The 57671-nt window shown below is 31.3% G+C and carries 59 protein-coding genes (2 of these 59 only partly in view); 35 read left to right on the forward strand and 24 right to left on the reverse strand.

The window, feature by feature from the left end:
* Both HNV10_RS10725 and HNV10_RS10730 read left to right on the forward strand, forming a co-directional pair.
* On the forward strand, positions 1 to 362 hold the 3' portion of the coding sequence (locus HNV10_RS10725) for a hypothetical protein (RefSeq protein ID WP_173301347.1). The gene continues 475 nt to the left of window position 1, outside the view; only the last 362 of its 837 coding nucleotides appear in the window; its start codon lies off the left edge, out of view; it ends in the stop codon at positions 360 to 362.
* A gap of 225 nt (positions 363 to 587) precedes the next feature.
* Positions 588 to 1484, forward strand: coding sequence for a UDP-2,3-diacylglucosamine diphosphatase (locus HNV10_RS10730; protein WP_173301348.1), 897 nt, complete (start codon positions 588 to 590; stop codon positions 1482 to 1484).
* Here HNV10_RS10730 and HNV10_RS10735 read toward each other — a convergent pair.
* The gene (locus HNV10_RS10735; protein WP_241695498.1) at positions 1476 to 4421 is read right to left on the reverse strand and encodes an FAD-binding and (Fe-S)-binding domain-containing protein; all 2946 of its coding nucleotides are present in this window, start codon (positions 4419 to 4421) and stop codon (positions 1476 to 1478) included. The genes HNV10_RS10730 and HNV10_RS10735 overlap by 9 nt on opposite strands.
* 128 nt (positions 4422 to 4549) lie before the next feature.
* Here HNV10_RS10735 and HNV10_RS10740 point away from each other — a divergent pair, with 128 nt between their 5' ends.
* From HNV10_RS10740 to HNV10_RS10840, 21 genes are all read left to right on the forward strand, one after another.
* Positions 4550 to 5005 carry a hypothetical protein gene (locus HNV10_RS10740; protein ID WP_173301349.1) on the forward strand — a complete coding sequence of 152 codons (456 nt, stop codon included), beginning with the start codon at positions 4550 to 4552 and terminating at the stop codon, positions 5003 to 5005.
* Positions 5006 to 5142: 137 nt separating this feature from the next.
* Positions 5143 to 6225 (forward strand): glycine cleavage system aminomethyltransferase GcvT, encoded by a 1083-nt coding sequence (gcvT, locus tag HNV10_RS10745; RefSeq protein ID WP_173301350.1) that lies wholly within the window; start codon positions 5143 to 5145, stop codon positions 6223 to 6225.
* 22 nt (positions 6226 to 6247) lie between these two features.
* Positions 6248 to 7084: a sugar nucleotide-binding protein gene (locus HNV10_RS10750; RefSeq protein ID WP_173301351.1), complete on the forward strand. Its 837-nt coding sequence runs from the start codon at positions 6248 to 6250 to the stop codon at positions 7082 to 7084.
* 34 nt (positions 7085 to 7118) lie between these two features.
* Positions 7119 to 7406: a 4a-hydroxytetrahydrobiopterin dehydratase gene (locus tag HNV10_RS10755; RefSeq protein WP_173301352.1), complete on the forward strand. Its 288-nt coding sequence runs from the start codon at positions 7119 to 7121 to the stop codon at positions 7404 to 7406.
* Between the two features lie 123 nt (positions 7407 to 7529).
* Positions 7530 to 8276, forward strand: coding sequence for a YebC/PmpR family DNA-binding transcriptional regulator (locus tag HNV10_RS10760; protein WP_173301353.1), 747 nt, complete (start codon positions 7530 to 7532; stop codon positions 8274 to 8276).
* Between the two features lie 260 nt (positions 8277 to 8536).
* The gene (locus HNV10_RS10765) at positions 8537 to 10849 is read left to right on the forward strand and encodes a chondroitinase-B domain-containing protein (RefSeq protein ID WP_173301354.1); all 2313 of its coding nucleotides are present in this window, start codon (positions 8537 to 8539) and stop codon (positions 10847 to 10849) included.
* A 14-nt stretch (positions 10850 to 10863) separates the two neighbouring features.
* A complete protein-coding gene (locus tag HNV10_RS10770) occupies positions 10864 to 12114 on the forward strand; it encodes an NRAMP family divalent metal transporter (RefSeq protein ID WP_173301355.1) in 1251 nt (416 codons plus the stop codon).
* 6 nt (positions 12115 to 12120) lie between these two features.
* A complete protein-coding gene (locus HNV10_RS10775) occupies positions 12121 to 13068 on the forward strand; it encodes a sugar phosphate isomerase/epimerase family protein (RefSeq protein ID WP_173301356.1) in 948 nt (315 codons plus the stop codon).
* 26 nt (positions 13069 to 13094) lie between these two features.
* Positions 13095 to 13667, forward strand: a complete 573-nt coding sequence (locus HNV10_RS10780; RefSeq protein WP_173301357.1) for a 3-keto-disaccharide hydrolase — start codon at positions 13095 to 13097, stop codon at positions 13665 to 13667.
* Between the two features lie 112 nt (positions 13668 to 13779).
* A complete protein-coding gene (locus HNV10_RS10785; protein WP_173301358.1) occupies positions 13780 to 14112 on the forward strand; it encodes an ArsR/SmtB family transcription factor in 333 nt (110 codons plus the stop codon).
* Positions 14113 to 14144: 32 nt separating this feature from the next.
* Positions 14145 to 14612 (forward strand): DUF6428 family protein, encoded by a 468-nt coding sequence (locus HNV10_RS10790; RefSeq protein ID WP_173301359.1) that lies wholly within the window; start codon positions 14145 to 14147, stop codon positions 14610 to 14612.
* A gap of 18 nt (positions 14613 to 14630) precedes the next feature.
* The gene (locus HNV10_RS10795; RefSeq protein ID WP_173301360.1) at positions 14631 to 15263 is read left to right on the forward strand and encodes an arsenate-mycothiol transferase ArsC; all 633 of its coding nucleotides are present in this window, start codon (positions 14631 to 14633) and stop codon (positions 15261 to 15263) included.
* Positions 15264 to 15266: 3 nt separating this feature from the next.
* Positions 15267 to 16316, forward strand: coding sequence for an ACR3 family arsenite efflux transporter (gene arsB, locus HNV10_RS10800; RefSeq protein WP_173301361.1), 1050 nt, complete (start codon positions 15267 to 15269; stop codon positions 16314 to 16316).
* Complete coding sequence (locus HNV10_RS10805; RefSeq protein WP_173301362.1) at positions 16317 to 17045, forward strand: metallophosphoesterase family protein; 729 nt, start codon at positions 16317 to 16319, stop codon at positions 17043 to 17045.
* Positions 17046 to 17149: 104 nt separating this feature from the next.
* Positions 17150 to 17455 (forward strand): ArsR/SmtB family transcription factor, encoded by a 306-nt coding sequence (locus HNV10_RS10810; protein WP_173301363.1) that lies wholly within the window; start codon positions 17150 to 17152, stop codon positions 17453 to 17455.
* Between the two features lie 52 nt (positions 17456 to 17507).
* Complete coding sequence (locus tag HNV10_RS10815) at positions 17508 to 17744, forward strand: thioredoxin family protein (RefSeq protein WP_173301364.1); 237 nt, start codon at positions 17508 to 17510, stop codon at positions 17742 to 17744.
* Between the two features lie 11 nt (positions 17745 to 17755).
* The gene (locus tag HNV10_RS10820) at positions 17756 to 18163 is read left to right on the forward strand and encodes an OsmC family protein (protein ID WP_173301365.1); all 408 of its coding nucleotides are present in this window, start codon (positions 17756 to 17758) and stop codon (positions 18161 to 18163) included.
* Positions 18156 to 19133 carry a permease gene (locus HNV10_RS10825; RefSeq protein WP_173301366.1) on the forward strand — a complete coding sequence of 326 codons (978 nt, stop codon included), beginning with the start codon at positions 18156 to 18158 and terminating at the stop codon, positions 19131 to 19133. Before HNV10_RS10820 ends, HNV10_RS10825 begins: the two co-directional genes overlap by 8 nt.
* Before the next feature lie 17 nt (positions 19134 to 19150).
* On the forward strand, positions 19151 to 19594 hold the full coding sequence (locus HNV10_RS10830) for a nitrophenyl compound nitroreductase subunit ArsF family protein (RefSeq protein WP_173301367.1): 444 nt from the start codon (positions 19151 to 19153) through the stop codon (positions 19592 to 19594).
* 18 nt (positions 19595 to 19612) lie between these two features.
* Complete coding sequence (locus tag HNV10_RS10835; protein WP_173301368.1) at positions 19613 to 20323, forward strand: aromatic aminobenezylarsenical efflux permease ArsG family transporter; 711 nt, start codon at positions 19613 to 19615, stop codon at positions 20321 to 20323.
* A 118-nt stretch (positions 20324 to 20441) separates the two neighbouring features.
* Positions 20442 to 21530 carry a T9SS type A sorting domain-containing protein gene (locus HNV10_RS10840; protein ID WP_173301369.1) on the forward strand — a complete coding sequence of 363 codons (1089 nt, stop codon included), beginning with the start codon at positions 20442 to 20444 and terminating at the stop codon, positions 21528 to 21530.
* Between the two features lie 16 nt (positions 21531 to 21546).
* Here HNV10_RS10840 and holA read toward each other — a convergent pair whose 3' ends face one another.
* Entirely contained in the window at positions 21547 to 22551 is a 1005-nt protein-coding gene (gene holA, locus HNV10_RS10845) for a DNA polymerase III subunit delta (RefSeq protein ID WP_173301370.1), read from the reverse strand.
* Positions 22552 to 22692: 141 nt separating this feature from the next.
* Here holA and HNV10_RS10850 point away from each other — a divergent pair, with 141 nt between their 5' ends.
* The 3 genes from HNV10_RS10850 to HNV10_RS10860 all read left to right on the forward strand — a co-directional run bounded on the left by HNV10_RS10850 (position 22693) and on the right by HNV10_RS10860 (position 25099).
* Entirely contained in the window at positions 22693 to 23145 is a 453-nt protein-coding gene (locus tag HNV10_RS10850; protein WP_173301371.1) for a type I restriction enzyme HsdR N-terminal domain-containing protein, read from the forward strand.
* Positions 23146 to 24138, forward strand: a complete 993-nt coding sequence (locus HNV10_RS10855; protein ID WP_173301372.1) for a glycosyltransferase family 2 protein — start codon at positions 23146 to 23148, stop codon at positions 24136 to 24138.
* Positions 24139 to 24241: 103 nt separating this feature from the next.
* On the forward strand, positions 24242 to 25099 hold the full coding sequence (locus HNV10_RS10860; RefSeq protein WP_173301373.1) for an OmpA/MotB family protein: 858 nt from the start codon (positions 24242 to 24244) through the stop codon (positions 25097 to 25099).
* Between the two features lie 125 nt (positions 25100 to 25224).
* Here the strand turns inward: HNV10_RS10860 and HNV10_RS10865 are convergent, their stop codons facing one another.
* The 13 genes from HNV10_RS10865 to HNV10_RS10925 all read right to left on the reverse strand — a co-directional run bounded on the left by HNV10_RS10865 (position 25225) and on the right by HNV10_RS10925 (position 39411).
* Positions 25225 to 26310, reverse strand: coding sequence for an AMP-binding protein (locus HNV10_RS10865; protein ID WP_173301374.1), 1086 nt, complete (start codon positions 26308 to 26310; stop codon positions 25225 to 25227).
* 3 nt (positions 26311 to 26313) lie between these two features.
* Positions 26314 to 27273, reverse strand: a complete 960-nt coding sequence (locus HNV10_RS10870; RefSeq protein ID WP_173301375.1) for a CPBP family intramembrane glutamic endopeptidase — start codon at positions 27271 to 27273, stop codon at positions 26314 to 26316.
* A 2-nt stretch (positions 27274 to 27275) separates the two neighbouring features.
* Complete coding sequence (locus tag HNV10_RS10875; protein ID WP_173301376.1) at positions 27276 to 28310, reverse strand: o-succinylbenzoate synthase; 1035 nt, start codon at positions 28308 to 28310, stop codon at positions 27276 to 27278.
* A 99-nt stretch (positions 28311 to 28409) separates the two neighbouring features.
* Positions 28410 to 30071 (reverse strand): GDSL-type esterase/lipase family protein, encoded by a 1662-nt coding sequence (locus HNV10_RS10880; protein WP_173301377.1) that lies wholly within the window; start codon positions 30069 to 30071, stop codon positions 28410 to 28412.
* Between the two features lie 49 nt (positions 30072 to 30120).
* Complete coding sequence (locus tag HNV10_RS10885) at positions 30121 to 32091, reverse strand: YgiQ family radical SAM protein (RefSeq protein WP_173301378.1); 1971 nt, start codon at positions 32089 to 32091, stop codon at positions 30121 to 30123.
* Positions 32092 to 32120: 29 nt separating this feature from the next.
* On the reverse strand, positions 32121 to 32798 hold the full coding sequence (locus tag HNV10_RS10890) for a metal-dependent hydrolase (protein ID WP_173301379.1): 678 nt from the start codon (positions 32796 to 32798) through the stop codon (positions 32121 to 32123).
* Between the two features lie 37 nt (positions 32799 to 32835).
* The gene (menA, locus tag HNV10_RS10895; protein ID WP_173301380.1) at positions 32836 to 33741 is read right to left on the reverse strand and encodes a 1,4-dihydroxy-2-naphthoate octaprenyltransferase; all 906 of its coding nucleotides are present in this window, start codon (positions 33739 to 33741) and stop codon (positions 32836 to 32838) included.
* A gap of 14 nt (positions 33742 to 33755) precedes the next feature.
* The gene (locus tag HNV10_RS10900; RefSeq protein ID WP_173301381.1) at positions 33756 to 34595 is read right to left on the reverse strand and encodes a 1,4-dihydroxy-2-naphthoyl-CoA synthase; all 840 of its coding nucleotides are present in this window, start codon (positions 34593 to 34595) and stop codon (positions 33756 to 33758) included.
* 42 nt (positions 34596 to 34637) lie between these two features.
* Positions 34638 to 35468 (reverse strand): CvfB family protein, encoded by an 831-nt coding sequence (locus tag HNV10_RS10905; RefSeq protein WP_173301382.1) that lies wholly within the window; start codon positions 35466 to 35468, stop codon positions 34638 to 34640.
* Between the two features lie 122 nt (positions 35469 to 35590).
* Positions 35591 to 35932: a DUF2853 family protein gene (locus tag HNV10_RS10910; RefSeq protein ID WP_173301383.1), complete on the reverse strand. Its 342-nt coding sequence runs from the start codon at positions 35930 to 35932 to the stop codon at positions 35591 to 35593.
* A gap of 108 nt (positions 35933 to 36040) precedes the next feature.
* A complete protein-coding gene (gene menD / locus HNV10_RS10915; RefSeq protein WP_173301384.1) occupies positions 36041 to 37801 on the reverse strand; it encodes a 2-succinyl-5-enolpyruvyl-6-hydroxy-3-cyclohexene-1-carboxylate synthase in 1761 nt (586 codons plus the stop codon).
* Between the two features lie 61 nt (positions 37802 to 37862).
* Positions 37863 to 38981: a chorismate-binding protein gene (locus HNV10_RS10920; RefSeq protein WP_173301385.1), complete on the reverse strand. Its 1119-nt coding sequence runs from the start codon at positions 38979 to 38981 to the stop codon at positions 37863 to 37865.
* A gap of 7 nt (positions 38982 to 38988) precedes the next feature.
* On the reverse strand, positions 38989 to 39411 hold the full coding sequence (locus HNV10_RS10925) for a PaaI family thioesterase (protein WP_173301386.1): 423 nt from the start codon (positions 39409 to 39411) through the stop codon (positions 38989 to 38991).
* Between the two features lie 49 nt (positions 39412 to 39460).
* Here HNV10_RS10925 and HNV10_RS10930 point away from each other — a divergent pair, with 49 nt between their 5' ends.
* On the forward strand, positions 39461 to 40102 hold the full coding sequence (locus tag HNV10_RS10930) for an alpha/beta hydrolase (protein WP_173301387.1): 642 nt from the start codon (positions 39461 to 39463) through the stop codon (positions 40100 to 40102).
* Positions 40103 to 40198: 96 nt separating this feature from the next.
* Here HNV10_RS10930 and HNV10_RS10935 read toward each other — a convergent pair whose 3' ends face one another.
* The 4 genes from HNV10_RS10935 to HNV10_RS10950 form a co-directional block, all read right to left on the reverse strand.
* The gene (locus HNV10_RS10935) at positions 40199 to 40519 is read right to left on the reverse strand and encodes a YtxH domain-containing protein (RefSeq protein ID WP_173301388.1); all 321 of its coding nucleotides are present in this window, start codon (positions 40517 to 40519) and stop codon (positions 40199 to 40201) included.
* A gap of 178 nt (positions 40520 to 40697) precedes the next feature.
* On the reverse strand, positions 40698 to 41276 hold the full coding sequence (locus HNV10_RS10940; RefSeq protein WP_173301389.1) for a hypothetical protein: 579 nt from the start codon (positions 41274 to 41276) through the stop codon (positions 40698 to 40700).
* A gap of 140 nt (positions 41277 to 41416) precedes the next feature.
* Positions 41417 to 43198 (reverse strand): serine hydrolase, encoded by a 1782-nt coding sequence (locus HNV10_RS10945; protein WP_173301390.1) that lies wholly within the window; start codon positions 43196 to 43198, stop codon positions 41417 to 41419.
* A 343-nt stretch (positions 43199 to 43541) separates the two neighbouring features.
* Positions 43542 to 43907: a VOC family protein gene (locus HNV10_RS10950; RefSeq protein ID WP_173301391.1), complete on the reverse strand. Its 366-nt coding sequence runs from the start codon at positions 43905 to 43907 to the stop codon at positions 43542 to 43544.
* 223 nt (positions 43908 to 44130) lie between these two features.
* Between HNV10_RS10950 and HNV10_RS10955 the strand changes: the two genes are divergently transcribed.
* Positions 44131 to 44496, forward strand: coding sequence for a hypothetical protein (locus tag HNV10_RS10955; protein WP_173301392.1), 366 nt, complete (start codon positions 44131 to 44133; stop codon positions 44494 to 44496).
* Here HNV10_RS10955 and HNV10_RS10960 read toward each other — a convergent pair.
* Together HNV10_RS10960 and HNV10_RS10965 are read right to left on the reverse strand one after the other, a co-directional pair.
* The gene (locus HNV10_RS10960) at positions 44477 to 45424 is read right to left on the reverse strand and encodes an NAD(P)H-dependent flavin oxidoreductase (RefSeq protein WP_173301393.1); all 948 of its coding nucleotides are present in this window, start codon (positions 45422 to 45424) and stop codon (positions 44477 to 44479) included. The two genes, HNV10_RS10955 and HNV10_RS10960, sit on opposite strands and share 20 nt — an antisense overlap.
* Before the next feature lie 57 nt (positions 45425 to 45481).
* Complete coding sequence (locus HNV10_RS10965) at positions 45482 to 46708, reverse strand: class I SAM-dependent rRNA methyltransferase (protein ID WP_173301394.1); 1227 nt, start codon at positions 46706 to 46708, stop codon at positions 45482 to 45484.
* 221 nt (positions 46709 to 46929) lie between these two features.
* On the opposite strand from HNV10_RS10965, the gene HNV10_RS10970 reads away from it, so the two are divergent.
* From HNV10_RS10970 to HNV10_RS10980, 3 genes are all read left to right on the forward strand, one after another.
* Positions 46930 to 47595, forward strand: a complete 666-nt coding sequence (locus HNV10_RS10970; RefSeq protein WP_173301395.1) for an acetyltransferase — start codon at positions 46930 to 46932, stop codon at positions 47593 to 47595.
* 249 nt (positions 47596 to 47844) lie between these two features.
* Entirely contained in the window at positions 47845 to 48510 is a 666-nt protein-coding gene (locus tag HNV10_RS10975) for an acetyltransferase (RefSeq protein ID WP_173301396.1), read from the forward strand.
* Positions 48511 to 48521: 11 nt separating this feature from the next.
* On the forward strand, positions 48522 to 49826 hold the full coding sequence (locus HNV10_RS10980) for a phenylacetate--CoA ligase family protein (RefSeq protein WP_173301397.1): 1305 nt from the start codon (positions 48522 to 48524) through the stop codon (positions 49824 to 49826).
* On the opposite strand, the gene HNV10_RS10985 is transcribed toward HNV10_RS10980, so the two are convergent.
* Together HNV10_RS10985 and dnaK are read right to left on the reverse strand one after the other, a co-directional pair.
* On the reverse strand, positions 49807 to 50850 hold the full coding sequence (locus HNV10_RS10985; protein ID WP_173301398.1) for a sugar-transfer associated ATP-grasp domain-containing protein: 1044 nt from the start codon (positions 50848 to 50850) through the stop codon (positions 49807 to 49809). The genes HNV10_RS10980 and HNV10_RS10985 overlap by 20 nt on opposite strands.
* 288 nt (positions 50851 to 51138) lie before the next feature.
* Positions 51139 to 53040, reverse strand: a complete 1902-nt coding sequence (dnaK, locus tag HNV10_RS10990; protein ID WP_173301399.1) for a molecular chaperone DnaK — start codon at positions 53038 to 53040, stop codon at positions 51139 to 51141.
* A 200-nt stretch (positions 53041 to 53240) separates the two neighbouring features.
* Between dnaK and HNV10_RS10995 the strand changes: the two genes are divergently transcribed.
* From HNV10_RS10995 to HNV10_RS11010, 4 genes are all read left to right on the forward strand, one after another.
* Positions 53241 to 53747 carry a dihydrolipoamide dehydrogenase gene (locus HNV10_RS10995; protein ID WP_173301400.1) on the forward strand — a complete coding sequence of 169 codons (507 nt, stop codon included), beginning with the start codon at positions 53241 to 53243 and terminating at the stop codon, positions 53745 to 53747.
* A gap of 107 nt (positions 53748 to 53854) precedes the next feature.
* A complete protein-coding gene (locus HNV10_RS11000) occupies positions 53855 to 55279 on the forward strand; it encodes an L-serine ammonia-lyase (protein WP_173301401.1) in 1425 nt (474 codons plus the stop codon).
* 150 nt (positions 55280 to 55429) lie between these two features.
* Complete coding sequence (gene panB, locus HNV10_RS11005; protein ID WP_173301402.1) at positions 55430 to 56248, forward strand: 3-methyl-2-oxobutanoate hydroxymethyltransferase; 819 nt, start codon at positions 55430 to 55432, stop codon at positions 56246 to 56248.
* 85 nt (positions 56249 to 56333) lie between these two features.
* Positions 56334 to 57035, forward strand: a complete 702-nt coding sequence (locus tag HNV10_RS11010) for an RluA family pseudouridine synthase (protein WP_173301403.1) — start codon at positions 56334 to 56336, stop codon at positions 57033 to 57035.
* Here HNV10_RS11010 and HNV10_RS11015 read toward each other — a convergent pair.
* On the reverse strand, positions 57032 to 57671 hold the 3' portion of the coding sequence (locus tag HNV10_RS11015; protein ID WP_173301404.1) for a sensor histidine kinase. It continues 185 nt past the right edge of the window; only the last 640 of its 825 coding nucleotides appear in the window; the start codon falls outside the window, past its right edge — the gene reads right to left on this strand; the stop codon is at positions 57032 to 57034. The genes HNV10_RS11010 and HNV10_RS11015 overlap by 4 nt on opposite strands.

Genomic DNA, 57671 nt, shown 5'->3' on the forward strand with positions numbered 1-57671 from the left:
TACCAATAACTACCACTTATCAAATTACAAATACGCATCTCAACAATTTAAGCTCATTAACTGTAAATGAAACAACGTATACTAATATTATACAAACGGAAATTAAGGTCAATCTAGAGGTTAGTACTGAGATAGATTTAGGATTCCCAATTTCGCAATCTATCTTAGATGCTCAAGATATATTAGTAATTAATAATTATTATGCAGAAGATATTGGACTCATTAAATCTGATGCAAATCAGAGTTTTCAACTAAATGCAGCTTTTATCTCTCTGATAACTACTTTTGGTGGTACGTTAGATTTTCCTACTAACTCTTCAGTAGATAATATACAAGAACTAGAAAGCTATAGTATTAATTAATATAAAAACCACTTTTATTAAAGCTGACTCGCAGACCCAAAATCACAGACAATCCCTTACCTCATAAATTGTAGACCTATTTTGGGTTTACAAAATAGAAATACATAGTTGTCAATAATATTCTATTAACAAAGCATCAGTCGCGCATAACATTTAGTTCATGTTTTAATAACAATTTACTCATTGTTAGTTAATTATAGGATAACTCTGTTTCTATAAAAAATAATGTTCTTTGCATGTATAATTCTAACTATTGTGAAAATAAAGAGGAAGGTAGAAATAGCAGTAATTTCAGATGTACACCTTGGTACTTACGGTTGCCATGCTAAACAGCTTTTAACTTATTTAAACAGTATAGAGCCTAAAAAGCTGATTTTAAATGGTGATATTGTAGATATTTGGCAATTTAAAAAACGCTACTTTCCTAAATCTCATCTTAGTGTCATTAAGAAAATAATGGACTTCGCAGCCAATGGTACCGAAGTTATTTACATTACAGGCAACCATGATGAAATGCTCAGAAAATTTACCGATACAGAAATTGGTAACGTTTCTATTGTTAACAAATTAGTTTTAGAATTAGACGGAAAGCGCGCTTGGTTTTTTCATGGTGATGTTTTCGATATATCTATTCAGAATGCCAAGTGGTTAGCAAAACTTGGAGGATACGGTTACGATTTACTCATTCTAATGAACCAATGCACTAATTGGTGTTTAGATAAACTCGGAAAAGAACGCTATTCCTTATCCAAAAAGATTAAAAACAGTGTAAAAACCGCAGTAAAATATATTAATGATTTTGAAACTGTAGCCACAGATTTAGCCATAGAAAATGGTTATGATTACGTGATTTGCGGACATATTCACCAACCCAAAATGCTGAATATTGAAACTAAAAAAGGACATACAACCTATTTAAATTCTGGTGATTGGGTAGAAAATTTCACGGCTTTAGAATACCAATTTAAACGTTGGAAAATTTATAATTACAATGCAGATAAATTATCTGCCTTCTATGCAGATGAAGATATAAAAGACATGAATATGAACGATTTAATTGCAGCAATTACTATTGTTGAGCAACCTAAATCTAAAAAGAAGAAAAAAGATAAACTAAAGTAAAGCGTCTTTTAAAATTGAAATAGGATGTTGTGCCACTCTACCTGTTCCATCCTTTATTTGATGTCTACAACTTGTGCCGTTTGCAGAAATCATAACATCTGTTGAAGCTTTGCGTACAGCAGGAAACAAAGTTTGTTCTCCAATTTGCATACTCACGTTATAATGTTCTTTTTCATAACCAAAACTACCTGCCATACCACAACAACCGCTCGGTATTATGGTTACTTTATAGTTTTCTGGTAAATTTAATACATCAAAGCTCGATTTTTGATTCGTTAAAGCCTTTTGATGACAATGACCATGAAATTTAATAGTCATTACGTCTTTAGTAAATTGTTCAGGTTTTATGTTTCCTAATTGAATTTCTTGCTGAATAAATTCTTCAATTAACAAGGTGTTTTTTGCAATAGAGCACGCTGAATTTTTATCATCTACCAATCTCAAATATTCATCTTTAAATGATAAAATAGCTGAAGGTTCAATACCAATTAAAGGCGTCTTTTCTGTTATTAAATTTTTGAATTTTGAAACGTTTTTATTCGCCATTTTTTTAGCTTCAGCAACCAAACCTTTTGAGAGCATTGCTCTACCAGATTCAGCATGAGAAATCATAGAAACTTTGTAATTTAAACGATTTAAAAGCTCAATAGCATCTACACCAATTTCGGTATCTAAATGATTCGTGAATTCATCATTAAAAAAAAATACCTCTTTAATAAAATTTTCTTTAACTAATTTATCTTTAGACTCTTGAAACTCCTTATATAAACTTTTATTTGAAATTAAAGGCAACCTACGCTCTTTCGCAATTCCACCAACATATTTTATAATCGAACTTGTAAATCCTTTAGAAAACATAAAATTTGTTAGCTTCGGAACTTTACTCGCATATCCATTAATTTTGTTATTATAAGCAAACAATTTTGTTCTAAAAGGCACACCATTGGCTTGCTGATATTGGTATTGAAATTCAGCTTTTAAAGCAGCCACATTTACACTACTCGGACACTCGCTTGCGCATGCTTTACAACTTAAACACAAATCGAAAACATCCTTCAATTCTTTATGATTAAACTTGTTTGATTTTTCTGAATTCGTTAAAAATTCTCGCAACGCATTTGCTCTTGCTCGTGTGGTATCTTTTTCATCTTTCGTAGCTCTGTAACTCGGACACATAGTTCCACCAAATTCGGGTAATTTTCTGCAGTCGCCAGAACCATTACATTTTTCTGCTTCGCGCAAAATACCTTCCGAACTTGAGAAATCTAATAGAGTTTCAATTTGAGGTTCTTCTCTATTGGGCTCGTAACGCAAATTCTTATCCATAGGATAAGCGTCTACTATTTTATGAGGATTAAAGATATTGTTGGCATCAAAAGCCGATTTTATCTGTTTTAGAATTTTGTAATTATCAGCACCAATCATCAACGGAATAAACTCTGCTCTTACAATACCATCACCATGCTCACCAGACATAGAGCCTTTGTATTTCTTAACAAGTTTAGCAACAGCAGTTGTAATCGCTCTAAAAAGCTTAACACCTTCTGCTTGTTTTAGGTCTAAAATGGGTCTTAAATGCAACTCTCCTGCTCCTGCATGTGCGTAATAAACTGCGTTTTGGTTAAACGACTTCATCAACGTAGTAAACTCTAAAATATAATCCTCTAAATCCTCTAGAGCCACAGCTGTATCTTCAATACAAGCCACGGCCTTTTTATCACCAATAATATTTCCTAGAAGCCCTAAACCAGCCTTTCGTAGTTCTGTAGCTTTATTAATTTCATCACCTTTTAAAATGGGATTCGCATAACTAAGCTTAAGTTCATTTACCGTCACTAACAAGCCATCTATTTGATATTGAAGCTCCTCATTAGTATTTGCTTTAAGCTCACACATTAAAATCGCAACCGGATTTCCTTCTACAAACGTTCTATTTTCTTGTTGCGTTTTATTATGTTTTGTTAAATTTAGAATGGTATCATCCATCATTTCACAAGTATGCAAACTATGTTGCATCACTCGAGACACTGATTGCATACACTTTTCAATACTATCAAAATGAAGTGCAATCATAGCACATTCACTTGGTGGCAAATCATCTAATTGCAAAGTGATTTCAGTTGCAAACGCAAGTGTTCCTTCACTTCCTGCTAACAATTTACACATGTTAAAACTTAAAGTTGAATCTGAAGTTGAAAAAACATCAGACTTTATTAACTCATCAATGGCATAACCTGTATTTCTTCTATGTATGGTTGGTTTTGGGAAATTTTCTTTTATCTGATTTTGAATGTCTTTAGGTTGTAAAGTCTCAAATATAGTTTTATAAATATAACCTTCAAGCGTATCTAATTTGGTTTTATTATGAAATTCTTCAGGAGTCAAATCTGAAAATTCAACCTTACTTCCATCACTCAAAATGGTTTTTAAAGCAATCACTTTATCTCTAGTGACACCATATTGAATCGATGTAGTTCCAGAAGAGTTATTACCAACCATTCCGCCAATCATGCAACGGTTAGAAGTTGATGTATTCGGTCCAAAAAATAAGCCAAAAGGTTTGAGATAGTTATTCAACTCATCTCTTACAACACCTGGTTGAACTGTTACCGTTTTTTTAGCCTCATTAACATCTAAAATTTTAGTAAAATACTTAGAAACATCAACCACAATACCTTCTCCAACACACTGGCCAGCCAATGAAGTTCCTGCTGTTCTAGGAATTAATGATGTGCTATTATTATAAGCAAAATCAATTAAAAGCTTAATATCATTAGTGCTTTTAGGTAATGCAACCGCTAAGGGTAATTTTCTATATACAGAAGCGTCTGTTGCGTATAATTTTCTTAACAAATCATCAAAATGTAAATCACCTTCTAATGCAGATTTTAGAGTTTCAAGAGTCTTACTTTTTACATTTTGCATATGCGTTAACATTCAATTGATTTAAGTTATAAAATTGTCCTAAAAATAAAGCTAATCATCCAATTTTGGCATAATTTTGGCGTTATGAAGAAAAGCGATTTTACGATTGCTAAAACTAACAATTTAAAAGTAAAATTATTATGAAGAAATTATTTTTATTAAGTGCAATATTTATAGGATTTACAACGATAACATTTGCTCAAAACATTGCCGACAATGCTATTGGATTAAGAATTGGAGATAGTGATGGGTTTGGTACAGAAATAACTTATCAAAGAGCCTTAGGAGACAATAATAGATTAGAAGTAGATTTAGGTTGGCGAAATTACAGCAACGAAGACGGCTTTAAGTTAGCTGGTATATACCAATGGATTTGGCCATTAGAAGACAGAATTAACTGGTATGCTGGTGCAGGTGGTGGACTAGGCTCTGCAGGCAGTACTTTTATTTTTGCTGCAGGAGATGTAGGTATTGAATATGATTTTAACATCCCATTACTGATTTCATTAGACTTTAGACCAGAGATTAATTTTGGAAATGCACCTAGCGACAACCTTGGTTTTGATATTGCTTTAAGTTTAAGATATCAATTTTAAAAATTCAATTTAACACAACCTATAACCACCTATTTTTGGGTGGTTTTTTTGTTTGGCAAATACTATGATACATATTAAATTATAAGCCATTAATTTTTCTTAATTTTGCCAAACTTTAACTTGAAAATCAACTTAATATGAAAGACACTGCATTATCTTCTACACACCAAGCACTTGGTGCAAAAATGGTTCCTTTTGCTGGTTACAATATGCCAGTTCAATATGAAGGTGTAAACGCTGAACACGAAACAGTTAGAAAAGCGGTTGGTGTTTTTGATGTCTCTCATATGGGCGAATTTTTAATTGAAGGCCCTAATGCTTTAGCCTTAATACAGAAAGTATCTAGTAACGACGCTTCTAAATTAGATATTGGAAAAGCACAGTACAGCTGTTTACCAAATGATGATGGCGGAATTGTAGACGATTTAATTATTTATAAAATTAAAGACGAAACCTATTTATTAGTGGTTAACGCTAGCAATATTGAAAAGGATTGGAACTGGATTTCGTCTAAAAACGATGTTGGTGCTGACATGAAGGATTTAAGCGAAGATTATTCTTTGCTTGCTATACAAGGCCCAAAGGCTATTGAAGCGATGCAATCTTTATCTAGCCACGATTTAGCAGACATAAAATTCTACAACTTTATAGTTGGCGATTTTGCAGGTATTGAGCATGTAATTATTTCGGCAACAGGTTATACAGGAAGTGGTGGATTTGAAATTTATTGCAAAAATTCTGAAGTAAAACAAGTTTGGGATAAAGTCCTAGAAGCTGGTGCAGATTTCGGTATTAAACCTATTGGTTTGGCTGCAAGAGACACATTACGTCTAGAAATGGGTTATTGCTTATATGGTAATGATATAGATGATACAACTTCTCCTATTGAAGCCGGATTAGGTTGGGTTTGTAAATTCAATAAAGATTTTAATAATAGTGAAGCTTTAAAAGCGGAAAAAGAACGCACACCAGAACGTAAATTGGTTGCTTTTAAATTAGATGATCGTGGTATTCCACGTCATGGTTATGACATTGTAGATAGTAGCGGAAAAACAATAGGAAATGTAACTTCTGGCACTATGAGTCCGAGTTTAGGTATTGGCATCGGTTTAGGTTATGTGCCAAAAGTATTTTCTAAAGTAGATAGCAAAATACATATCCAAGTGCGTAAAAAAGCCATTCCTGCAACGGTTGTAAAATTGCCGTTTTTTAAAGGTTAATAGATAGAATGTCGTGTGATTAATGAAGAAAGAAGCTGCTCAAAAACATCGTATTCTCGTTCTTGGTGCAAGTGGCTATATTGGTAATGCCATTTACAAAGAATTGGGTCCTTATTTTAGAACCTTTGGAACATACAGAATCCCGAAAAAGGAATTTGAAAAGAACAAACAATTCTTTCAATATAATGTTGAAGAAGATGACGTTTACGAAATTCTTGAAGCCACAAAACCTTCTATAATTATCTCAGCACTTCGTGGAAATTTTAACGCACAAGTTATTGCCCATCAACATATTGCGGAATATGTCTTAAACAATAAATGTAAACTTATATTTTTATCTTCTGCTAATGTTTTTGACGCTTACAGTCAATATCCTAGCTACGAATTAGACAAAACTTTAAGCCATAGTGTTTACGGACATTTTAAAATAAAGATTGAAAATTTATTATTACGGATGCCCAAAAAGCAAGTCGCAATAATTAGACTTCCAATGGTATTTGGTCCTGCTTCACCACGATTAGATGAGCTAAAGCAAGCCATAAAAGAAAAGGAAGCTGTAGAGGTATTTCCTAACTTAATAATGAATGTGACGTTAGATAAAAAAATGACGCAACAAATTCATTATATCATCAATAGAAATAAACATGGCATTTTTCATCTAGGTAGCACAGATTTAGTGCATCATGATGATTTTTTAAAGGAAATTTTAGCCCTTATTACAGACAAAAAAGTACTAACTAAGCAGGTCTTTACAACAAATGAAGATCGTTATTTAGCGGTTTTACCTAAATTTAATAAATTACCTAAACATCTTCAAATTACAAGTGAAGCTGTATTAGAAGAACTAAAAAAGAAATAGATTTTTGATTTGCAATAATTTTAAAAATAATATTATGAAATTAGACAACAATACTATAGAGCAAAAACTACTACAACTGCCTGAATGGGATTATTACGACAATGCTATTCATACCGAATATGAGTTCGATAATTTTAAAGATTGCTTCAGTGCTATGAGTCGTATTGCTTTTGAATGCGAAGCTCTAAATCATCATCCTAATTGGAGTAATGAATACAATATTTTAAAAATATCACTAACAACACATGACGAAGAAGGTGTAACCATTAAAGATTTTAAACTAGCAGAGGCCATAGAAGCCATTGTGGAGGAAGAAGAATAACATTCTTGAGAATTACCTCTAATGTTACTTCAAGATTTTCAATAATTTCTTAAATTTGCTATGCCTTATTTTAATTTAAGATTAGGCATTTTTAGAACTTAATAATTTATAACTTTTTTTACTATGGGAAGAGCTTTCGAATTTAGAAAAGCAAGAAAAATGAAACGTTGGTCTGCTATGAGCAAAGCCTTTACGCGTATTGGCAAAGACATTGTGATGGCTGTAAAAGAAGGTGGTCCTGATCCTGATAGTAATGCACGCTTAAGAGCTGTTATACAGAATGCCAAGGCAGTAAATATGCCAAAAGCAAATGTAGAACGCGCTATTAAAAAAGCAAGCGAAAAAGGACAAGGTGATTATAAAATTGTACTTTTTGAAGGCTACGCACAACATGGCATTGCTGTTTTAGTTGAAACCGCAACAGACAATAACACACGTACTGTAGCTAATGTAAGGTCTTATTTCAATAAAACGGATGGTAGCTTAGGAACTTCTGGTTCTGTTGTTTTTATGTTTGACCATACTTGTAATTTTAAAATTGAAGACAAAGACTTCGATTTAGAAGAATTAGAGCTAGAATTAATAGACTTTGGTGTTGAAGAAATCTTTGCTGACACAGATGAAGATGAAAATGGTGAAGAGCAAAAATGCGTTATGATTTATGCGCCTTTTGAAAGTTTTGGAGACATTCAATCGTATTTAGAAACTAACAATATTGAAATTATTTCTTCTGGCTTTGACCGCATACCTCAGGTTACAAAGAAAATTACTGCTGAACAGGCTGAAGATGTAGAAAAATTATTAGAAAAATTAGATGATGACGATGATGTACAAAATGTATATCATACTATGGAAGAAAGTGCAGAATAAATCATTGTATACTTAAAAAAAAGAGGGCTCTGCCCTCTTTTTTTTGCTTTTAATTAATTAAAAGAATACTTCTAGTTTAGATATCAAAATTAACCTTGTATTTTTATAATATTGATTTAAGAAATAATATAAACAACAAACAGTTGCATCTTGTATTATTTCTTATTTCCAAATAAAAACAGTAGTTATTTAATGATGTTTGTTACATCTATTTAAACAACAACTTGCAATTATAAGCCTACTAGACAAATAACTAAACAATGAAATATACTATCTTTATTGTACTCTCCATCTTTCTACTATTTTCCTGCAGCCAAAAACCAAAACATACTGGTGTTTTTGTAAAAGATATAAATGCATTAAATAATGCTATACAACAAGCAAGCCCAGGAACAAACATAATTCTTGCCAATGGTATTTGGAAAAATTTTCAAATCAAATTTTATGGTTTAGGAACAGAAAATTCCCCTATTACATTAAAAGCAGAAACACCTGGTAAAGTATTTATAGAGGGTCAATCATTTATACAATTAGGAGGCGAATATCTTACTGTAGAAGGTTTACATTTTAGAAATGGTTACTCACCAAACAATTCTATCATTAAATATATGATTAACAACGATAGTATTGCAAATTATTCTAGAGTTACAAATACTGTTATTGAAGGTTTTACAAAACCAAACCGTTATACAAACGACCGTTGGGTAGAATTTTACGGCAAACACAATCAATTAGACCATTGTTATATTGCCGGTAAATCTAACGATGGCGAAACCGTTAGAGTATTTTTTACTGGAAACGAACATATTAATACGCATCATCAAATAGTCTATAATTACTTTGGCCCAAGACCAAGAAAAGGTGGTCCAAGAGCAGAAACCATAAGAGTTGGCGATAGCAAAACAAGATTAACGCCTGGTTACGTCAATGTTTCGCATAATTACTTTGACGCTTGCAATGGTGAGGTCGAAGTCATTTCAGATAAAACCAATTACAATTCCTTTACAAATAATATTTTCGATAAATGTGAAGGTTCATTAGTGCTTAGACATAGTAACTACGCTACTGTAGATTCTAATATTTTTATTGGTGGAGATGACTCTGATTTTTATGGTGGAATAAGAGTTGTAAATACGGGTCACTGGATTACCAACAACTATTTCTACAAAATACGAGGCGAACATTTTAGAAGTCCACTAGCTATAATGAATGGTATACCAATGACGCCATTAAATAGATACAAACAAGTTGCAGATGTTGTGGTTGCTTATAATACTTGGATAGATTGCGCATCACCTTTTCAAATTGGAGTTGGTCAGAATTTAGCAAGTATAGATGTGCTTCCTAAAAGTGAAATACGTTCTGCTGCTCCTATTAGAACTGCAATAGCTAATAATGTTATATATAATACAAAACCAGATAAAACACCTTTAATTAATCATGATGATATGAGTGGGATTCTGTTTAAAAATAATATTCTAGACAACAACAGAAGTGATTTTAACGAATTTGACGTATTTCAAAATGAAAAATTAAAAATGAAGCAAATCAATGATTGGTTATATGCTCCTGAAACTAAGAACAAAGCTTTAGACAGCGTATTTAATGGTTATGACTTTGCAAGAATTAAAAACGACTTATTTGGTGCATCTCGAAGTGATAACAATAAAGTTGGTGCAATTAATCAATTAGCAACTGCTGAAAAATTCAAAATCGATAAAAGTCAATATGGACCAGATTGGTTTTCAACTGAAAAAGAAACTACTGAACCTAATATTCTTAAGGCATCATCAAAATCTGGCGAGCTTTCAAATTTAATTCTTCAAGCAAAACCTGGCGATATTATTGAGCTCACTGATACTGAATATTCAATAAGTACACCTCTTAAAATTGATAAAGACATAACGCTTAGAGCTAAGGGAGAAAATAAAGTTGAAATTATTTATAAAGGAAAAGCACACACACCATTATTTGAAATGAATCCAAAAGGGAATCTTAAGCTTCAAAATATAAGTATAAAAGGACAAGGGAATCAACTCGCATTTGAGTCTCTCGCTGAAAATATGGCTTCTGCATACAATCTATTTATCGACGATTGTATTATAGACAATTTCAACTACATTTTAAAAGCTTCAAAAGGCTCTTTTGCAGATAGTATTAACTTCAACAAAACGGTTATTAAAAACAGTGAACATGGCTTTGTATTAGCTGCTGATGAAAAAGGCGACTACAATGCAGAAATGGTTACTTTCAATAATTGTGAATTCAATAATATCAGCCAAAATTTGATTCATTTTTACAGAGGTGGTTATGATGAATCTACAATTGGTGGTGTCTTAACGCTTTCTAACAATCTTTTTACAAATTGTGGTAAAACAGAAAAATCTGGTTTACTGATAAAAACACCAGGCATTATCAATGTTCATATTTCTGAAAATACATTTAAGGATAATCGCGTAAAACTTGTCGCGCTTCTTTGGGGCGAAAAGAACAATCATCATCGTAATAATACATTCATTAATTCTGGAGAAATTAAAGTTGAAGATCAACAAAAACTAGAAATTCTGTACTAATAACCAGCGACACAATGCATAAATTTAAAACAATACTCAAAAACCTTGGTCCTGGTCTGTTGTTTGCTAGTATGGCAATCGGAACATCACATTTAGTCTTGTCTACAAAAGCAGGTGCTCAATATGGCTGGATAATGGTTATTCCCATAATTTTGGCCAACCTTTTAAAATATCCATTTTTTGAATTTGGCATTAGATACACCAACGTTACTGGTAAAAGTATAATAGAAGGTTACAGTAATCGAGGAAAAGGCTATTTATGGTTGTATGCATTTATTACCTTAGCGACTAGTATTGCTAGTCCTGCTGCATTATGTTCTATTGCTGCAGGTCTTTTAATTAATATTTTAGGTATCCATGATGTTGCTATAACCACAGTGGCTTTAGGTTTGTTTGTTTTTAATAGTATCATCTTAATTATTGGAAAATATAAATTGTTAGAAACCACATTAAAGTTCTTAATACCTATATTATTTGGTGCTTTATTAGTAACTACTGTACTTGTAATAAACAAAGGGCAAATCACACCTATTGCTAATTTTAAAGCACCAGAAATCTTTAACGAAACTGGCATTTTATTTTTAATTGTGTTAATCGGTTGGATGCCAACAGCTGTTGAAGGCAGTAGCTGGCTCAGTCTCTGGAGTGCTGAAAAGTATAAAGTTGACCATAAAAAGCCACCACTAAAAGAAGCATTGCAAGAATTTAACTTAGGTTATATTTTAACGGCAGTTTTAGCCATTTTCTTTTTAATTATAGGCTGCATGACGCTTTATGGCTCTGGAACCGAATTAAGCGGAAACGCAACCATATTTGCAGACCAAGTGATTAACTTGTTTTCAACTCATATTGGTAATTGGGCTTATGTCTTTATCGCTATTTCTGCATTTGCTACTATGTACAGTACCTGCTTAACACAACATGATGCTATTGCAAGAGTAAGTGTTGACATTATTGGATTATTAGTTGGTGAACACGAAAAATTTAAGGGACGAAAATACTACGCTTCTAGTATTTTAATTATAGCTATAATGAGCATTGTTGTGCTTTATGCACTTGGTGCAAATATGGGATTAATATTAGCAGTAGCCACTGCAACATCCTTTGTTCTTGCTCCTATTGTTGGCTATATGAATTTAAAAAATGTTTTGAGCGATGAATTACCTGTTGACCAAAAACCAAAACGAGGATTGCAATTATTAACCTATTTAGGCATACTATTTTTATCACTTCTTTCCATTTATTATGGTTGGATTTTAATGTAATAATCTATGAATTTATCACGAAGAAATTTTATTAAAAAAGCTGGCGCAACACTAATTGCTGTGCCTTTTGCACCATTATTAACTAACATGTCTAATAATTCTATTGATGAAAAACCTTTAGATATACACCTGTTCTCAAAGCATTTACAGTTTTTAGACATTAAAGAAGCTGCAGAAGTAGCTGCAGAATTGGGCTTTAATGGACTAGACCTAACCGTGAGACCAAAAGGACATGTATTACCAGAACATGCAATTACCGATTTACCTAAAGCCATTGAAGATATTAAATCTGTTGGTTCTTTTTGTAAAATGATTACAACTGCTATTACTGATATTAATAATTCTTACGACTTAGATATAATAAAAACAGCTGCTCAACAAAATGTGCAATTCTACAGAATGAATTGGTACAAATATCATGAAGGGTTAACCATGGAAAAATCCATAGCAATCTACCAAGAACAGATTAAAAATCTAGGAGAAATTAACAAACAACACAATATTATAGGTTGCTACCAAAATCATGCAGGCACAAAAGTTGGCGCATCGTATTGGGAAATAAATCAAATTTTAGATAGCGTAGACTTAGACTATTTTGGTGTTCAATACGATATTCGTCATGCTATGGTAGATGGTGGATTATCTTGGGAAAATGGATTAAAACTTCTTAATGATAAGATACAAACCATTGTTTTAAAAGATTATAAATGGGCAAAGATTGATGGAAAATACAAAGTTATAAATGTACCCATTGGAGAAGGTATGGTAGACTTTAATAAGTATTTTAAACTTTTAAAATCTTATGGATTAAATCCGCCAACATCCTTACACTTAGAATATGATTTAGGAGGTGCAGAAAAAGGCAAGCGAGATATTAAAGTTGACAAAAAAGTAGTATTTGACGCAATGAAAAAGGACTTAAATACTATTCAGAAACTTTGGAAAGAAGCCTAATATTTATTTAATCTCCCATTGTTAAAATGAAAAAAATCAACAAAATTTCAGCAGTAATTCTTGTGATATTTTCTCTTGTATTTTCTTGTAATCACTCAGAAAAGTTGTTTCAAGAGAATTCAAATACTTGGAAATCTTATGGTGATAATTGTTGGCATTTTTCCGAGAATGAATTAATAGGAGAAGTAAAAAATCAAGAGAGCTATTTAATTACAAAACAAAGGTTTAAAGATTTTGATTTAAACTTAGAGTTCAAACCAGACAACTCTATTAATACAGGTGTTTTTATTCGATGCATTAATGAAGATGTGAATCCTAAAAATTGCTACGAGCTTAATATTTGGGACTTACATCCAGACCAAACCAACAGAACAGGTGCCATAGTTGCACGAGTAAATCCAAGAGTTGTCGTATCAACAATTAACAAATGGAACACCTATAGAATTAAAGCCGTAAATAGTCATATCCAAGTTTGGATAAACGACACACTCACCATTGATACAATTGATAACGCTTTAAGGGAAGGATACATTGGTCTACAAGCTAAAGCTACAGGAAAAGTGAGTTTTAGAAATATTAATATCCAAACTATAGATTAATAGATATTTTCTACAACCTACTATACTCATAATTTATTCCCAAAACGATAATTTTATTTGTTTGAAAAAAACATTAATCGTAATATTGCAATAAACAAATTAATATCGAATTATGGGATTAGCAAAATCAGAAATGTTTACAGATGCACAAAACGAAATTGCTTTGTTCGCTAAAGTATTTGGGCATCCTGCGAGAGTAGCCATTCTACAACAATTATTTAAAATTGATGCTTGCTACTGTGGTGATTTGGTAAGCGAAATAGGATTAGCACAACCCACTATTTCTCAACACTTAAAAGAATTAAAACATTTAGGACTTATTAAAGGAAACGTAGAAGGAACAAGTGTTTGCTACTGTATTAATACTGAAAATTGGACTAAAATGAAAGCAACAATGCTTCAATTTCTTAATCAGGATATTTCTGAAAAAGACAATTGTTGTTAAACACTATTACAAACACATTAAAAACATACAAAATGAAACTATCAGAAATTAAAAACAAACTTAAAGAATTAGAAACAATTTCATTTCAGTTGCCAAATGGCGAACTAGTACCAAGCCACTTTCATGTTACAGAAGTAGGTAAAATAACAAAACACTTCATTGATTGTGGTGGAACCGAAAGAAATGAAGAAGTGGTTAACTTTCAGTTATGGAATGCAAATGACTACGACCACAGATTACATCCCGAAAAATTAATAGACATCATTGAGCTTTCTGAGAAAGTATTAGGTATTGGAGATTTAGAAATTGAAGTAGAATACCAAGGCGATACTATTGGCAAATTCGGACTAGATTTTAATGGTAAAAGTTTTATACTTACCAATAAACAAACCGATTGCTTAGCTCAAGACCAATGCGGAATTCCTTCGGAGAAACCAAAAGTAAAACTATCAGAATTAAATGACGAACCTTGCTGTTCTCCAGATGGCAACTGTTGTTAACCTAAATATAATCTAAAAATGATAACCACAAAATCCAACCTCTTTTCTGAAATAGAAACGGTAATACAAGGTTTAAAACCTGAAACGATTTCCGATGAAAGAAAAATAGTATTACAGCCCTTAATAGAATTTATACAAAATAAGGTTTCAAATAAACAAGATGTTCGCATCAATTTTATTTGCACACACAATTCACGTAGAAGTCATTTATCACAAGTTTGGGCGCAAACCATGGCAAATTATTTCAACATTAAAAAAGTTTTTTGCTATTCTGGAGGAACTGAAGCTACTGCGCTTTTTCCTATGGCTGCTCAAACTTTAGAAAATTCTGGTTTTAAAATAAAGACGCTTTCCGAAGGTAAAAACCCAGTTTATAGCATTAAGTATACTCAAAATGAGCATCCTATTATTGGTTTTTCTAAGAAATTAGATGATGATTTTAATCCAAAATCAGAGTTCGCTGCTATTATGACCTGTGATTCTGCAAATGAAGCCTGCCCTTTTGTTCCTGGTGCAGATAAACGTATTCCCATTACGTTTGAAGACCCAAAAGCCTTTGACAATACTCCACTGCAAGAAGAAAAGTATATGGAAAGAAGTCTTCAAATTGCAACTGAATTATTCTATATTTTCTCTCAAATCAACTCATAAGTAATGAAAAAGAAATTAAGTTTTTTAGACAGTTATCTAACCTTATGGATATTTATAGCCATGGCACTTGGTGTCGCTATTGGGTATTTTGCACCAACTTTTCCAGATGTTATTAATTCTTTTAGTAGCGGAACAACCAATATTCCTATAGCAATAGGATTAATACTAATGATGTATCCGCCTTTAGCAAAGGTTAATTATGCTCTATTACCAAAGGTTTTTAGCAACACCAAAATTCTTTCAATATCACTTATATTAAATTGGGTCGTAGGACCTGTTTTAATGTTTGTTTTAGCAATTACCTTTCTCCGCGATTATCCAGAATATATGGTTGGCTTAATTCTTATTGGCTTAGCACGTTGTATAGCCATGGTTTTAGTTTGGAATGATTTAGCGGAAGGTAGTAGCGAATATGGTGCTGGTTTAGTGGCTTTAAATAGTATTTTTCAGGTCTTTGCTTATAGTTTTTATGCTTGGTTATTTATAACAGTACTTCCACCCTATTTTGGGTTTGAAGGCGCCATAGTACATATTTCTATTGCAACCATAGCAGAAAGTGTTGCCATATATTTAGGCATACCGTTTGTTTTAGGTATTTTAAGTCGACTTATTTTAGTAAAACTTAAAGGCGAAGAATGGTACACTAAAAAGTTTATTCCTACGATTTCGCCTATGACTTTAATTGCATTGTTATTTACAATTGTGATTATGTTTTCATTAAAAGGTGAATTAATTGTTGAAATCCCAATGGATGTCTTAATCATTGCTATTCCTTTATTAATCTACTTTAGTTTAATGTTTATCATTGGTTTTTTCTTTACCAAAGCCATGGGAGCGGATTACAACAAAACAGCCGCTGTAGCTTTTACAGCTGCCGGAAATAATTTTGAATTAGCCATCGCTGTTGCCATAGCAGTTTTCGGGTTAAATTCTGGGCAAGCATTCACAGGAGTTATTGGCCCACTAGTTGAAGTACCTGCCTTAATTTTACTCGTCCGTGTTTCTTTTTGGTTGAAAAAGAAGTATTTTGACACACCGAAAACCACAGCATAAATGAGAATCGCTTTTTTTTCAGATATACATGCCAATTTACCAGCTTTAGATGCTTTTTTTAAAGATGTAGAATCAGAACATATTGATGCCATCTATTGCCTAGGCGATTTGGTTGGCTATAACGTTTGGCCTAATGAAGTGGTCAACGAGATTAGAAAAAGAAATATTCCTACCATTATGGGAAACCATGATGAAGCCTTGTTATTACCTGCTGTGCAAGAATCAACACCTTCAAATAGAGGTTTAACGCGTTCATTAGTCTCAACTAAAAATAGAGACTACCTAATTAATTTACCAAGACACTTAGCACTTAATTTTATGACTAAACATGAACCATTTAATTTATTAATGGTTCATGGTAGTGTAAAAGCAATTAATGATTATATGGTTGAAGATTATCCTGAAGCCGATGTTTTACAAATGATGCAATCACAGCATGCTGATGTTCTTTTATGCGGACATACACATAAACCGTTTCATCGTGTTTTAAAAAGCAAAAATGTATATAAACACGTTGTAAATATTGGTTCTGTTGGGAAACCAAAAGATGGTGACACCAGATTATGTTATGCTATATTAGAACTTAATCAAAATTCTACACCTACTAATCCTAAAGCTATAAAGGTAATTTTTAAAAGAGCTGAATACGATGTTGAAAAAGCGGCAAAAGCGATAGAAAGCAGTGCGTTTAACATAGCTTATGCTGAAGCATTGAGAATTGCTAAATAAACGCGTTAAACTAAATTAAAATTTATATATTTTTTTCTAAAGGTGACATTTGTCACATTTTCTCCCAAATACCAATCGTACATTTGCGATAAGCAATTAGTCAAATGAAACGAAATCTAGAACAAATAGACTACAAAGAGAATACTGAAGCTTTGGCAAAATATGCAAAAGCCTTAGCACATCCTACTCGTATAGCTATTCTAAAACATTTAGAGAATCAATCGTGCTGTTTTACAGGAGACTTAGTAGATGTATTTCCTTTGGCACAATCTACAATTTCACAACACCTTAAAGAACTAAAAAATGCAGGATTAATTCAAGGAGAATTAAAACCTCCCAAAATAAAATACTGTATTAATCAAAAGAACTGGAAAATTGCCAAAACACTTTTTCAGCAATTTTTTGATTAATATTTTTTAATAATTAATTATTTATCTGTTAAGATTATAAAACACATATACCATGAGTAAAGTAATAAAAATTTTAGGCACTGGTTGTCCTAAATGTAAAACTATGACAAGTCTTGTAACTGAAGTAGTAAATGAAAACAACATTGATGCATCTATTGAAAAAGTAGAGGATATTATGGAGATTATGACATATAATGTTATGTCTACACCAGCATTAGTAGTAGATGATGTTATTACCATTAAAGGTAGAATACCTTCAAAGAACGAAATTTTGGCACTACTGAACTAATTGAACCGGTTATGAATTACCAGATTAAAGCCTCTTCCATCTCACATGAAGATGCTGTTATTCATATAAAAGAATCAAACATAGATTTTGGAACAACACCAAATACTGCTGAGAGATTACCAAATCCTGCGGAATTATTCTTAGGCTCGTTTGCTGCTTGTATGCTTAAAAATGTAGAACGATTTTCTGTTATGATGAAATTTAACTACACAAAAACAAACCTTGAAGTTAAGGCTACTCGACTAGAAAATCCACCAAGAATGGAAAATCTAATTTACAATTTAACCATACATAGTAACGACACAAAGCTAAATACTGCCTTATTAAAAAAGAATATTGAAAAGTTTGGTACCATTTACAATACCATAAAACTGTCTTGTCATATTGAAGGAACCATAAAAACAATTCAAAATGTTTGATTGGATTCAAGATTTAGCCGACTGGACCGTTTATAAGGTTTTAGAACTAGATAAAGGTGCACACTTAGCAGAAGCGCTTAACTTCTTTATTTACGATACTATTAAGATTCTTTTATTACTTTTTGTTATCATCTTTTTTATGGGAATAGTAAATAGTTACTTTCCCATAGATAAGGTTAAAAACTATTTGTCTCGCAATAAACTGTATGGTTTAGAATATCTTATGGCTAGTCTTTTTGGTGTTGTTACGCCTTTTTGCTCTTGCTCCTCAGTGCCATTATTTATAGGTTTTGTAAGAGGAGGTATTCCGTTGGGCGTTACTTTTGCATTTTTAATTACATCACCATTGGTAAATGAAGTTGCCATTGGACTCTTTATTGGTCTCTTTGGCCTAAAAACAACGTTAATCTATGTTACTAGTGGAATTTTATTAGGTACAATTTCTGGTTACATACTTCAAAAATTAAAATTAGAAAGCTATTTAACACCTTGGGTTAAAGAGTTATTAGCCAATGCACAAAAAGAACAAGACGCCTTTATAGCCGATAAAAAAGCTTTAAAAGATAGATTACCCGTAATATGGGATGAAGTTTTAACCATATTAAAAGGTGTAATTCCTTATGTTATTGTAGGTATCGCTATTGGAGGTTTAATGCATGGTTACATACCTGAGGGTTTTTTTGAAAAATACATGGCTAAAGATAATTTCTTTGCCGTACCAATTGCTACCATTTTGGCAGTTCCGATGTACTCTAATGCTTCTGGTATTTTACCAGTTGCTCAAGTTTTAGTTGCCAAAGGTATTCCATTAGGTACAGCCATCGCTTTTATGATGGGTGTTGTTGGGTTATCATTACCAGAAGCCATGCTCTTAAAAAAAGTTATGACCTTAAAACTTATAGCCATATTTTTTGGTGTTGTTACACTATGCATAATTATTTCGGGCTATTTATTCAACATATTATTATAAACTTTAAATCTATAAAAATGACCAAAACAATTAAATTATTAGTTGCCTTTACCATAGGCTTACTTCTAACTTCTTGCAATGAACAAGACAAAAAACAAAACGCTTCTGCTATAGACCAATCCGTTTCTAAAATTGAAGTGTACGACTTTCATTCTACACATAGATGCATGACGTGTAATGCCATTGAAGTGAATACAAAATATACCCTAGACACCTATTTTGAAAACGAATTGAGAAACAATAAAATCACATTTCAAGTTATAAATGTAGATGACGAAAAAAACGAAAAAATTGCTGAAAAATTTGAAGCCTCAGGAACCGCTTTAATTTTAAATGTAATTAAAGACGGAAAAGAAACTAAAATAGATTTAACGGAATTTGCCTTTATGGAAGGAAACGATCAAGAAGCATTTTCTAAAGACTTAAAAGCCAAGCTTGATACAGAATTAAAAACGCTATAATTCTATTATAATAGCAGAATGGATTTTTTACAATCACTCTTAGAGAATTATAATATTCCTGTATTATCAGCACTTATACTTGGGCTAATGACAGCCATTAGCCCTTGCCCTTTAGCCACAAACATTACTGCAACAGCTTATATTTCTAAAAACATTTCGAACAAGAAAAAAGTGTTTTTAAGTGGTTTATTATATTCCTTAGGAAGAGGATTTAGTTATACGATAATCGGTGTTATCCTCTATTTTGGAGCAAGTAAGTTCCATATTGCACGTTTTTTTAATCAGAATGGCGAGAAGTATTTAGGTCCCTTATTAATTATTGTAGGTTTAATAATGCTAAATATTATTAAACTCAACTTCCTTGGGAAATCTAATTTTCAAGAAAAATTATCTGAAAAATTCAAAGACAAAGGACTTTTAGGTTCCTTTTTTATTGGTGTTGTATTTGCTTTAGCCTTTTGCCCTTACAGTGGTGCATTATTCTTTGGTATGCTAATTCCAATGACTATAGCTTCTGCGGATGGTCTTTATTTACCTATTGTATTTGCATTTGGAACAGGTTTACCCGTTATTCTATTCACTTACTTATTAGCTTTTACTGCAGGAAAAGTTGGAGTCTTTTACAACCGAATTACTAAAATTGAAAAAATAATGCGATTTATAGCTGGTGTAGTCTTTATCCTTACAGGCTTATATTATGTTGCCATTTTCATAGGAATTATAAAATAAATCCCTTAATTCTATTTCATTATTTGCAGTTTAGCATAAAAACGTGTCTTCTAATCTAATATTGAATTGTTAAAAAAGATAATAGTTATTTTTATCAAAATCAAATACTATTACTCTCATGAAGATTAAGATTTTTTATATTATTATTCTAATTAATATTCTTAATGTTAACACTCAACAATTAACGCTACAATCTAATTTAGATTCAACATTAAGTGAGACATCAGGATTACTTTACCTCAATAACACCCTAATTTCTCATAACGATTCTGATGCTACTAATCAACTCTACGATATTGACATCACTACCGGAAATATTACGAGAACCGTTACAATAACTAATGCTACAAACACAGATTGGGAAGATTTAACGCACGATGACACCTACATTTACATTGGTGATATTGGAAATTATACTGGCGAACGTACAGACTTAAAAATCTACAGGATTCCCATAGCAGAATATTTTGCAAACACATCAGTAACAGCGGATATTATTAACTTTAACTACAGTAACCAAACAGATTATACTCCAAGTCCTTTAGCCACAAATTTTGATGCCGAAGCCCTTATACATTATAATAATAACCTTTATATATTTAGTAAAAACTGGATTGATGGAAAAACAAATATTTACCCACTTTCTAAAACACCAGGAACATATAGTATTACAAATATTGATACTGTTGAGAGCCAAGGTTTAGTCTCTGGTGCAACTTACAATAGTTTAGATAATAGTATTTTAATCTGTGGGTATGATTTAGATGGTGCATTTTTAATAGAATTAAGTGGTTTTAGTTCCGGATTATTTTCAAATGGAAATTTTACTAAAACTTCGGTTGCGGTTCCTACTAATTATTCCACACAAATTGAAGGCATTACACCTATTAATGCAACCGATTATTATATTTCTGCAGAACAAAACAACTCAAATAGTCAAGGGCTTTATTACTTTGATATTTCGAGTTTAGAAGTTGAATCTTTTGAGCAAAATAGTATAGGATTATACCCAAATCCTGCTCAAGAATTTTTTAAAATAAATGATGAAAATTGTGTGGTTTCAATTTATACTTTAGACGGAAAATTAATCAAAACTTCAAGTGAAACAGAGGTGAATATTTCAGAATTATCAACAGGAATTTACCTAGTTCAAATTCAAAATAAAGAAACACATCAATCAATTACAAAACGATTAATTATAGATTGACAATTAAAACCAAAACTCAACCCAATATCTTAACTAACAACTCTTTAAGTAAGTCACCTTGAGGTATTGCATTAGCACCAACACCTTTGCTTTTTACATCAAATTCTCGTAAAACTCCAATAACATAACTTACTTTTTTCATGGGATAATTACGAGCCGCATCTAAATATTCATTTACAAAATACGGATTTACTTTTAAGGCAGATGCAACGCTTCTTGGATTCCGGTCAGACATACCATGAAGATGCAATAATTGCGAAAAGAAACCAAATAATAAAGATACTGTTACAACCATAGGATTATCCTTAGGATTGTCTGCAAAATACTTAGCAATTTTATGCGCTTTTACAATATTACGCTGACCTACAGCTTTTCGTAATTCAAAATTATTATAATCTTTACTTATTCCAATATTTTGTTCAATATGATCTGGAGTGATCTGTGTACCCTTTGGTAAAACAATTTTTAGTTTACTGAGTTCGTTATCTATTTTACTTAAATCTGTTCCTAAAAACTCTACAAGCATTTGTGCTGCTTTGGGCGAAATATCATATTTCTGTCCTGCCAAAACACGTCTAATCCAATCCGCAACTTGGTTTTCGTACATTTTTTTACTTTCGTAAACTACACCAACCTTATTAATGGCTTTATACAACGCTTTTCGCTTGTCTAGCTTTTTGTATTTGTAATTAAGTACTAAGACTGTAGTAGGTTGCGGATTAGCAGCGTATTGTGCTAATTTCTCAATAGTTCTGCTTAAATCTTGGGCTTCTTTTACAATAACAACTTGCCGCTCAGCCATCATTGGGTATCGTTTGGCATTACTTACAATATCATCTATGGTAATATCTCTACCATAAAGCACCATTTGGTTAAATCCTTTTTCTGCTTCGTCTAGCACATTCTCTTCAATAAAATCAGAAACCTTATCAATGTAATAAGCTTCCTCTCCCATTAAAAAATAAATAGGTTTAAGGTCTCCTTTTTTAATTGCCGCTACAAGTTGTTTTACTTCGTCCAAAAGATTAAAATTCCAAGTTTTAAATTCAAAATTCCCTCACTTAAAATTTAGCTTCATACCAAATAAAAAAAGGATTTAAGGAATTGAATATTGTGTTTTGTGGTTTTCTCCTTTAACTTTGAAAAAAATTAAGGTCTTAACGTGTTTAAAGAACTCAACTTTCCAAAGTTTGAATACCGTTTCAAAAGTACAGAAAATAAAGTTTCTATTTTTGATGTCATTCGGAAAAAATTCGTCATTCTCCAACCCGAAGAATGGGTAAGGCAACATTGTGTTCATTTTTTAATTAACAACAAAAAGTACCCAAAATCATTGATTAATGTAGAAAAAGAGCTCACTATTAATGGTTTAAAAAAACGCTATGATATTGTGATTTTTAATACTGATGGGAGTATTTTTTTAATTGTAGAATGTAAATCTCATAGCATAAAAATTGACCAAACGACTTTTGATCAAATTGCACGTTATAATTTAGTTTTAAATGCCACCTTTTTAATGGTAACTAATGGTTTAAATCATTATTATTGTGAAATGGATATGGATAATGAGCGTTATTCTTTTCTAAAATCCATACCAGATTATAAACCCAATTAAATGTTTGAAACAAAAGATTTTGCTGTTGTTATATTAAACTGGAATGGAAAAGCTCTACTTGAGAAATTTCTACCTTCCGTTTTAAAATATTCTCAAGATGCAACTATATATGTTGCAGATAATGCTTCAACAGACAATTCTGTTGCATTTGTATCTGAAGAATTTCCGACGGTAAAAATTATTAAGAACTCCCAAAATGGTGGTTATGCCAAAGGCTATAACGATGCTTTAAAATCTGTAAAAGAACCACTACTCTGCTTACTTAATAGTGATATTGAAGTAACTGAGAATTGGCTTCAGCCTATTTTAAAAGAGTTTAAAACAAACAAAAACACAGCGATTATACAACCTAAAATATTAGACTATAAAAACAAAACGCATTTTGAATATGCAGGCGCAGCTGGTGGTTTTTTAGATAAATTTGGCTATCCATATTGTAGAGGACGTATTTTTGATTCTATAGAAGAAGACAAAGGTCAATATAATAATACAAGTACTATTTTTTGGTCATCTGGTGCATGTTTGTTTATTAGAAATGTGGTTTTTAAAGAATTAGGAGGTTTTGATGAGTCTTATTTTGCACACATGGAAGAAATTGATTTGTGTTGGAGAGCTTTTAATAAAAATTATAAGTCTAAATATGTTGGTGCTTCTACAGTCTATCATGTTGGAGGAGCTACTTTAAGTAACACCAATTCTAAAAAAACATATCTTAACTTTAGAAATAGTTTATTTACATTAGTAAAAAATACCGATTCTAATGTGTTTATAAAAACCATAATTAGAATGAAACTAGATGCAGTGGCTGCTTTAAGATTTTTATTACAATTTAAGCTACAGCATTTCTTCGCCATTTTAAAGGCTCATTTTTCATTTTACAAGAATTTAAGAAGAATTTTAAAACAACGCAAGCAACTTCCTAAACGTCCAAATTATTACGAATGTAACTCCATCGTTTGGTCTTATTTTATAAAAAAAAGAAGAACGTTTTAATTGTTCATAAAACTGTTAAAGTTTTTGTTAATCCATGTGCAGTGATGTTGACTTTTGTATAATTTTGTTATGTTAAAATTAAAAATATAAACTATAATAAATTATGAAAAAATTAATGTTACTAAGTGCATTTTCATTGTTATTTTTAGCGTCTTGTGTGTCTAAAAAAGAGCATGTTGCACTTCAAGAAAAATATCAAGAAACACAAGATTTACTTAATACAGCTACTGTAAAATTAAACAGTTGTTTATCTGATGTTGCTGCGGCTAATGCTCGTGTTGAAACAATGAAAGACCAGTTAGCGGATTTACGTAAGTCTAACCAAGATTTAATTGATACTAAAGGCAACTTAACAACCTTAACTCAAAAAGGTGCTGAGAATCTTGAAAAATCATTAGAAAGCTTAAAAGAACGTGATTTAAAAATTACCCGTTTACAAGATGCTTTAACTAAAAAAGATAGTGTAACACTTGCTGTTGTAACGAGTCTTAAAAAAGCAGTTGGTATAAGTGATCCAGATATTGAAATTAATGTTGAAAAAGGAGTTGTATTTATTTCTATTGCAGATAAATTATTATTTCAAAGTGGAAGTTATAATGTAACAACAAGAGCTAACGAAATATTAGGAAAAGTTGCTAAGGTAATTAATAGTAAACCAGATTTTGAGGCAATGGTTGAGTCTCATACGGATAACGTGCCATACAACAAGCCTCCATTAATTGACAACTGGGATTTAAGCGTTAAACGTGCAACTTCTGTGGTACGTGTATTAGAAAGTTTAGGTGTTAATTCTCAACAGTTAATTGCTTCTGGTCGTAGTTCTTACGTGCCATTAGTAGAAAATGATACTGCTGAAAATAGAGCTAAAAACAGACGTACTCGTATCGTTGTATTGCCAAAAATTGACCAGTTCTATGAAATGGTTGAAAATGAAATGAAAAACTTATCTGAAGGAAACTAATCCAAGCAGATTTTAGAACAATAAGAAAAACCCAATGCAATTGCATTGGGTTTTTTATTGGTTTTATATTTTATTTCTTAGTTTGTTAAGTCGTTTTAATTCGCTTATAGACTTATCTCAAGAATTTAACTCTCTAAAACAGCTTTAATAGTTTTATCTCTTTGAATTTTACCATTAACTGTTTCTGAAAACTTATTTATAGTATAAACTTTCTTCGGAATTTCAAACTTAGTCAACACTTTTAAATCCACAATAGCTTTTAGAATTTCATCAGCAGAAGCTGTTGGGTTTTCAATTATTAAAATCAATTTTTCACCAAGCACACCGTCCTCTTCACTACCAATAATAAATCGATGATTGATAACGGGTTGTATTTTATCTTCAATTTGCTCTGGAAATAATTTTACACCTCCTGAATTAATAACATTATCAAATCTACCAAATAGCTTAAAACTAGTTTTAGATTTCAGTTCTACAATATCATTTGTTATTAAATCTTCTTTTACAAGTTTAGGAGCATGTATAACTAAACAGCTTCTATCATCAACAGAAAAACTAACATTTTCAATGGCATTAAAAAATTCTTCTTTATTACTCGATTTAGATTCTAAAGATCTTACGGCAACATGAGTAACTGTTTCTGTCATCCCGTAAGTTTCATAAAACTTAGGTAGACTGTCTTTAATTTTTAATAATAAAGGTTTAGTGACTTTAGATCCACCAACAATAATTGTTTTTATATTTTGAACGTGATTAATTGTATTTTTTAATTGCAATGGAATCATTGCACAAAAATCATATTTCTTTTCATAATCAAAAATAGGATGAGCACTAGGCTCTACAAAATCTATTTCTAAACCTAAAACTAACGCACGTACAAACATCATTTTACCAGCAATAAAATGACTAGGCAAGCAATGTAAAGCTGTATCTCCTGGCTCTAAACCAAACGAATTTCCTGTAGCAATAGCAGAATTAACCATCGCTTGTTTCTTTAATTTAATTTGTTTAGGCTGGCCTGTAGAACCAGATGTAGTAACATACAAGTAATCCTCTTTGTTGAGCCAATCTAATAAAAAATCACCAGTAACTTTTTCATAAGGCTTACCTTCTTTTACAAGGCTGTAGGCAACTTCTTTTAACTCTTCATGGCTAAAATGAAGTCCGTTATATTTAAATCTATTATGTACTTTATCGTAAGTTGGTGTCATAATTTACTCTATTATTTTATAATCTTCTTTTGGTGGTTCAGTGACTTTTCCTAATAATTTATCTTTCCAATTGGTCCATCCATACATTTTAGAAAGAATGAATAACAATAAAGGAAATATTACAAACACAGGAATAACAATATCTATAAGTGCTGCTTCAGTTGGGTCTGATGTATCTTTTAATATGGAATAGGTTTGAAACGCTGTCCAATCTGCTGTAACCAATAAAGCTGTAAACAAATTATTAGCTGCATGAAACCCTAAAGCCAATTCCATTCCTTCATCCATTAAGGTGATTATACCTAGAAATAAACCTGTTCCTATGTAATAAATCATAATTACATAGCCTAATTTTTCAACTTCAGGGTTTGCAATATGTAACATACCAAAAACAATAGATGTTACAATTAAAGGGAACCATTTTGTTTTGGTAATTACACCCAAACCTTGCATTAAATAACCTCTAAACAAATACTCTTCGCAACTGGTTTGAAGCGGTACCAAGGCAATAGCAATAACACTTAAAATTAAAAAATTCTTTAAATCAAAATTCCATACATAGTTTTCTGGTGCCATAAAATAATCAACCAAAACTAGACCTGAAGATAAAATTCCCCAAGCAAAAAATATAACCCAAAAACGTTTCCAATCTATTTTCTTACGTGCTGTAGTTAATTGCGTAATGGTCATTTTGTGCAACCATTTATTTACTGCAAATATTCCTACAAGACCAACTGCAAATGATAATAACATCAGTGCCAAATTAAGATTAGACTCTAAAATACCCATCATGGTACTTTCATCTAACTCAAACAAGTTAAGTCCTTGATTATTAGCTTCTACAATTGCGGCAACCGTAAATGGTATCTGACCAGCTATTACAAAAATGATAATAATAATTGTACCTATTAAATATCGCCATCCTTCATGTAGTCCTTTGTAGGCTTGTTGTATATAATTCATGCTCATAAAGTAAAATTCCAGTTTTTATTTAAATTATAACGCAAAGTACCATTTTTTACTATTAATGGCGAAGAAAAATTATTACTAAATAGACTTCCTGTACCTAATCCTTGAGGCATTTTATTATTTAGCGTATATGTCCACTGCGATATTGCATTTAATCCTACATTGCTTTCTAAAGCACTTGTTATCCACCAACTAATATTTAAATTTTCTGCGATATCAATCCATTGTTGGCTTCCTGCAAATCCTCCTACCAAACTTGGCTTTAAAATTATGTATTGTGGTTTTATAGTTTGAAGTACATCTTCTTTTGATTTAAATGAAAACACACCAATTAATTCCTCGTCTAAAGCAATTGGCAAAGGTGTCTCTTGGCACAATTGAGCCATAACTTCAAATTGTTTTGGTTTTATGGGTTGTTCTATGGAATGCAATTGATATTCTGAAAGTTGTTTTAATTTCTCCATAGCATCATTTGGAGCAAAAGCACCATTGGCATCAACTCTCAATTCAATGTCATTAACAGAAAACTCTTTTCGGATAGATTTTAAAATATTTAATTCTGTTTGAAAGTCTATTGCGCCTATTTTTAGTTTTATACAACCAAAACCAGCTGCAATCTTTTCTTTAATTTGAGTACGCATAAAATCCTCACTTCCCATCCAAACTAAACCATTTATTGGTATTGAATCATTTCCTGATGTAAAATCTGACGGAAATAAATTAAATTGATCAGAACTTTCTAAAGATTTAAAAGCCGTTTCTAGGCCCAATTGAATACTCGGGAATTCTATAAGTTTATTTAAAAGTGTCTCTAAACCTAAAGCAATGTTATTGCATGTCCATTTTAAGGTAGTCTCATAATCTGGTCTATCATCAATAGATAAACCTCTTAAAATACCACACTCTCCTACTCCAGTTTTACCGTTTTTCTCAATAACAATAAACCAAGTTTCTTTGGTCGTCATTACACCTCTCGATGTACCGCTTGGTCGTATAAAGTCTAGAATATATTTGTGGTAAGTTGCTATCATAATAAGGAACCAAAAATAGGTAATAATTGGATTTATATTGCTATCATAATTAAATTTCGAGTACTAAAAGCAACATAAATTATTAAAATAAAATTGTATCTATTTATCAAACACCTTATCGCTTTTCAATTTTTCAACCCAATGTTTATAACCCAAATCATTTAAATGGGTTCCATCTGTGGTAAGATTGGCTTTTAATAAACCTTTTTCGTTTGCAAATTCGTCAAATAGATTGATGATTTTGTAATTCTCATCACTCTCATGATTCTTAATTATGGAATTCACTTTATTAATATTTTCTGCCATGAAATCTTTTGAAGTTGGCAATATAGTTTGCAGATAAATTTTTGTTTCTGGAGATTTATTTTGAATGATTTCTGTAATTTTAATGATATTATTCGCTATATATTCAGCAGATGGAATTTCTTCTTGATAATGCAAGTTGAACAAATCATTAATACCAATTAACAATAGTATCTTTTTAGGTTTGTAATAGATAATTTCATCCAAACGTTTTAAAACACCATCTGTAACATCACCTGCAATCCCTCTATTTTTTACGTTTTTTAATTTTAATTTTTTGCCCCAATTTTCGCCTTGTTCTGTAATGCTATTACCAACAAATACAATATCTCCAAAATTTAGTGGTGTCTTTTTAAATTGAGCTATCCGTTGTTTATAATGTACATTTGTCCAAAGCCCATGATACTTAATTTGGGTTGAATCACTTGGATACAAGCTATCAATATGACTTTCCTTTATATAAGAACTCTTAAAAGGCACTAACATACTTTGCTGTGGTAATAATTCTATAAAATTGCCCTTTTCATTTTTGACCCAAACAGAAATAGTTTTAGATGGATTGAAAACCTTACCCTTGGAATACTCTAAGTTTTTAATAGCATTTAAATAATCCACAACCTCAATAGTTTGTGCATACCAAATGTCTTTTTGATTCCCAAGAATATTACATAGCGAATCTGCTAATTCCCAATGGTTATGAAACTCATAACTATGACCCCAAATATTTAATAACTGCATTTCATTAGGTTGACTATACCTAAAATAATTAGCATAATTAGGCGCTTCTAAAACATGACAGGTTGGATTTAGTGTTAAAAAATTAGAGCTTGGTAATTCAAAATTATGCGTTGAAGTAGTTGTTCTGGCGTATTTTACATTCAACTGTTGTAAAATTTCCAAGGTTTTATCGTCATAAGCTCCAAATGGATACGCTAATCCTTCCACTGGCTTATGATTCGCTCCTTTTAATTCGTTTAATTTTTTTAAATCTGAACCAACTTCCGCTAAAATGATTGAATCTTTTTGATTGTTTAAACCATTGTGATGAGCACCATGTCCCGAAATTTCATGACCATTATAAAGATTTGCTATTTCAGATTCTGAAACAAACGTAACGTTAGTATTAAATTCTGAACTCAACCATTCTGCTTTTTGTCCTAAACGTGCTGAATTTAAATGAAAAGTACCAATTATACTAGCATCATTAAGTTTTTCAACCAACAAACGGTCATATTCCGGACCATCATCAAAGCTCATTACTAAACACTTTAATTTTCCATTAGGAAAAGCAAATTGACTTGTATTAATAATAGCATTATATTGTTTTTCTTTTGGATCTAAACTTGTATTTTCTGAGACATTGAAATTACAAGAGACCAAGAATATCGCAAATAGAAAACCAAAACTAATCAACTTAAAACGTAAATAGTTTATTGTATTTGTTTTTTTTTCTATCATTAATTGAAATGAATTTAATAGATATAATATTTATACAGCGAGATGCTTTTTATCGTCGCTTCTTCCGAGACTTATGCTTGCGTTTTCTACGAGAACCACTTGAAGAATTAGATTTTGTAGCTGGCACAGCGTCATCAAACGTATTTTTAACAGCCTTAAGATTCACACTTTTCCACCCTTTACTTTCTTGTTCTGGCACCAGAGCGTCCACTAAATCTTTTCTTCCAACTTTATTCAAAGTCTTTTTAATCCAATCTCTATTTTCTTTTTTATACCAAAAGAAGAAACGATGTTGCTCATCCTTTTCTTTTTTAGTTTTTGGCGTTTTAGTTGGTTTTAAAGTATATGGATGATAACCACTGTAATAAATAACAGTCGCTACCGTCATTGGTGTTGGTGTAAACCCTTGTACTTGCTCTAATTGAAAACCCATATCTTTAGTTTCGGCGGCTAAATTTGCCATATCTTCTACTTCACAAGCAGGATGATTAGATATAAAATAAGGAATCAATTGAAGTTTTAAACCTTTCTTAATGTTGATTTTATCGAATCGTTCTTTAAATTTATGAAAGTATTTAAAAGACGGTTTACGCATTAACTTTAAAACAGGGTCTGATGTATGTTCTGGTGCAACTTTTAGTCGACCAGAAATATGCTTAGTCATTACTTCTTCTGTATAATCGTCTAGCTCTTTTGCATCTGCATTCTTATTAAATTCTGGCACTAGCATATCGTGACGAATACCACTTCCTATAAAAGACTTCTTTACCTTTGGATGTTTATCTACGGCTTGATATAATTGAGTTAACGGCTTATGCGAGGTGTCTAAATTACTACAGATTACAGGCGAAATACAAGAAGGAGCCACACATTTATCGCAAATAGATTGTACCTTTCCTTTCATCTTGTACATGTTTGCAGAAGGACCTCCAATATCTGATAGATAACCTTTAAAATCTGGCATATTAGCCACTTTATCAACTTCCCTTAAAATAGATTCTTCACTCCTACTAGCAATAAACTTTCCTTGATGTGCAGATATGGTACAAAAACTACAACCACCAAAACAACCACGATGAATGTTTATAGAAAATTTAATCATCTCAAACGCAGGAATTGGGCCACGCTTATTATATTTTGGATGCGGTAAGCGCGTGTATGGTAAATCAAAAGAAGCATCAATTTCTTCTTCTAACATGGTAGGAAACGGTGGATTAATCACCAACATTTTATTATTTACCTGTTGAAAAATTCTGTTGGCTTTAAGCTTATTAGATTCTTGCTCAATAACCTTAAAATTTGAGGCAAACTTTTTCTTATCCTTTAAACAAACCTCATGAGATTCAATTTCTACATCTTCCCAATTTTTATTCTTTGGTATAGCTTCATCTTTATCCAATAAAACAGCCGTTTGCTTAATAGTTTTTAAGCTAGAGAAAGGCACGCCTTTTTGTAATAACTCTACTACTTCGCGTAAAGGCTGTTCGCCCATGCCATAAACAAGCATATCTGCCTTAGAGGTTTCTAAAATGGTTGGCAATAGTTTATCGCTCCAATAGTCATAATGTGTTACTCTGCGCAATGACGCTTCAATACCTCCTATTAAAACAGGCACATCTGGAAACTTCTCTTTTAATATCTTAGAATATACAGAAGTTGCATAATCTGGCCTAAATCCTTTGTCACCATTTGGCGTATAAGCATCCTTATCACGACGTTTTTTGCTTGCCGTATAATTACTAACCATAGGATCCATACATCCACCTGTGACTCCAAAAAATAATTTTGGAATTCCTAATTTTGTAAAATCCTGTAAATTATCGTTTACACTTGGTTGTGGAACAATCGCAACTTTTAAGCCGTAGCTTTCTAAAATACGACCAATAACCGCTGGTCCAAAGGATGGATGATCCACATAAGCATCACCACTAAAGAGTATAACATCAAGCTCTGACCAACCGCGAAGTTTCACTTCTTTATTAGTTGTAGGTAGCCAATCTGTAAGTTGATTCGTTTTCATAGTGGCGCAAAGATAAGGCTAAAATAGTTTTACAACTCCACACTCTCACCAATATCCAATAACATTAAATCCTTATCGTTATCAAAGAATTTTCGTTTAGCTTCTTCGTGATTGATTTCTATATATCCAAACGTATCAAAATGGTAGCCTAATATTTTATCACATTCTATAAAATTACTCGCTAAAATAGCATCTTCTATTCCCATAGTAAAATTGTCTCCAATTGGCAAAATGGCTAAATCTAATTTAGTTTGCATAGGAATAAGTTTCATATCCATAGTTAATGCCGTATCACCAGCAATGTATATAGTTTTATGCTCACCTTCTATTATAAAACCTCCAGGTTGTCCACCATAGCTACCATCTGGAAAAGATGATGTGTGGATAGCATTAACATACTTAAGATTTCCAAATTCAAAATCCCAAGAACCGCCATGATTCATAGGGTGTCCTTCTAAACCTTTGTTTTGATAATAGGTAACAATTTCAAAATTAGATACGATTATTGCACCTGTACGTTTAGCAATGGCTTCAACATCTAAAATATGATCTTGATGCGCATGGGTTACCAAAATATAATCAGCTTTTAAGTTATTGATATCTATTTCTGAGGCTTTTTCATTACCTGATATAAATGGATCTACTAAAATACTTAAATCTTTAATCTCAATGCTTAATGAAGCATGACCATAGAATGTAATTTTCATAATGTTTAAATTTTAAAAGCTAAAATGTTTTTTAAAATTAATACAAAATATAACCAATACCTAATAGAATTGAAAACAGAAATGTAGATAACGCAAGTACCTTTAACTGACCATCAAAATCCTTAGGCAGAACTGCATCTTTTATTTTTTTAATATGAATAACTAGAGGAATAAAGGCTATTAAAAACAAAAAATTATAAGGTTCTACATAATACAAAATGGAAAAAACAATGCTTAAAAACATAGCTCCTATTACTAAAATAAAATGATATTTTTTAGCACGTTTTAATCCCAACTTTACAGCTAAAGTGATTTTTTTTGATTTTTCATCGGACTCAATATCTCTCATATTATTTAAATTGAGAACTCCAACGCTTAATAATCCCAATGCAATTGCCGGTAAAATTACAACATGGTCTATTGTGTGCATATACAAAATGTAACTACCGATAGTACTTACTAAACCAAAGAAAATAAATACAAAAACATCACCTAAGGCACGATAACCGTACGGAGAATCTCCCATTGTATATTTTAGAGCTGAATAAATAGAGAAGCCTCCTAAAATTAAAAAGATAAAAATGTATAAAAAATTAGAAGCTCCAAAAGCCATCCAAACTAACATAACAGTTAAAACGACAACAACAACTATATTAAACCTTATAGCTTCAAGCATTTCTAAGGGTGTAATTACACCACTTTGTAAGGCACGTTCTGGTCCAACTCGATCATCATTATCAGTACCTTTAACACCATCACCATAATCATTTGCTAAATTAGACAGAATTTGTAAACTTATAGTTGTTAGGAATGCTAAACCAAATACAATTGGCACAAAATGTCCGTTGTAATATGCAAAACAGCTACCCAGTATTATTCCAGATACAGAAAGAGGCAGGGTTCTTAAGCGCATGGCAGACAGCCACGGTTTAATTTTATTCATTTAATTAAGATAAATTATGGAATCCATTTTTTTGGAAAATTGGGCTTTCTTTTTTCTAAAAAAGCATCTCTTCCTTCTTTGGCTTCCTCTGTCATATAAGCCAAACGTGTGGCTTCACCTGCAAATACTTGTTGACCAACCATGCCATCATCTGTTAAATTCATAGCAAATTTTAGCATTTTTATGGATGTAGGTGATTTTGCTAATATCTCTTGTGCCCACTCATAAGCGGTTGCTTCTAATTCATCATGCGGAATTACAGCATTTACCATTCCCATATCAAAAGCTTCTTGCGCAGAATAATTACGACCTAAGAAAAATATTTCTCTTGCTTTTTTCTGACCAACCATTTTAGCTAAGTACGCAGAACCATAACCACCATCAAAACTAGTAACATCTGCATCTGTTTGTTTAAAAATAGCGTGTTCTTTACTCGCTAAAGTTAAATCGCAAACTACATGTAAACTATGTCCTCCTCCAACTGCCCAACCAGGAACAACTGCGATGACAGCTTTTGGCATAAAGCGAATTAGACGTTGAACTTCTAAAATATTTAAACGATGATAACCATCTTCTCCAACGTAACCTTGGTGACCTCTAGCCTTTTGGTCTCCTCCTGAACAAAAACTCCAAATGCCATCTTTAGAAGAAGGTCCTTCTGCGCTTAATAGTACCACTCCTATATTTACATCTTCATTAGCATCATAAAATGCATCGTATAATTCTGAAGTTGTTTTTGGTCTAAACGCATTTCTAATATCTGGTCTATTAAATGCAATTCTGGCTACACCATTACATTTTGAATAGGTTATATCTTCATAAGATTTGGCAATTTTCCAATCTATTTCACTCATGTACAAATATTTTAGGCGTAAAAGTAATTAATATTTTTAAATCTACTTTAAATGAATTCCGTCGTCTTTAATTTCTATTTGACGTTCTTTGTAAAGCGTTCCAATGGCTTTTTTAAAGCTCTTTTTACTCATTTGAAGTTGTTGCTTAATATCTTCAGGGTTAGATTTATCATGAAGCGGAATAAATCCACCATTATCATGTAATTCATTTAAAATAAACTCTGCATTAGGTTCAATATTTCTGTAACCTATTTGATTTAGAGAAATATCTAATTTATTATCTGGTCGTACTTTTTTAACTATACCTTTTAATTTATCGCCAACACTGATATCTTTATATAAATCATCATTAAAAATTAAGCCTAGATGTGTTTTATTTACAATAACATTCATCCCTAAATCGGATGGATGCGACACTATAAGATCTACTTCATCAAATTGAGTTACGGTTAATTCTTTATTGTCTAAAAACTGATTAGTTTTACTCGAAGCTACTAATCGTTCAGATTCTTCATCTAAATAACAATAGACTAAGTACCAACCGCCTGCTTTCATTTTAAAAGCTTGTTCTCTAAAAGGGCAAAACAATTCCTTTACCAAACCCCAATCTAAAAACGCACCATAATCTGTAACTTGGTTACATCTCAGTAAAGCAAAATCACCTTTTTTAATATAAGGTTGATCTGTAGTTGCTACAGGTCTTTCTTCATTATCTAAATAAACAAATACTTCTATATTGTCACCTATTTCAAATTCTCTTGGCACATAGCGATTGGGTAAAAGCACTTCTCCATCTTCACCATCTCCTAGAAACAAGCCAGGTTCAGTATCTCTTAAAATTTCTAATGTATTGTATTCACCTAATTTTATCATGCTGCAAAGGTATTGATATTTTAAATGAATGTAGAAAAAGTTTTAAATGTAAAGCAAATATTTATGCATAAAAAAAGCGCTGTAATAAATTACAACGCTTCTTTTATAGTTTTAAAATCTAATTAAGAATAAATAGACTCTTTACCGAAATGCTTACATAATAAATAATAAACAACTGCTCTATATTTAGTTCTGTTAGATCTACCATAAGTTTCAATTACCGAATCGATAGCTTTATCTAATGCATCACCATCACTTAATCCTAATTTTTTGATTAAATAATTGTTTTTTACAGTTGCTAATTCCTTTTCGTCAGAACCAGAAACAGTTGACGAATCTGCATTATAAATTGAAGGACCTAAACCAACAGTTACTTTTGTTAATAAATCCATATCTGGAGTAACACCACATTTGTCTTTTAAATCTGCTGCGTACTTTACGATTAAGTCGTCTCTTTTACTCATTTTATTATTATGTTTTAAGTTAATTTAATTGTTTCCCTAAAGGTAGTTAATTTTTAGAAACGATAAAATATAAAAAGTCACATATTTTTATAATAACCATGCAATTAATTACTTAATATACTTAAAATAGTTTAAGAGAATTTCATCATTACTTCTAGATGGTGTAAATATTTCTAATAATTTTGGCTGATTAGAAACACCAGCAAAATTATCTAATTGTTTTTCTAATTCTTCATTATTGTGAGCCGTACAATATTCAAAATCAAACATTTCACATAATTGTTTTGCTGTTAAATTATGCTTTGTTTCAAAATAAGTGTCAAAATTTTCTGTGTTCTTATTACCTGGTAAAATTCTAAAAATTCCACCACCTTCATTATTTATAACTATAATTCTAAAATTGTTAGGTATGTAATTATTCCAAAGGGCATTACTATCGTAAAAAAAACTTAAATCACCTGTTACAAAAGTGATTTGTTTGTTTTTGGCAATGGCAGCACCAATTGCTGTACTTGTGCTACCATCTATGCCGCTTGTACCTCTATTACAAAACACTTCAATACTTTTAGGTATTTTAAATAATTGTGCGTAACGAATAGCTGAACTATTACCAACCTGTAACATACTGTGCTTAGGTATATTTTTTAGTATCGAATTAAAAACAGTAAAATCTGAAAAAGGTATTGTTTTTAAATACTGATCATGTAATTGTCTTCTTTTTTGTCTTACAGCCAACCAAGTTACTTTGTAAGTACTTTTTGTGTGATGCGTTACTTGCGGTAAGAAGAAAGCTAAAAACGTATTTGGGTGCAATTTAATATGTTTATCTAAACAAAAGAAAGTGTCGTTTGCTTTAGTTAAACCAACATGCCAATGATGTTCTGGCTTATAAGTTCTTAAAAATGCTTTTATTTTTTTAGATACAACTAATCCTCCAAATGTTAACAGCACTTCTGGTTGTAATGCTTTAAAATCAACGTCTTCTAAAGGCGCTATCATTTTATCAATGCCAGGAAAAAAATCTTTATGATTTAAGTTAGATGTTGTCTCTGTAAATACAATAATACTATCATCATCTGCAATTTCTTGTATCCATTGTTCTTCGATAGAATTGGGTTGCATTACACCAACCAATATCATTTTTCGTTTAGCATTATGCCAAACATCTATTAAGCTCTTTATCTCTAAAGCATCTACTTTGTCTATTCTATTCTGAATTTTAAAAGGCTTTGGATTAATTACTAATTCTTCCGTAGTTTCATACAAAGGTTCATCAAAAGGAATATTAATATGAACAGGTCCTAAACTTAATTTTGAAACGGTTAAGGCATCATGTATCTCAGATTCATTATAAGATTGAATGTCTTTTTGAAGCCCTAAAAAACGTTCTAATTTATTTTCTAAATTTTTGAAAATTGGTAATTCACTTTCCAGTGTTCCGTTTTCAGAATCCTTTAAATCTAGTTTTAAATTGGCGTTATACAATACATGTTCACCAAAGACATTTTTCTGCTTTATGGTTTGTCCATCACCAATATCTATTAAATGTTTTGGCCTATCTGCAGATAAAACCACTAACGGTATATTACTATAAAAAGCCTCTGCAATTGCAGGATAATAATTTAAAAGTGCACTACCAGATGTACATACAACAGCCACAGGTTCTTGTAATTGCTGTGCTATACCCAATGCAAAAAATGCTGCACAACGCTCGTCTACAATACTATAGCATTTAAAAAAATCGTCGTGAGTAAAGCCTATATTTAAAGGTGCATTTCTACTACCTGGTGAAATTACAATATGTTTTACATTATGCGTTTTACATAAAGTAGTAACTGTTTGTGCTAATGGAATTTTTGAATATATCATAAAATTAATGTTCTAACTTATAACATCTAGAACTTTAGTTTGTTTGAAAATTAATGCTTTTTTAATTTAAAACCGAACCAATTGTTCGGGTTTTATTAACGGTTTCTTCCCATTCTTTTTCAGGATTAGAGTCTTTGGTAATTCCGCCACCAACAAAAATATGTGCTGTATTATTTACCAATTGCATGCAACGCAAATTAACGTAGAAATTAGATTTTGTTTTCACCACAGCATACGCATTATTTTCAACATTACGCCTATTGGTATTTCTAGTTGTAGCTTCTTTAAGATTCAGTTCTCCTAAAAACCCAGTATAAAATTGGCGTTTATAATTTTCATTTTCAAGAATAAAATCTTTCGCATTAACTTTTGGAAATCCGCATACTGCTGGTGTTGGATGTAAGGCTTCTATAATCGATTTTAAATCTGAATTATCCTTAATTAAACTGGTGATTTTAGTTTTAAGATGCAATAAACTACCTGCTCTTACTGTATCAACTTCAGACACATTAATCTGCTTGGTATAAGGTTGAATTTGCGCTGTAATATAATTGGTTACAATTTGTTGTTCTTCAATTTCTTTGTGCGTCCAAGTTGGTTTAGAGATTCGTTTATACGGTTGCGTACCTGCTAAAGAAATAGTAGTGAGTTGTTTCCCTTCTACCTTTAATAATAACTCTGGCGTTGCACCAATCCATAAACCTACTTTTGGATGATACCAACAATAAACCATCGCATTTTTATAACGATTGAATAAACGCTTAAATATGGAAATAGGATTAGTATCTTGTAGTGACATTGTTACAGAACGTGACAAAACTACTTTTTGTAATTCACCATTTTCTATACTTTTTATACCTTTTGAAACTAAATTTATATGCTGAACTTTATCTAACTCTTTTTCAATTATAGCAGTTGCATCCGCATTTTCAGTCTCTAAAAAATCAATCTCAATTTCAGAAAACAAACATGCTTCTTTAGGAAATAGTATGCTTTTATCTTCTAAATTAAAAGGTGAAAACACAAAACCGCTTTCTGTAAATGCATCCGTTTTGTGTAAAACGGTATCATTTTGCAACCAACATTTTATTTTAGTATTTATAGGTCTGCTATAAACTACAAAAGGTAATTGCTTAAGGTAATGCGCTTCTAAAGTTTCAAAAAATGAATCTTCGGTCATTCGTTATTTATTTTTTTGGAAGAGAAATGGTTGACAAACGGCAAACTGAAATTAAATTATCTGCTTCATCAGTAACCTTAATGTCTAATAATTGTGTTGTTCTACCTTTATGTAAAAAGGTCGCTTTTGCATAAATATAACCTTCGCTAACACTTTTAAGATGATTAGCTGTAATCTCTAATCCACGAATAAAAAACTTTTCGGTATCTATAAACACATGAGATGCAAAACTTCCTACACTTTCGGCTAATGCAGCCGTTGCGCCACCATGCAAAACACCATCTGGTTGATGCACTTTTGAGGTTACTGGCATTCTTGCGGTTAAGAAATCGTCTCCAAAATCCACAATCTCAATACTTAATGTTTCCATTAATGTATTTTTGCTTGCAGCATTGGCTTTTGCCAACATGTCTTCTTTAGATATTTGCATAGAATTAGTTTATTTTTATCCTTCAAAGATAAAGAAACCACCTTGAATAATGAATTTGCAAGAAAAAGAAATAACATATAATACCAGCAACTCCTACTCTACCTTAAATCAACTTACAGAGCAAACAAAAAACGTTTGGTTAGTTTGCCATGGCATGGGTTATTTGAGTCGTTATTTCTTAAGATATTTTAAAGCATTAGATCCCAAGGAGAATTACATTATTGCGCCACAAGCGCCAAGTAAATTCTACATTCAACCAAAAATGCATGTTGGTGCTAATTGGCTAACAAGAGACAATACGGAAGCCGGAATGCAAAATATTTTGAATTATTTTGATGCCGTTTTAGAAGCTGAAAACATTCCTAAAAACGTAAATTTTATCATTTTTGGATATTCGCAAGGTGTTAGTATAGCTATGCGTTATTTAGCGAAACGACAGTTAAAATGCAGTCAGTTGGTGTTACATTCTGGCGGAATACCGAAAGAACTCACACCTAAAGATTTTGAGTTTTTATCTGAAGATACTCAGGTAAAACTAATTTATGGAACAGAAGATGAATATCTCGATGAAGATAGAATTACGATAGAAACAGAACGTGCGGAATCACTTTTTGGTAATCGATTAACTGTGCTTCCATTTGAAGGTAAACATGTTGTGAATGTTGATTTTATTAATGACTTAGTGAAATAATATATTCAATTAGAAATTGATATTAACGAAAAAAATGTATTGAAAAACTGAACTCTAAAGCTTCTCAATACATTTTTATTTATGTTTATTATAGAATTAACTCGTCTTTTGTAACGTCTTATTCTTCTCTTTAAGAATTGCTAATTGTTTTTCTATAAACGTAATAGCTTGTTCGGTTTTATAACTAGATTTAGATGTAAACTCTTCCATATCTTGTTTAAACTTTTCTCTACCAGATGCTACTGCTTTAGATAAATCGTCTTTTACTTCTGTTAAGTCACTAGATAATTGATCTTTTATCTCTTTACCTTCTTTCTTAAGTTTGTCTCTAGTAACGCTTCCTTTTTCTGGTGCTAATAAAACACCTGCTGCTGCACCTAATAATACACCTAAAACTACTGCTCCTTTATTAATCATAACTTCTTTTTCTTTTTTAATTAAACTTGTTCTACTTTATACGTCGTAGAACTTACTGTTTTGTTACAAACAAATTTAATGCCAAGGATTTATCTTAATTTTACAACGTTCTGTCTAACTTAATTAGACATCGCATTAATAGAGTATTATATTATAAGATATAATAAACTTTTCAACTTTATTTTCTAGTTTTTGGTATTTGCTTTAATTCGTTTTTCGCTTTGTATAAATCAATTGCTTTCAAGTAATTCTGTGCGCCAATCATGGTCATATCATTAATAAAACCATTGAGTTCAGGGTGATTTAAATTTGTCCAATTAACTAAAGCATTGACTTCTTTTTCCCAAACTTTCCAATTAACATTTTTACAGTTTAATTCTTCAATTTTTGAGATTTTTCCAGAATTAAAAGAGATTTTGTATTGACAGGTCATATTGCTGTTTTTTAAAAAATCATTTCTCAAGCAATTATAAATCACTGAAGCAATAATCTGGTCTTTGTTCTCTTTAATTTCAACCAACTTATATGATGGTTTAAATATAGAATCCCATTTAAAGACTTCATAAAAACTATCATTATTATACGGCATAATGTAATCTCCAGAAATAATTGTAACACTATCACTTACCAATGGTTTTATCTTATTAAAGTCAACGGCATTTCTACCATTATAATAATTGGTTACAATTTCTTTAGGTGTTAACTTTTGATGTTTACATCCCATTAAAAAAACAAGTAATAATAAATAGTTTTTCATTTATAGCCAACTATAACACTTTACAATAATGAAAATTATGCGATTTTTGATTGCTAATTTTTTAATTTAAAGTCTATACTAAAAGATGGTTATTTAATAAATTTTAAATCAATTAACCAAAGATATATTTTACTAGTATATCATTGTACTTTTTTACACTCAAATACACCTGATGGCGTTTTATATTTTAATCCTGAAACAATATTATTTTTCATTATAAATTCTACTTGCATATCATCAAATTTCTCAACTTTGAATATTTGCTTTTTATAAGGTATTAATATATCATTAGTTGTTCCTAAAGCTGTAAGCTTACCATCAATCAGTTTTATTTCAAATTCTGAGCCAGCAAAATTATATTTTCCTTCATATTGTTTCAAGACATTAGGATCTGCTAATGACTCATCTGGTTTTTTATGGAATGATACCTGCCCTTCATCTATTGAAACCACAGCTTCGTTTATTTCACCTTGAGGACTTATATTAAAATTGATACTCCATTTCCCAAAATCTTCATCATCTGGTGTATCAAATCTATTATAATGATAATGCGACAACGGTAAACTTACCCTTCTGAAATTAAAATATAATGAGTCTTTTTCATGGCTAATTATAAACTCGCCATACGCCTCATTAGTAAAAGACCCTGTATAATCTTCAAGTTTATGAGAAGGAGTAGTTCCTTCTATATGATCAAATCCATGCTGAGATCTAGCATTTTTACTCAATTCTTTACTTTTTATATGATCAGCCAATTTCCGACCGTTCCAATCAGTTTGTTCTAAACCTAATAATCTATCTACAAGATTATAGCCAATAATAGTATTGCCAAGGCTAGCACCTTGATTTCCGATAGAAAACGTTATAATTCCAATATCATTATATGGTAAAATAATAACTTGCGAATGAAATCCAGGCATAGCTCCACCGTGTTTTGTTAAAACATTTCCTTTATAAATCTCAATGTTTCTTGCCATTCCATATGTTGAATTTAAACGTTCATCATAACCTTTATCTTCTAGCTCTGAGTTTCTAAACGCAATACCAGGTTTTAAGGTTTCCTTAATTATAGCATTGGGAATTATCTCTTTATTTTTATACTTCCCTTCATTCATAAGTGCAATTACCCAATGAGAAAGATCATCTAGACTCGTAATTATTGAGCCAGCAGGACCTATACCTGCTCCATCTTCTTTAAGAGGTATTTTATATAAAAGTGTTGTGTCTCGTTTTTCATCATAAGGAACACCATAGTCTTTTGATTTTTGCATTTCGGCAATTGAAAAAATAGTATTTTCCATTTCTAAAGGAGATAAGATGTTTTCAGATATATATTCTTCCCATGTTTTTCCTGTTCTTAATTCTATAGCATAACCTACGGCTGAGTACATTAAGTTATTGTAAATAAAATCTTGGCGTAATGGTATAGAAGGTTCAAGGTATTTAATTCGTTCAAATAATTCTTTTCTCGTAAAATCCGATTGAAACCAAATATAATCGTGCCTAGAAATTCCTGTTTTATGTCCTAACATATCTCTAAGCGTAACATTATTATTCAAAAAATCATTAAAAAATTCTATTTCAGGAACAGACTCTTTAAATGGTTCATCCCATTTAAAAATTCCATCTTCTACCAACATTCCTGCTGCTACCGCAGTAAAAAGTTTTGTGTTTGAAGCTATTTGAAATAAAGTGTTTTTAGTAACAGGAAGTTTATTACCATAATCTCGATATCCATATCCTTTTACAAAAACTAATTCTCCTTTGTGAATAATAGCAACGCCTGCTCCTGGTTCATTCCAATCAGCTAAAATTTGTGACATATAATTATCAAAACCTGAAAGCGATTTTTTAATATTAATTTCCTGTGCAAATAGATTTACTGAGACTAGTAGTAGAATACAAATTTTAATGTGTTTCATGATTTTATGAATTATTGGTTCTTATAGAAATATTACCTAAGTTAATTGTAAATCATACTTTTTAATATGTTTTATAAATAACTACAACTCCTAGCAAATTAGACATTATAGAACATAATGTCAATACGTAGATCTACGTATTTCTTTATTCTAGTCTAGATTAGAAAAGGATAACTCAATTAGCAATCTCAATTGTAATATTTTAAAAATTAACACATTAGATTTGCACCACTTAAGGTATAAATACCAAACACATACGTTATACTCACTGGTACAAAATCTAGAAGACGGAATAAATAATGAAAATAATTATATTTCTTTTTAAGGAAAAAAATAGCTTACCTTAATTATTAAATTCTCCAAAGTGCCAAAGAATGCCTGATGGGTCGTGCAAAAAAAACTCATTTCCCCAATCATTAAATACAACTTTAGAGCATTTTACACGTTCATACTTTTCTAAAACACCACTTTGTTTTAAGTTATTTAAATGCATCTGTACATTTTCAACTTCTAAAAAAACCATTGTATTATCAATCCAATCTTTTGCATAATAATCTTGTAAATAAAACGCAAAATTTTCAATACTAAAAATAGACATATTATGAGAAATTATAACTTCATCAAACCCTAAATCTTTATAAAATTGTCTAGATGTATTATAAACTTTAGCACCAATGAATGGTCGAATAGATTTTGCTTTTATTTTCATATTTCAATTTAGTGATTTTCAATTTAAAAGTAATTAATTCTCAGTTTTTAGCTTAAACATATTTTTAATCTGTAAAACAAAACAGTTACATCGGCTAGTATATATACAGAAAGCAAAGGTAAAATAAACCGTTAGTCGTAAAAATACTTGTCCGAACGAATATACTTTAATACAAGGTTAAAATTATTATACATTGACCAACCAACCAATAATTTACTAATAAATGAAAACCCTACTTACATTATTCACAATAAGCATTTTATCAACATGTAATGCACAATTAATGGCTGAAGATGACCAACTACATTTGGCCGTTGGAGCGACAATATCTGCCACATCATATGCACTAATTTATTCGAAAACAAAAAACTCTAAAAAAGCATTTTGGTATAGTTTAGGTTTGTCAACTTTAGCTGGATTGTCTAAAGAAATTTACGATGGCTACATTATTAGCGGTAAATTTGACTCAGATGAAGCTGCATATACAGTTCTTGGCGGCTTTGTAGCGAGTTATACTTTTAATATTTTCACCAACAAAAAGAAGAAAAAACAACAAGACAACGTTACATTTATGTCGTTAAGCCTTTAATTATATCTTTAATAGGAAGTATGGCTTTAGTATGCTCAATACTAGGACCAGCTACCCAAACTGTTTTGTAAGTTGCTTTTTTAGCTGCATTTTCGGTTGCTTTCATTCCTATTGAAAAACGCACCATTTTAACCCACTTTTTTAAACTCTTATTCTTGTTTAATAGATTTTCTAACCAAGTGGCTTTTGTTCCTATTTTTTGTACATAAGGTGTATTAATTACAGTACATGGTGTGCCAGAAATGCGCTCGGTCATTATAATATCTTTTTCGCCATAGTCTACACACGCTTGTTTGTACTCATCTGTTACTCCTGCTTCAATAGAAGCTATAAAAGGACTCCCAACTGAAACACCTTCTGCGCCATAACTTAGCATTTTATCAATATCTGCTTTACAACCAACACCTCCTGCAGAAATTACAGGAATGCTTAATTCCGTACTTAAAAGATTGGTTAATTCTTGTGGAGAAAGATTTCCTCTGTGTCCACCAGCTTCATTATTCACCGCAATAGCTGCATCTGCACCTAATGCTTCAACTTTTTTTGCAAAATGTAAATCTGTAACATCACAAAACACTTTTATACCAACGGCATGTGCTTGTCTTATTGTTTCCTCTGGACTACCTAAAGATGTAATTATAAAATCACAACCTTCTTCGCAAATGGCTTCTAATTGAGCTTTATATTTAATGTTAGATTTATTTACTATTAAATTGAAACCAAATGAACCACCTTCTACTTTTGCTGCTTTTAGTTCTTTAATAGCAGATTTTAATTCTTCAATAGTTCTATAATTTAAAGCTGGTATACAGCCTGCTATTCCGCCTTTCATTGCTTCAATAACCATTGCTACATTAGATACCAAGAACATTGGAGCTTGTATAATTGGATGTTTAATATTTAGTATTTGCGTTAATTTGGTTTGCATTGTAGAGATATTTTTAAACAAATATAGTATAATTTTTATTATGCATGCATAATACTTTTATTCTAAAAACCTATAATAACCGCATTTTAAATATGCACCCTCAGGAAAACTAATAGGGTGATCCACATCATGATTTGTCTTTAATTCTATTTCAAAAAGTCTAGATTGAGAATTTAAAACTCTATTATTTAAATCAAAAAAGGACTGTGCCAAGACTCTAGATGAGCAAGAAGCTAAAACTAACATTCCTTTTTTCGCAGTAAGCATGGCGCCTAGTTCTGCCAATTGTGCGTATTTCTTTTTAGCTAAATCAACTTCAGATTGTTGTTTAGCGAAACTAGGTGGATCAATAACAACAACATCATACGTTTTTCCGTTCTCTATTAATAGCTTCATTTCTTCAAACGCATCTCCAGATATGGTTTTATGTTTACCAGTATAATTATTTAATTTTCCGTTAGTTCTAGCCATATCTAAAGCTTGCTTGCTAATATCTAAACTGGTAACTTCTTTTGCTCCATTAGCGAGAGCATGTACTGAAAATCCGCCAGCATAAGAAAACACATCTAATACCTTTTTTTCCTTACTCAGCTCACCTACTCGTTTTCTATTAGCTCTATGATCTAAAAAATATCCTGTTTTATGACCTTTTATAACATTTGCTGAAAAATTGACATTATGCTCAACAAAAACAACCACTTCATTTTTAAGTGTTCCAAATACTACCTCTCCATCTTTTAAGCTATGATTTTTACTATTTTGTAATCCTCTACTTAATCTCATAACAATAGTATCTACTTTAGATACTTTTTGCAAACTCTCTAAAATAGATTCTAAATAAGGTAACCAAATTTCAGAATATAGTTTTACTACTAAAACGGTATTATACACATCTGCTATTAATCCTGGAAAACCATCATTTTCACCAAATAATAGTCTATAACTGTTAGTATTTGTAGAAAGTAATTCTAAACGTTTCTCGTAAGCTACTTCAATTTTATCTTGAAAAAAATCGCTACCAACCTTTACTTTTGTATCTGCATTATGAATTATTTTAATTCGGATTGGAGAATTGCCATCATATAAGCCTAGGCCAATTACCTTGTTTTTATTTTTACTAAAAACTATGGCTAAATCTCCTGTCTTTGCATGGTCATTTATCTTTACTATACTATTAGAAAACACCCAAGGATGTCCTTTAACTACAAATTGTTCGCCTTTAGCATTTAATTTTACCGCTAAATTGTTAGTTTCTATTTTATTGAAGCCGATATTAAATTTCATAATGTTGTCTAACTATTTAAAGCCATTTTTTGAAGTAAAAAACACAAATTAACTGTAAATATTCTTTAAATAAGCCGTTAATAGGATAAAATGTGTAGTTTATCTTTTAAAAATCTAAATGAATTTATTAGGTAATATATTTGGAGCTTAACCCGAACCTATCAAATTTTAATGAATTTGATTAATAATAATCAAATTCTTTTGCAATCTATTTTTAGAAGATGAAAAACATTTTAATTTATGGAGCTTCTGGTCATGCCAAAGTTATAGCAGATATTATTCTTGGTAATAAAGATTATAACATTATTGGGTTTTTAGATTCTTTTAAACCCATTAACGAAGACATTTTTGGATTTAAAATATTAGGTAATCTTAACACATTACCTGAATTGATAGATAAGCATAATATCCATGGAATTATAATTGGTATAGGTGATAACACTTTAAGAAAAAAAGCATACATTAAAATATCCAAAATTGCGCCAAACTTAGAATTTGTATCAGCTGTGCATAAAAATGCTATTATAGCTAATGATGTTGTAATTTCTGAAGGTTCTGTTATTATGCCAGGTACTATTGTAAATGTAAATGCAAAAATTGGCAGGTTCTGTATTTTGAACACTAAATCATCTTTAGATCACGACTCTGAAATGGATGATTTTTCTAGTCTAGCACCAAGCGTTAGCATTAGTGGTAATGTAAAAATTGGTCAGTGCTCATCTATTTGTCTTGGGGCTTCCATTATTCAAAATATAACCATAGGTAATTATACAGTAGTTGGTGCTGGTTCTTTAGTATTAAAATCAATTGGTGATTTTAAACAAGCTTTTGGCAGTCCTATAAATACAGTAAAAGACAGAAAAGCAGATTCTTGTTATTTGGGCTAGTTTAGTCTTTAAAACTGAACATTATTTCATACTTTTTTTTGTTCTTTACCTATTTTTTAACAAAGGGAAATTTAAACCTTAAAATTTATAATTTAATTGTCTAATTTTTATTAAACTAATTAATTATAAATATAATTTCATCCATAATCTGTTAGGCAGAATTAGATGAGTTAAGACACAAAATGCTTATCTTTGTAAAATGCCAACCAACTCTATTATCTGCATTTAATGCTGTAACCTGTTAAACGGATGAAAAACATTTTAATATATGGTGCTTCTGGCCATGCCAAAATGGTTATAGATATTATTAAGAAAAATAAAAGCCATAACATAATGGGTTTTATTGATTGTTATAAACCATTGGGTTCTCAAATAAGTGGTTATAAAATTGTAGGGCGTTTAGAACATCTAAAACAACTTTCTCAAGATTTAAATATTGACGGTATTATTATAGCAATTGGAGACAACTATACAAGGCAAAAAATTGCTAACAACGTGTCAAAAGAATTACCAAGTATAAAATTTGTTTCCGTAATACATCCAACGGCCACCTTAGCTGAAGATATTACAATTGATGAAGGCTCTGTAATAATGGCAAAAGCAGTTGTAAATTCTGCCGCAAAAGTTGGTAAACATTGTATAATTAATACTGCTTCAACCCTTGGTCACGATTCTGTAATGGAAGATTTTTCTAGTTTAGCATCTGGTGTAACAATCGCTGGTAATGTAAAAATTGGTAGGTGTTCTTCAATATGCCTTAGTGCTATAGTTATTCAAAACATCGTAATTGGTAAAAATACAATTGTAGGTGCAGGATCATTAGTTTTAAAATCCATTGGAGATTTAAAAACAGCTTTTGGTAGGCCAATACATACAATTAAAGATAGAAAGGAAGATTGCAAATATCTAGGTTAAAACATTTTTTTATGCTTCTAAATTTTGCTAGACAAAAATTCTTTTGGTTGATTGATGGATTTAAAGGTGGATATATCAAAAATCAATTAAGTGAAATAAAACTTGGTATTGAACAACCTAATTCAGAAAAGGCCAAACAAACAAAGAAAACACATATAAAAGCACTTATAAAGCATGCTGTAGAAACAACACCTTTTTATAAGAATTATAATAGTGATAGCAGCCTTTCGGATTTTCCTGTAATAAGAAAAACCATTATTCAAGAAAACTTTAAGCAATTTCAATCTCGTTCTTTTATTGATAAGGAAAACTTTAAGGTATCTACAAGTGGTTCTACAGGTGTACCTTTTTTCTTGTTTCAGAATCAAAATAAACGCCATAGAAATCATGCAGATGCAGTCTACTTTTATGACCAATCTAATTTCAAAATTGGTAATAGACTTTATGAGCTAGAAGTTTGGAGAGATCATAATAAAAAGGGGAAATTAAAATCTTGGTTACAGAATATTATTCAGTTTGATATATCTAGACTAACAGACGCAAGAATTAGAACTTTTTTAAATCTATTAAAGTCAGATAAACAACCTAAAACCATTCTTGGTTTTGCTTCTGCTCTCGAAATGATAACGCAATATCTCGAAAGAAATAATCTATATTTAAAAGACTTAAAGATTACATCAGTTATTGCAAATTCTGAATATTTAAATCCATACACCAAAACAACTTTAAATAAGCATTTAGATACTACAATTCTATCAAGGTATTCTAGTGAAGAAATAGGAATCATTGCACAGCAAACATTAAAAGCACCTAATCGATTTGTTATTAATCATGCAAGTTACCAAATAGAATTGCTAAATTTAGATAATGATTTGCCTGCACAACCAGGCGCATTTGGCAGAATTGTGATTACCGATTTGTTTAATTACGCAATGCCTATAATTAGATACGACACAGGAGATATTGCCAAACTTGGTATAGATGAAAATGGTATTACTTATTTTTCTCAGATTGACGGCAGAAAAATGGACCTTATTTTTGACTCTAAAGGCAATATGTTGTCATCTTTTGTGGTTTATACTAAATTTTATAAATATTACCATTTATTAAAACAGTATCAATTTATACAACAAGGTAAAAAAGAATATGAAGTAAAATTAAACCTTCAAGAAGATACGTTTAAATTTGAAGACGCATTAATAGCTGATATTAAATCAGATTTTGGGGAAGATGCCGTTGTTAGTATTACTTATGTAGACGAAATACCTGCTTTATCATCTGGCAAACGTCGAAAGGTTATAAATAATTATAATTAGAATTTTCAGGATTTAAACTAAGCTCTAAAATTTCATCTGTAAACGTTCCAAATAATGGACCATTTGTAATTTGATGTAAATCTACATCTTGATAATAGGTGTTAAACTCAATAAAAACCGGTCGATTTTCCTTATTAATTCCAATATCCCAAGACACAATCTTAAAATAAGGCACTTTAGGATGCATCTGTTTTACCATTTCTATTAATGCATTATAATTAGGAATAGTAACACCCTCAAAAACAACTTTTGTGTGCGATTTATTTAATATAGCTCCATCTCTAGTATAAGCTCTTCTTTTTAAATTACCATTAGCATCTAATCCACAAATAATACCTCCTCCACAAAAATTATCTGTAGTACTATTGGGTTGGCCAATTCTAAGCACTGAAGAAAGTATATGTACACCATCATTCTTTAAATACGTCATTACTCTTACCGTATTAAGAGAAGATGGGTTAAACGCTTTTAAAACATCGCTCTGCTCTAGTTCTTCTTGTATTATAAAGTCTTTTTTATATTTTTTAAATAATTCTAATACGGTAAGATTTTTATAAGTGGTCTTATGGTTGTCAACCGTAAATTTATTAACCATTACACCATCACCCGAGTCTATGGTTGGTTTTATAATTAATGTCTTATTAATTGTATTACATTTTTTTAGCGCATCATTTTCATTTATAATTTTACCATCTGTAAAATAAAATCCATTAATATTCTGAATAACAGCCTTTGGTTGCTCAAACTCTTTAAATATATTATAAGATAAGTTTTTATCTAACAAGGCTGGCCATTGGCGCATTTGATTAAGACTAGGAGAAATTATAGCATTAAAAATATCTTCTGGAATATAGTTAACATGAAATTCATTAGTTAAACCTTTATAATACTTATGCCAATAAGTATTACCTAATTTATAGCCTTTAGATTTATAAAAAGATTTAGCTTGGCTAACTTCACTATTACTTAATTCTGGTGATTTATTTTCATTAATAATAGCCTTAACATAAGCTCTTGAATTCATTTTTAAGTTGAATTCCCAAAAACGCTTTCTTAAGTTTAAGATATGCTTAGTTAGTACTCGTTTTAGTGACGAATAGAGGTTCATTTGATGAGGGATTTAACGTAAATGTACCACACCAATTTTAAATTAAACAATGAAGTCTGTATTAATTTACAGGAATTAGAAGAAGTGATTTAAGTTATCGACAAACGTCGGTTTTGAAGTAAATAAATACCTTAAAATAAAAAACGTAACCAAATTAATGGTTACGTTTTATTATTTTAAGATGCCTGCGTTCGCAAGAATTAATTATTTAACCTCTTCGAAATCAACATCTTCTACATCGCTAGACTCATCAGCTGGTTGCTCTGCTCCTGCTTCAGGACCTGCAGCTCCACCTTGCGCTTCTGCTTGTGCTTTATACATTTCTTCACTTGCAACTTTCCAAGCTTCGTTAATTTTCTCTAAAGCTGGTTCAATAACTGCGATATCTTTTGACTCGTATGCTTTTTTCAATTCTTCTAGTGCATCTTCAATTGGCTTCTTCTTATCATCAGATAATTTATCACCAAATTCTTTTAATTGACTCTCTGTTTGGAAAATCATAGAATCTGCCTCATTTAATTTTTTAGCATTTTCAGCTGCTTTAGCATCTGCTTCTGCATTTGCTTCAGCATCTTGCTTCATCTTTTGGATTTCTTCTTCTGTTAATCCAGATGATGCTTCAATACGGATATCTTGTGTTTTATTTGTTGCTTTATCTGTAGCAGATACTTTAATGATACCATTAGCATCAATATCAAACGTTACTTCAATCTGAGGTGTTCCTCGTCTTGCTGGTGGTATTCCATCTAAATGGAAACGACCAATCGTTTTATTATCTGCTGCCATTGGACGCTCACCTTGTAATACATGAATTTCCACTGATGGCTGATTATCTGCTGCTGTTGAGAATACTTGCGATTTCTTTGTCGGAATCGTTGTATTTGCTTCAATCAACTTTGTCATTACATTACCCATAGTTTCAATACCAAGAGATAATGGCGTAACGTCTAATAAAAGAACATCTTTTACATCACCAGTTAATACTCCACCTTGGATACCAGCTCCTAAAGAAACAACCTCATCTGGGTTTACACCTTTACTTGGTGCCTTACCAAAGAACTTCTCTACAGCTTCTTGTACCGCTGGGATTCTAGTAGAACCACCAACTAAAATTACTTCATCAATATCAGATTTTGATAAACCTGCAGCTTTTAATGCAGATTCGCATGGCTCAATAGTACGCTTAATTAAATCATCAATTAATTGTTCAAATTTAGAACGCGTTAATGTACGCACTAAATGTTTTGGTCCACTAGCTGTTGCTGTAACGTAAGGCAAGTTAATTTCTGTCTGTGCAGAAGATGATAATTCAATTTTTGCTTTTTCAGCAGCTTCTTTAAGACGTTGTAAAGCCATTGGATCTTGACGTAAGTCCATGTTTTCATCTGCCTTAAACTCTTCTGCTAACCAATCAATAATACGTTGGTCAACATCATCACCACCTAAGTGTGTATCTCCATCTGTAGATAATACTTCAAAAACACCATCACCTAATTCTAGAATAGACACATCATGCGTTCCTCCACCAAAATCAAATACTACGATTTTTTGGTCAGTACCTTTTTTATCCATTCCGTAAGCTAATGCTGCGGCTGTTGGTTCGTTGATAATTCTACGAACTTTTAATCCTGCAATCTCACCAGCTTCTTTTGTTGCTTGTCTTTGTGCATCGTTAAAATATGCTGGTACTGTAATTACAGCCTCAGACACATCTTGCCCTAAATAATCTTCAGCAGTTTTCTTCATTTTTTGAAGAATCATAGCTGATAATTCTTGAGGTGTATATAAACGACCATCGATATCTACTCTTGGCGTATCGTTGTCACCTTTTACCACTGTATATGGTACGCGTTCTGCTTCTTTCTTAGATTCAGAATACTTATTACCCATAAAACGTTTAATAGAATAAACTGTTTTTGTTGGGTTAGTAACCGCTTGTCTTTTTGCAGGATCTCCTACTTTAATTTCACCACCTTCTACGAAAGCGATAACTGAAGGTGTTGTTCTCTTACCTTCAGCGTTTGGGATTACAACTGGCTCATTACCTTCCATTACAGAAACACAAGAGTTGGTTGTACCTAAATCAATTCCAATAATCTTACTCATAATTATATTTGTTATTAGTTTTCCGCTTTCACGGAAAGTATCGTGTTATTAATTTTTTAAACTCGATTAGTAATAGTCAATGATTATGCCATGACAAAAAATATGACATGATGTCAGATAGGTTTTTTCATTAATGTTTGAATAATACTATACTTTGGTATCAATATTGATATCTAAAAAGAAACCTAAACAATTTAAACATGAAACGTATATTATCTATTATTACATTATTTGTATTATTAATTTCTTGTACTGGCGAACAAGGACCTCCAGGATTTGATGGCTATGACGGTATTGACGGACAAGACGGTGTAAACTTTGTGGGACAATCTTTTGAAAGAACAATTGATTTTACAGCTCCAAACTATCAAGAAGATATAGAAATTCCACTTGATATTGATTTATTAGAATCTGATATGGTATTAGTTTACCATCTAAAAGATGTTGTAGATGGTTATGATGTATGGAAATCTCTTCCTGAAACAGTATACATATCAGCTGGAGAAGAATTTCAATATAACTTTGAGCATAATTTTGATTTCGTTAGTATTTTTATTGAATCGCATCCTAATTTTGATTTTGATTTATTGTTTGATGAGGAAAGAATTAATCAAACATTTAGAATAGTTATTTTACCTGTAGACTTTGTAAACAGTAGTAATTTAGATGTTAATAATTTTGAAGACATTATGCAATACGTGCAATAACTATAAAAACTAAATTATAAAAACAGCTTTAAATTTCTAAAGCTGTTTTTTTATGTCTTCAAATTAAACAAAACGTATATTTGTTCTTCTTAAAATAGTTATCGCAAATGGAATGTATCTCTGTTTTTGACATGCTTAAAATTGGTGTAGGACCATCAAGTTCTCATACCTTAGGACCTTGGCGCGCTGCAGAACGATGGATTAAAGAATTAAAGGACAAAAAACGTTTTGATAAAGTTGAAAAAATCACAGTAGACCTTTATGGTTCTTTATCCTTAACAGGAAAAGGCCATGCTACAGATTATGCTGTTATTTTAGGTTTAACTGGTGCTGATCCAGAACGCATACCTGTTGAAAGTATTAATTCTATTATAGATGACGTAAAGACTAAAAACGTCATAATGTTCAATAACGAAAAGGCAATTCCTTTCAATTTTAAAACCAATATAGTTTTTAATAGAAAATTTTTACCATTTCATTCTAACGGAATGGTTTTTACAGCCTTAATTAATGGAAGAAACTACAAATCTACCTACTACTCTATTGGTGGCGGATTTGTAGTGCAAGAAGAACGTAAAATTGCTAAAGCCAATAAAATTATTTTCTATTGTACGTTTCCATATCCTATTGCATATGGCGATGAATTACTTAAATTCTGTCATCAACTAAATCTTCCTATTTCTGGAGTAGTACTTGAAAATGAAAAATCAATTAGAGAAGAAACATCAATTGATTTTGAATTAAAACGTATTTGGAACACTATGTTAGAATGTATGTATGTTGGTTGCCACACAGAAGGTAATTTACCAGGTGGATTAAATGTAAGACGTCGGGCTTTTGACATACACAAAAATTTAATTGGAGACAACACATACCAAAATCCACAAGAATGGCTAAAAACCATTAGAACAACAGAAGTTAAATTTCGCCAGATTTTAAAATGGGTGAGTTGTTTTGCATTGGCTGTTAACGAAGTAAATGCCTCTTTAGGTAGAGTTGTTACTGCTCCAACAAATGGCAGTGCTGGTGTTATTCCGGCTGTACTGATGTATTATTTGGTAATAGAAAACCATGATGCTGATTTTGAACACATCAAAAAATTTCTGTTAGTAGCTGGTGAAATTGGCAGTATTTTTAAAAAAGGTGCTACAATTAGCGCTGCAATGGGTGGCTGTCAGGCAGAAATTGGAGTTTCATCTGCTATGGCAGCAGGTGCATTATGTGAATTATTAGGCGGAACACCAGAACAAGTATTAGTTGCTGCCGAAATTGCTATGGAGCATCATTTAGGATTAACCTGTGATCCAATTGGTGGTTTGGTGCAAATTCCTTGTATAGAACGAAATTCTATGGGAGCAATTAAAGCCATAAATGCAGCAGAATTAGCTTTAGATACAGACCCTAAAAACGTTAAAGTACCTTTAGACAAAGTTGTGAATACCATGTGGGAAACCGCAAAAGATATGAATACCAAATACAAAGAAACATCTGAAGGAGGTTTAGCGGTTGGTGTTCATTTAACGGATTGTTAAATATGATGCTCTTCATTAATATTAATAACAAACTTTGATTACAGATAGCAGTAATAATTGAATAGAATACAGATTCAATATTTTTTGTAGGCCTAATTAATCATTAGTTTAACAAATCTCTTTATTTTTACGCTAATTAATAAAATAACAATGTCAACAGCAAAAAAAGAATATAAAAGAATTACCGTTAAAACTTTAGTCGATATGAAGTCTAAAGGCGAAAAAATATCAATGCTAACGGCTTACGATTATACAATGGCAAAAATCGTTGATGGTTCGGGAATTGATGTCATCTTAGTTGGTGATTCTGCAAGTAATGTTATGGCTGGCCACGAAACCACACTGCCTATTACATTAGATCAAATGATTTACCATGCATCTTCTGTGGTTAGAGCAATTAATCGTGCGTTAGTTGTTGTCGATTTACCTTTTGGAAGCTACCAGAGTGATCCAAAAGAAGCTTTGCGCTCTGCGATTAGAATAATGAAAGAATCTAGAGGACATGCTGTTAAATTAGAAGGTGGTAAAGAAATAAAAGAATCTATAAAACGAATTCTTCATGCCGGAATTCCTGTAATGGGACATTTAGGTTTAACACCACAATCTATATATAAATTTGGCACATACACTGTAAGAGCTAAAGAAGAGGAAGAAGCTAAACGATTAAAACAAGATGCTTTAATGCTAGAAAGAATAGGTTGTTTTGCCATTGTACTAGAAAAAATACCAGCCGCATTAGCTAAAGAAGTAGCAGAAAGTGTTTCAATCCCTGTAATTGGTATTGGAGCTGGTAATGGCGTTGACGGACAAGTTTTAGTTTTACACGATATGCTTGGTATGACGCACGAATTTAATCCAAGATTTTTACGACGTTACATGAATCTTTATGAGGATATGACAAAGGCTATAGGACAATATGTTGAGGATGTAAAATCTGTAGATTTCCCAAGTGATAAAGAGCAGTATTAATTAGCTCTAATAATATCTCAAAGCGGAAAACAGGCACTTATAATTTGCCTATAATATTTTGTTTTAGCAATGCTACAATCTAAACATGTCTAAAGTTTTATCTCATAAAAACAATCTTCAAGTCCTTCACGAAGACAACCACATTATTGTTATAAACAAGCGTGCAGGTGATATTGTACAAGGTGATAAAACTGGAGACAAACCATTAAGTGAAGTTGTAAAGTCTTATTTAAAAGATAAATACAATAAAGAAGGAAATGTATATTTGGGTGTTGTTCATCGATTAGACAGACCAACTACAGGTATTGTTCTTTTTTCCAAAACAAGTAAAGCATTACCTAGACTGAATAAACTGTTCGCGGAGAAAACTGCAAAAAAAACATATTGGGCTTTAGTAAAAAACCAACCACCAAAAACGAGTGATACTTTAATACATTGGCTAAAAAAGAATCCTAAAAACAATAAATCTACAGCTTATATCAAAGAAATTGAAGGCAGTAAAAAAGCGATTCTGCATTATAAAACAATTAAAACATTAGATAATTTCTACCTTTTAGAAATAGATTTAGAAACAGGAAGACATCATCAAATTAGAGCACAATTATCTTCTATTGGTTGCCCAATTAAAGGCGATTTAAAATATGGATTTAATAGAAGTAATAAGGACGCAAGCATAAGTTTACATGCAAGAACATTGCGTTTTATTCATCCTGTAAAAAAAGAAGAAATTATAATCACTGCTCCTTTACCAAGCGATCCTCTATGGAATGCCTGTAATAATATTTAAGCGCTTTTATAAGGGTATTTTAAAGTTAAAATAGTGCCTTTGCCTGCTCTAGATTCTAATTGAAAATCTGCATTTAATAATTCAGCACGTTTTTCCATATTTATTAAACCAGAGCTTTTTTCTGCAGTTTTAATATTAAAACCAATTCCATTGTCTTCTGCAGTAATACTTAAGACTTTTTCTTGATAATCGATAGTGATTTTTAATTGGTCTGCTTCGGCATATTTTAAGGTATTAGAGAAAAACTCTTGAAGTATTCGAAATAATATAATTTCGTCCTTTTTATTTTCAAAATCAACCTTCTCACCTATTATAGATACACTTGCCTCTAATAATCCAGTTTTATTTAAACGATGTATTTCATTTTTAACAGTTTTTTGAAAACCCAAATTAAAAATAACGTCGCTATTTAAAGACTTAGACAAAGCTCTCACTTCATCTAAAGTACTTTTTAAAGTTTCGGCTGCATTACTAACTTTAGTTTTAGCATCATTATCAACCACTTTTACAGCAGCATTCATTTGCATTGTAGACATAACCAACATTTGCCCTATATTATCGTGTAATTCTCTACCAATGTGTTTTATAGTTTCATCTTGAATTTCTTGTTGAGTTTTAATAAGCTCTTCATCAAAT

Origin of the sequence: Winogradskyella litoriviva (genome assembly GCF_013249065.1) — a bacterium.
In the GTDB taxonomy this organism is placed as follows: domain Bacteria; phylum Bacteroidota; class Bacteroidia; order Flavobacteriales; family Flavobacteriaceae; genus Winogradskyella; species Winogradskyella litoriviva.

Coding starts and splice junctions, on each gene's coding strand:
- gcvT (WP_173301350.1), top strand. CDS start 5,143: ATGAAAGACACTGCATTATCTTCTACACACCAAGCACTTGGTGCAAAA.
- menD (WP_173301384.1), bottom strand. CDS start 37,801: ATGATATATTCAAAAATTCCATTAGCACAAACAGTTACTACTTTATGT.
- HNV10_RS10925 (WP_173301386.1), bottom strand. CDS start 39,411: ATGCAAATATCTAAAGAAGACATGTTGGCAAAAGCCAATGCTGCAAGC.
- HNV10_RS10810 (WP_173301363.1), top strand. CDS start 17,150: ATGAAACGAAATCTAGAACAAATAGACTACAAAGAGAATACTGAAGCT.
- HNV10_RS10985 (WP_173301398.1), bottom strand. CDS start 50,850: ATGAATTCAAGAGCTTATGTTAAGGCTATTATTAATGAAAATAAATCA.
- panB (WP_173301402.1), top strand. CDS start 55,430: ATGTCAACAGCAAAAAAAGAATATAAAAGAATTACCGTTAAAACTTTA.
- HNV10_RS10900 (WP_173301381.1), bottom strand. CDS start 34,595: ATGAGTGAAATAGATTGGAAAATTGCCAAATCTTATGAAGATATAACC.
- HNV10_RS10960 (WP_173301393.1), bottom strand. CDS start 45,424: ATGCAAACCAAATTAACGCAAATACTAAATATTAAACATCCAATTATA.
- HNV10_RS10820 (WP_173301365.1), top strand. CDS start 17,756: ATGAATTACCAGATTAAAGCCTCTTCCATCTCACATGAAGATGCTGTT.
- HNV10_RS11010 (WP_173301403.1), top strand. CDS start 56,334: ATGTCTAAAGTTTTATCTCATAAAAACAATCTTCAAGTCCTTCACGAA.
- HNV10_RS10825 (WP_173301366.1), top strand. CDS start 18,156: ATGTTTGATTGGATTCAAGATTTAGCCGACTGGACCGTTTATAAGGTT.
- HNV10_RS10795 (WP_173301360.1), top strand. CDS start 14,631: ATGATAACCACAAAATCCAACCTCTTTTCTGAAATAGAAACGGTAATA.
- HNV10_RS10760 (WP_173301353.1), top strand. CDS start 7,530: ATGGGAAGAGCTTTCGAATTTAGAAAAGCAAGAAAAATGAAACGTTGG.
- HNV10_RS10955 (WP_173301392.1), top strand. CDS start 44,131: ATGAAAACCCTACTTACATTATTCACAATAAGCATTTTATCAACATGT.
- HNV10_RS10870 (WP_173301375.1), bottom strand. CDS start 27,273: ATGAATTATATACAACAAGCCTACAAAGGACTACATGAAGGATGGCGA.
- HNV10_RS10835 (WP_173301368.1), top strand. CDS start 19,613: ATGGATTTTTTACAATCACTCTTAGAGAATTATAATATTCCTGTATTA.
- HNV10_RS10755 (WP_173301352.1), top strand. CDS start 7,119: ATGAAATTAGACAACAATACTATAGAGCAAAAACTACTACAACTGCCT.
- HNV10_RS10930 (WP_173301387.1), top strand. CDS start 39,461: ATGAATTTGCAAGAAAAAGAAATAACATATAATACCAGCAACTCCTAC.
- HNV10_RS10885 (WP_173301378.1), bottom strand. CDS start 32,091: ATGAAAACGAATCAACTTACAGATTGGCTACCTACAACTAATAAAGAA.
- HNV10_RS10980 (WP_173301397.1), top strand. CDS start 48,522: ATGCTTCTAAATTTTGCTAGACAAAAATTCTTTTGGTTGATTGATGGA.
- HNV10_RS10730 (WP_173301348.1), top strand. CDS start 588: ATGTTCTTTGCATGTATAATTCTAACTATTGTGAAAATAAAGAGGAAG.
- HNV10_RS10740 (WP_173301349.1), top strand. CDS start 4,550: ATGAAGAAATTATTTTTATTAAGTGCAATATTTATAGGATTTACAACG.
- HNV10_RS10790 (WP_173301359.1), top strand. CDS start 14,145: ATGAAACTATCAGAAATTAAAAACAAACTTAAAGAATTAGAAACAATT.
- HNV10_RS10750 (WP_173301351.1), top strand. CDS start 6,248: ATGAAGAAAGAAGCTGCTCAAAAACATCGTATTCTCGTTCTTGGTGCA.
- HNV10_RS10910 (WP_173301383.1), bottom strand. CDS start 35,932: ATGAGTAAAAGAGACGACTTAATCGTAAAGTACGCAGCAGATTTAAAA.
- menA (WP_173301380.1), bottom strand. CDS start 33,741: ATGAATAAAATTAAACCGTGGCTGTCTGCCATGCGCTTAAGAACCCTG.
- HNV10_RS10735 (WP_241695498.1), bottom strand. CDS start 4,421: ATGTTAACGCATATGCAAAATGTAAAAAGTAAGACTCTTGAAACTCTA.
- HNV10_RS10940 (WP_173301389.1), bottom strand. CDS start 41,276: ATGAAAAACTATTTATTATTACTTGTTTTTTTAATGGGATGTAAACAT.
- HNV10_RS10935 (WP_173301388.1), bottom strand. CDS start 40,519: ATGATTAATAAAGGAGCAGTAGTTTTAGGTGTATTATTAGGTGCAGCA.
- dnaK (WP_173301399.1), bottom strand. CDS start 53,040: ATGAGTAAGATTATTGGAATTGATTTAGGTACAACCAACTCTTGTGTT.
- HNV10_RS10905 (WP_173301382.1), bottom strand. CDS start 35,468: ATGATAAAATTAGGTGAATACAATACATTAGAAATTTTAAGAGATACT.
- HNV10_RS10840 (WP_173301369.1), top strand. CDS start 20,442: ATGAAGATTAAGATTTTTTATATTATTATTCTAATTAATATTCTTAAT.
- HNV10_RS10805 (WP_173301362.1), top strand. CDS start 16,317: ATGAGAATCGCTTTTTTTTCAGATATACATGCCAATTTACCAGCTTTA.
- HNV10_RS10970 (WP_173301395.1), top strand. CDS start 46,930: ATGAAAAACATTTTAATTTATGGAGCTTCTGGTCATGCCAAAGTTATA.
- HNV10_RS10765 (WP_173301354.1), top strand. CDS start 8,537: ATGAAATATACTATCTTTATTGTACTCTCCATCTTTCTACTATTTTCC.
- HNV10_RS10945 (WP_173301390.1), bottom strand. CDS start 43,198: ATGAAACACATTAAAATTTGTATTCTACTACTAGTCTCAGTAAATCTA.
- HNV10_RS10785 (WP_173301358.1), top strand. CDS start 13,780: ATGGGATTAGCAAAATCAGAAATGTTTACAGATGCACAAAACGAAATT.
- HNV10_RS10880 (WP_173301377.1), bottom strand. CDS start 30,071: ATGATAGAAAAAAAAACAAATACAATAAACTATTTACGTTTTAAGTTG.
- HNV10_RS11000 (WP_173301401.1), top strand. CDS start 53,855: ATGGAATGTATCTCTGTTTTTGACATGCTTAAAATTGGTGTAGGACCA.
- HNV10_RS10950 (WP_173301391.1), bottom strand. CDS start 43,907: ATGAAAATAAAAGCAAAATCTATTCGACCATTCATTGGTGCTAAAGTT.
- HNV10_RS10775 (WP_173301356.1), top strand. CDS start 12,121: ATGAATTTATCACGAAGAAATTTTATTAAAAAAGCTGGCGCAACACTA.
- HNV10_RS10770 (WP_173301355.1), top strand. CDS start 10,864: ATGCATAAATTTAAAACAATACTCAAAAACCTTGGTCCTGGTCTGTTG.
- HNV10_RS10920 (WP_173301385.1), bottom strand. CDS start 38,981: ATGACCGAAGATTCATTTTTTGAAACTTTAGAAGCGCATTACCTTAAG.
- HNV10_RS10815 (WP_173301364.1), top strand. CDS start 17,508: ATGAGTAAAGTAATAAAAATTTTAGGCACTGGTTGTCCTAAATGTAAA.
- HNV10_RS10860 (WP_173301373.1), top strand. CDS start 24,242: ATGAAAAAATTAATGTTACTAAGTGCATTTTCATTGTTATTTTTAGCG.
- HNV10_RS10780 (WP_173301357.1), top strand. CDS start 13,095: ATGAAAAAAATCAACAAAATTTCAGCAGTAATTCTTGTGATATTTTCT.
- HNV10_RS10855 (WP_173301372.1), top strand. CDS start 23,146: ATGTTTGAAACAAAAGATTTTGCTGTTGTTATATTAAACTGGAATGGA.
- HNV10_RS10975 (WP_173301396.1), top strand. CDS start 47,845: ATGAAAAACATTTTAATATATGGTGCTTCTGGCCATGCCAAAATGGTT.
- HNV10_RS10865 (WP_173301374.1), bottom strand. CDS start 26,310: ATGACACCAACTTACGATAAAGTACATAATAGATTTAAATATAACGGA.
- HNV10_RS10875 (WP_173301376.1), bottom strand. CDS start 28,310: ATGATAGCAACTTACCACAAATATATTCTAGACTTTATACGACCAAGC.
- HNV10_RS10995 (WP_173301400.1), top strand. CDS start 53,241: ATGAAACGTATATTATCTATTATTACATTATTTGTATTATTAATTTCT.
- HNV10_RS10965 (WP_173301394.1), bottom strand. CDS start 46,708: ATGAAATTTAATATCGGCTTCAATAAAATAGAAACTAACAATTTAGCG.
- HNV10_RS10890 (WP_173301379.1), bottom strand. CDS start 32,798: ATGAAAATTACATTCTATGGTCATGCTTCATTAAGCATTGAGATTAAA.
- HNV10_RS10830 (WP_173301367.1), top strand. CDS start 19,151: ATGACCAAAACAATTAAATTATTAGTTGCCTTTACCATAGGCTTACTT.
- arsB (WP_173301361.1), top strand. CDS start 15,267: ATGAAAAAGAAATTAAGTTTTTTAGACAGTTATCTAACCTTATGGATA.